This is a genomic window from Sphingobacterium sp. UBA2610, assembly GCF_002339225.1.
GTDB lineage: Bacteria > Bacteroidota > Bacteroidia > Sphingobacteriales > Sphingobacteriaceae > Sphingobacterium > Sphingobacterium multivorum.
Genome location: NZ_DDKA01000017.1, coordinates 115,343 through 173,013, shown reverse-complemented (window position 1 = coordinate 173,013; position 57,671 = coordinate 115,343). Strand labels below are relative to the sequence as shown.

General features: G+C 39.5%; 52 protein-coding genes and 1 riboswitch (2 of these 53 running past the window's edge). Of the genes, 24 read left to right on the top strand and 28 right to left on the bottom strand.

All coding sequences use genetic code 11. The features are described from left to right. Both B4Z47_RS11765 and pyk read left to right on the top strand, forming a co-directional pair. A protein-coding gene (locus B4Z47_RS11765; RefSeq protein WP_236560104.1) for an IPExxxVDY family protein crosses the window boundary here: on the top strand, positions 1-280 show its 3' portion. Its footprint begins 215 nt before the window's first position; the window shows 280 of its 495 coding nt (coding positions 216-495); its start codon lies off the left edge, out of view; it ends in the stop codon at positions 278-280. A 134-nt stretch (positions 281-414) separates the two neighbouring features. Further along, a complete protein-coding gene (pyk, locus tag B4Z47_RS11760; RefSeq protein WP_115047019.1) occupies positions 415-1,842 on the top strand; it encodes a pyruvate kinase in 1,428 nt (475 codons plus the stop codon). A gap of 47 nt (positions 1,843-1,889) precedes the next feature. Here pyk and B4Z47_RS11755 read toward each other — a convergent pair whose 3' ends face one another. Next, positions 1,890-2,219: a hypothetical protein gene (locus B4Z47_RS11755; protein WP_070561571.1), complete on the bottom strand. Its 330-nt coding sequence runs from the start codon at positions 2,217-2,219 to the stop codon at positions 1,890-1,892. Between the two features lie 374 nt (positions 2,220-2,593). Between B4Z47_RS11755 and B4Z47_RS11750 the strand changes: the two genes are divergently transcribed. From B4Z47_RS11750 to metE, 3 genes are all read left to right on the top strand, one after another. Further along, positions 2,594-4,426, top strand: a complete 1,833-nt coding sequence (locus tag B4Z47_RS11750; RefSeq protein WP_115047017.1) for a sensor histidine kinase — start codon at positions 2,594-2,596, stop codon at positions 4,424-4,426. A gap of 102 nt (positions 4,427-4,528) precedes the next feature. Further along, positions 4,529-5,218: a response regulator transcription factor gene (locus B4Z47_RS11745; protein ID WP_172840643.1), complete on the top strand. Its 690-nt coding sequence runs from the start codon at positions 4,529-4,531 to the stop codon at positions 5,216-5,218. Positions 5,219-5,402: 184 nt separating this feature from the next. Beyond that, positions 5,403-5,506: riboswitch (SAM riboswitch) on the top strand. Positions 5,507-5,584: 78 nt separating this feature from the next. After that, positions 5,585-7,897 (top strand): 5-methyltetrahydropteroyltriglutamate--homocysteine S-methyltransferase, encoded by a 2,313-nt coding sequence (metE, locus tag B4Z47_RS11740; RefSeq protein WP_070561576.1) that lies wholly within the window; start codon positions 5,585-5,587, stop codon positions 7,895-7,897. A 99-nt stretch (positions 7,898-7,996) separates the two neighbouring features. Here metE and B4Z47_RS11735 read toward each other — a convergent pair whose 3' ends face one another. Beyond that, positions 7,997-8,527, bottom strand: a complete 531-nt coding sequence (locus tag B4Z47_RS11735; RefSeq protein ID WP_115049427.1) for a hypothetical protein — start codon at positions 8,525-8,527, stop codon at positions 7,997-7,999. 420 nt (positions 8,528-8,947) lie between these two features. On the opposite strand from B4Z47_RS11735, the gene B4Z47_RS11730 reads away from it, so the two are divergent. After that, positions 8,948-9,538, top strand: coding sequence for a helix-turn-helix domain-containing protein (locus B4Z47_RS11730; protein ID WP_115047015.1), 591 nt, complete (start codon positions 8,948-8,950; stop codon positions 9,536-9,538). A gap of 31 nt (positions 9,539-9,569) precedes the next feature. Here the strand turns inward: B4Z47_RS11730 and B4Z47_RS11725 are convergent, their stop codons facing one another. Next, the gene (locus B4Z47_RS11725; RefSeq protein ID WP_115047013.1) at positions 9,570-9,935 is read right to left on the bottom strand and encodes a hypothetical protein; all 366 of its coding nucleotides are present in this window, start codon (positions 9,933-9,935) and stop codon (positions 9,570-9,572) included. 174 nt (positions 9,936-10,109) lie between these two features. Between B4Z47_RS11725 and B4Z47_RS11720 the strand changes: the two genes are divergently transcribed. Next, positions 10,110-10,505: a single-stranded DNA-binding protein gene (locus B4Z47_RS11720; RefSeq protein WP_070561582.1), complete on the top strand. Its 396-nt coding sequence runs from the start codon at positions 10,110-10,112 to the stop codon at positions 10,503-10,505. A gap of 52 nt (positions 10,506-10,557) precedes the next feature. Here the strand turns inward: B4Z47_RS11720 and B4Z47_RS11715 are convergent, their stop codons facing one another. Both B4Z47_RS11715 and B4Z47_RS11710 read right to left on the bottom strand, forming a co-directional pair. Beyond that, positions 10,558-10,965 (bottom strand): hypothetical protein, encoded by a 408-nt coding sequence (locus tag B4Z47_RS11715; RefSeq protein WP_115047011.1) that lies wholly within the window; start codon positions 10,963-10,965, stop codon positions 10,558-10,560. 432 nt (positions 10,966-11,397) lie between these two features. Next, on the bottom strand, positions 11,398-12,057 hold the full coding sequence (locus tag B4Z47_RS11710; RefSeq protein WP_070561585.1) for a helix-turn-helix domain-containing protein: 660 nt from the start codon (positions 12,055-12,057) through the stop codon (positions 11,398-11,400). 91 nt (positions 12,058-12,148) lie between these two features. Between B4Z47_RS11710 and B4Z47_RS11705 the strand changes: the two genes are divergently transcribed. The 6 genes from B4Z47_RS11705 (at position 12,149) to B4Z47_RS11680 (ending at position 21,347) form a co-directional block, all read left to right on the top strand. Continuing rightward, a complete protein-coding gene (locus B4Z47_RS11705) occupies positions 12,149-12,538 on the top strand; it encodes a YbjN domain-containing protein (protein WP_046674974.1) in 390 nt (129 codons plus the stop codon). Positions 12,539-12,542: 4 nt separating this feature from the next. Further along, complete coding sequence (locus tag B4Z47_RS11700) at positions 12,543-13,250, top strand: PspA/IM30 family protein (protein ID WP_070561586.1); 708 nt, start codon at positions 12,543-12,545, stop codon at positions 13,248-13,250. Then, entirely contained in the window at positions 13,234-13,431 is a 198-nt protein-coding gene (locus B4Z47_RS11695; RefSeq protein WP_083295781.1) for a DUF4177 domain-containing protein, read from the top strand. Before B4Z47_RS11700 ends, B4Z47_RS11695 begins: the two co-directional genes overlap by 17 nt. A gap of 11 nt (positions 13,432-13,442) precedes the next feature. Continuing rightward, a complete protein-coding gene (locus B4Z47_RS11690; RefSeq protein WP_046674834.1) occupies positions 13,443-14,168 on the top strand; it encodes an OB-fold-containig protein in 726 nt (241 codons plus the stop codon). A 119-nt stretch (positions 14,169-14,287) separates the two neighbouring features. Continuing rightward, the gene (locus tag B4Z47_RS11685; RefSeq protein WP_115047009.1) at positions 14,288-16,405 is read left to right on the top strand and encodes a flotillin family protein; all 2,118 of its coding nucleotides are present in this window, start codon (positions 14,288-14,290) and stop codon (positions 16,403-16,405) included. A 97-nt stretch (positions 16,406-16,502) separates the two neighbouring features. Beyond that, positions 16,503-21,347, top strand: coding sequence for a DNA repair ATPase (locus B4Z47_RS11680; protein ID WP_115047007.1), 4,845 nt, complete (start codon positions 16,503-16,505; stop codon positions 21,345-21,347). Positions 21,348-21,451: 104 nt separating this feature from the next. Here B4Z47_RS11680 and B4Z47_RS11675 read toward each other — a convergent pair whose 3' ends face one another. The 10 genes from B4Z47_RS11675 to B4Z47_RS11630 all read right to left on the bottom strand — a co-directional run bounded on the left by B4Z47_RS11675 (position 21,452) and on the right by B4Z47_RS11630 (position 32,689). Beyond that, positions 21,452-22,240, bottom strand: a complete 789-nt coding sequence (locus B4Z47_RS11675) for a class I SAM-dependent methyltransferase family protein (RefSeq protein ID WP_201303459.1) — start codon at positions 22,238-22,240, stop codon at positions 21,452-21,454. An 18-nt stretch (positions 22,241-22,258) separates the two neighbouring features. Then, the gene (locus tag B4Z47_RS11670; RefSeq protein ID WP_201303458.1) at positions 22,259-23,155 is read right to left on the bottom strand and encodes an alpha/beta hydrolase; all 897 of its coding nucleotides are present in this window, start codon (positions 23,153-23,155) and stop codon (positions 22,259-22,261) included. A gap of 64 nt (positions 23,156-23,219) precedes the next feature. Then, positions 23,220-24,656: a phosphatase PAP2 family protein gene (locus B4Z47_RS11665; protein ID WP_115047005.1), complete on the bottom strand. Its 1,437-nt coding sequence runs from the start codon at positions 24,654-24,656 to the stop codon at positions 23,220-23,222. After that, on the bottom strand, positions 24,638-25,393 hold the full coding sequence (locus tag B4Z47_RS11660; RefSeq protein WP_115047003.1) for an SDR family NAD(P)-dependent oxidoreductase: 756 nt from the start codon (positions 25,391-25,393) through the stop codon (positions 24,638-24,640). Before B4Z47_RS11660 ends, B4Z47_RS11665 begins: the two co-directional genes overlap by 19 nt. 4 nt (positions 25,394-25,397) lie before the next feature. Continuing rightward, positions 25,398-26,429, bottom strand: coding sequence for a patatin-like phospholipase family protein (locus B4Z47_RS11655; protein ID WP_115047001.1), 1,032 nt, complete (start codon positions 26,427-26,429; stop codon positions 25,398-25,400). A 50-nt stretch (positions 26,430-26,479) separates the two neighbouring features. Then, the gene (locus B4Z47_RS11650; RefSeq protein WP_115047000.1) at positions 26,480-27,310 is read right to left on the bottom strand and encodes a phosphatidate cytidylyltransferase; all 831 of its coding nucleotides are present in this window, start codon (positions 27,308-27,310) and stop codon (positions 26,480-26,482) included. Next, the gene (locus B4Z47_RS11645) at positions 27,303-27,887 is read right to left on the bottom strand and encodes a CDP-alcohol phosphatidyltransferase family protein (protein WP_201303457.1); all 585 of its coding nucleotides are present in this window, start codon (positions 27,885-27,887) and stop codon (positions 27,303-27,305) included. Before B4Z47_RS11645 ends, B4Z47_RS11650 begins: the two co-directional genes overlap by 8 nt. A gap of 178 nt (positions 27,888-28,065) precedes the next feature. Continuing rightward, the gene (locus B4Z47_RS11640) at positions 28,066-29,550 is read right to left on the bottom strand and encodes a TPM domain-containing protein (protein ID WP_201303456.1); all 1,485 of its coding nucleotides are present in this window, start codon (positions 29,548-29,550) and stop codon (positions 28,066-28,068) included. 288 nt (positions 29,551-29,838) lie between these two features. Continuing rightward, the gene (locus B4Z47_RS11635; protein ID WP_115046998.1) at positions 29,839-31,161 is read right to left on the bottom strand and encodes a gluconate:H+ symporter; all 1,323 of its coding nucleotides are present in this window, start codon (positions 31,159-31,161) and stop codon (positions 29,839-29,841) included. Positions 31,162-31,177: 16 nt separating this feature from the next. Then, a complete protein-coding gene (locus tag B4Z47_RS11630) occupies positions 31,178-32,689 on the bottom strand; it encodes a gluconokinase (RefSeq protein ID WP_115046996.1) in 1,512 nt (503 codons plus the stop codon). Between the two features lie 180 nt (positions 32,690-32,869). Between B4Z47_RS11630 and B4Z47_RS11625 the strand changes: the two genes are divergently transcribed. Beyond that, on the top strand, positions 32,870-33,049 hold the full coding sequence (locus B4Z47_RS11625) for a hypothetical protein (RefSeq protein WP_115046994.1): 180 nt from the start codon (positions 32,870-32,872) through the stop codon (positions 33,047-33,049). A gap of 40 nt (positions 33,050-33,089) precedes the next feature. Here B4Z47_RS11625 and B4Z47_RS11620 read toward each other — a convergent pair whose 3' ends face one another. Further along, positions 33,090-34,721, bottom strand: coding sequence for an ABC-F family ATP-binding cassette domain-containing protein (locus B4Z47_RS11620; protein WP_046674822.1), 1,632 nt, complete (start codon positions 34,719-34,721; stop codon positions 33,090-33,092). A gap of 84 nt (positions 34,722-34,805) precedes the next feature. Here B4Z47_RS11620 and trmD point away from each other — a divergent pair, with 84 nt between their 5' ends. The 6 genes from trmD to dusB all read left to right on the top strand — a co-directional run bounded on the left by trmD (position 34,806) and on the right by dusB (position 39,972). Further along, entirely contained in the window at positions 34,806-35,483 is a 678-nt protein-coding gene (gene trmD, locus B4Z47_RS11615) for a tRNA (guanosine(37)-N1)-methyltransferase TrmD (RefSeq protein ID WP_070561607.1), read from the top strand. 258 nt (positions 35,484-35,741) lie between these two features. After that, positions 35,742-37,145 carry an anthranilate synthase component I family protein gene (locus tag B4Z47_RS11610; protein ID WP_115046992.1) on the top strand — a complete coding sequence of 468 codons (1,404 nt, stop codon included), beginning with the start codon at positions 35,742-35,744 and terminating at the stop codon, positions 37,143-37,145. Then, a complete protein-coding gene (locus tag B4Z47_RS11605) occupies positions 37,142-37,435 on the top strand; it encodes a chorismate mutase (protein ID WP_070561610.1) in 294 nt (97 codons plus the stop codon). Before B4Z47_RS11610 ends, B4Z47_RS11605 begins: the two co-directional genes overlap by 4 nt. Beyond that, complete coding sequence (locus B4Z47_RS11600) at positions 37,422-37,997, top strand: anthranilate synthase component II (protein ID WP_070561612.1); 576 nt, start codon at positions 37,422-37,424, stop codon at positions 37,995-37,997. The genes B4Z47_RS11605 and B4Z47_RS11600 overlap by 14 nt, the downstream gene beginning before the upstream one ends. 11 nt (positions 37,998-38,008) lie before the next feature. Beyond that, the gene (gene trpC / locus B4Z47_RS11595) at positions 38,009-38,791 is read left to right on the top strand and encodes an indole-3-glycerol phosphate synthase TrpC (protein ID WP_112373958.1); all 783 of its coding nucleotides are present in this window, start codon (positions 38,009-38,011) and stop codon (positions 38,789-38,791) included. A 185-nt stretch (positions 38,792-38,976) separates the two neighbouring features. Beyond that, a complete protein-coding gene (gene dusB, locus B4Z47_RS11590; protein ID WP_070561616.1) occupies positions 38,977-39,972 on the top strand; it encodes a tRNA dihydrouridine synthase DusB in 996 nt (331 codons plus the stop codon). Between the two features lie 67 nt (positions 39,973-40,039). On the opposite strand, the gene B4Z47_RS11585 is transcribed toward dusB, so the two are convergent. From B4Z47_RS11585 to B4Z47_RS11575, 3 genes are all read right to left on the bottom strand, one after another. Beyond that, on the bottom strand, positions 40,040-41,509 hold the full coding sequence (locus tag B4Z47_RS11585; RefSeq protein WP_115046990.1) for a lipopolysaccharide biosynthesis protein: 1,470 nt from the start codon (positions 41,507-41,509) through the stop codon (positions 40,040-40,042). Between the two features lie 44 nt (positions 41,510-41,553). Then, positions 41,554-41,835, bottom strand: a complete 282-nt coding sequence (locus B4Z47_RS11580; protein WP_070561618.1) for an acylphosphatase — start codon at positions 41,833-41,835, stop codon at positions 41,554-41,556. Positions 41,836-41,953: 118 nt separating this feature from the next. Then, on the bottom strand, positions 41,954-43,129 hold the full coding sequence (locus tag B4Z47_RS11575) for an amidohydrolase family protein (RefSeq protein ID WP_070561620.1): 1,176 nt from the start codon (positions 43,127-43,129) through the stop codon (positions 41,954-41,956). 408 nt (positions 43,130-43,537) lie between these two features. Here B4Z47_RS11575 and B4Z47_RS11570 point away from each other — a divergent pair, with 408 nt between their 5' ends. The 4 genes from B4Z47_RS11570 to ggt all read left to right on the top strand — a co-directional run bounded on the left by B4Z47_RS11570 (position 43,538) and on the right by ggt (position 48,747). After that, a complete protein-coding gene (locus B4Z47_RS11570; RefSeq protein ID WP_112373960.1) occupies positions 43,538-45,973 on the top strand; it encodes a TonB-dependent receptor in 2,436 nt (811 codons plus the stop codon). Between the two features lie 209 nt (positions 45,974-46,182). Further along, positions 46,183-46,641 carry a D-aminoacyl-tRNA deacylase gene (gene dtd, locus B4Z47_RS11565; protein ID WP_070561625.1) on the top strand — a complete coding sequence of 153 codons (459 nt, stop codon included), beginning with the start codon at positions 46,183-46,185 and terminating at the stop codon, positions 46,639-46,641. 18 nt (positions 46,642-46,659) lie between these two features. After that, the gene (locus B4Z47_RS11560; RefSeq protein WP_070561627.1) at positions 46,660-46,986 is read left to right on the top strand and encodes a nucleotide pyrophosphohydrolase; all 327 of its coding nucleotides are present in this window, start codon (positions 46,660-46,662) and stop codon (positions 46,984-46,986) included. A gap of 60 nt (positions 46,987-47,046) precedes the next feature. Then, the gene (gene ggt / locus B4Z47_RS11555) at positions 47,047-48,747 is read left to right on the top strand and encodes a gamma-glutamyltransferase (protein ID WP_070561629.1); all 1,701 of its coding nucleotides are present in this window, start codon (positions 47,047-47,049) and stop codon (positions 48,745-48,747) included. A gap of 69 nt (positions 48,748-48,816) precedes the next feature. Here the strand turns inward: ggt and groL are convergent, their stop codons facing one another. From groL to B4Z47_RS11510, 9 genes are all read right to left on the bottom strand, one after another. Beyond that, positions 48,817-50,454: a chaperonin GroEL gene (groL, locus tag B4Z47_RS11550; protein ID WP_070561631.1), complete on the bottom strand. Its 1,638-nt coding sequence runs from the start codon at positions 50,452-50,454 to the stop codon at positions 48,817-48,819. A gap of 163 nt (positions 50,455-50,617) precedes the next feature. Further along, positions 50,618-50,893: a co-chaperone GroES gene (locus tag B4Z47_RS11545; RefSeq protein ID WP_028070710.1), complete on the bottom strand. Its 276-nt coding sequence runs from the start codon at positions 50,891-50,893 to the stop codon at positions 50,618-50,620. Between the two features lie 302 nt (positions 50,894-51,195). Then, positions 51,196-51,609, bottom strand: coding sequence for a preprotein translocase subunit SecG (gene secG / locus B4Z47_RS11540; RefSeq protein ID WP_070561633.1), 414 nt, complete (start codon positions 51,607-51,609; stop codon positions 51,196-51,198). Between the two features lie 12 nt (positions 51,610-51,621). Then, complete coding sequence (locus tag B4Z47_RS11535) at positions 51,622-52,692, bottom strand: hypothetical protein (protein WP_070561635.1); 1,071 nt, start codon at positions 52,690-52,692, stop codon at positions 51,622-51,624. 13 nt (positions 52,693-52,705) lie between these two features. After that, positions 52,706-53,221: an LptE family protein gene (locus tag B4Z47_RS11530; RefSeq protein WP_070561637.1), complete on the bottom strand. Its 516-nt coding sequence runs from the start codon at positions 53,219-53,221 to the stop codon at positions 52,706-52,708. Between the two features lie 9 nt (positions 53,222-53,230). After that, positions 53,231-54,505, bottom strand: a complete 1,275-nt coding sequence (locus B4Z47_RS11525; RefSeq protein ID WP_070561639.1) for a sigma-54 interaction domain-containing protein — start codon at positions 54,503-54,505, stop codon at positions 53,231-53,233. A gap of 36 nt (positions 54,506-54,541) precedes the next feature. Next, a complete protein-coding gene (gene miaB / locus B4Z47_RS11520) occupies positions 54,542-55,978 on the bottom strand; it encodes a tRNA (N6-isopentenyl adenosine(37)-C2)-methylthiotransferase MiaB (protein ID WP_115046985.1) in 1,437 nt (478 codons plus the stop codon). Positions 55,979-56,292: 314 nt separating this feature from the next. Beyond that, positions 56,293-56,982 carry an OmpA family protein gene (locus tag B4Z47_RS11515; protein ID WP_172462318.1) on the bottom strand — a complete coding sequence of 230 codons (690 nt, stop codon included), beginning with the start codon at positions 56,980-56,982 and terminating at the stop codon, positions 56,293-56,295. Positions 56,983-57,193: 211 nt separating this feature from the next. Further along, positions 57,194-57,671: the 3' portion of a hypothetical protein gene (locus B4Z47_RS11510; RefSeq protein ID WP_070561645.1), read on the bottom strand. The gene runs 275 nt beyond the window's last position; the window shows 478 of its 753 coding nt (coding positions 276-753); the start codon falls outside the window, past its right edge; it ends in the stop codon at positions 57,194-57,196.

The following is a 57,671-nucleotide window of genomic DNA, read 5'->3' as shown; positions in this document are numbered from 1 at the left end:
CTTTGATCCAAAGAAAAAAATAAGCTACCACTTCACTGCTTTTCATTACCTTATCGCCGATGCCGACACCGAATATTTCTTGATCAACAATAAGAGCATCGAAGGCACTTATTTAATCCCGGAAAACCCCCACTTCGATTTTTTTATCATCATCAAAAACTACATCTGTGAGGATGACGTGGAACATATTATCAAAAGGATCAACAAATTACCCGAAGTCGTCATTGCAAAAGAAATATCACCAAAAATATTGAAATCTAAAGAAAATCTCATATTTTAGCAAACTGTAGGTTAGTGTAGCAAATACACCCCAACTTAGATCTAAATTAATTCGATTTAGTTTTGACAAAACACAACAATATAGTAGGCTATTTGTTGTGATTAATGAAGAACATTTAAAATACAAAATAACAGATGGAAAAAGTTCAAAAAAGGACTAAAATTGTCGCAACATTAGGCCCTGCCTCGGCAGACAAACAAGTTTTGACCAACATGATTGCCAAAGGGGTTGATGTGTGCCGGTTGAATTTCTCTCATGGCAGCCAGGAAGATCACCTTAAGGTAATCGAAACTATAAATGCAATAAATAATGAAACAGGATTCAATGTTGCCATCTTAGCCGATTTACAAGGTCCAAAAATTAGGATCGGAAAAATGAAAGAAGGTGGAGCTATTCTCGTGAATGGTTCAAAAGTTGAAATTACAACACAAGAACTCATCGGAGACGAAAACAGAATCTACATTACATACGAAAACTTTCCAAACGATGTTGAAGCCAACGAAATCATTTTACTTGATGACGGAAAACTTCAACTTCGTGTTTTAGAGACCAATCATAAAGATACTGTTACCTGTGAAGTTGTACACGGAGGTGTCCTTACTTCACGTAAAGGCGTTAACTTACCGAACACCAAAGTATCTATCCCATCGTTGACGGAAGAAGATTTAGACAACTTGAATTTTGCCCTGAATCATGGTGCAGACTGGATCGCGATGTCTTTCGTACGTTCGGCAGAAGATATTTTTCAATGTAAAAAAATCATCGAGGCAAAAGGAAGCCATGCTCGTGTCATCGCAAAAGTTGAAAAACCGGAAGCGATTGAAAATATTGATGCCATTATCGAAGCTACAGATGCTGTTATGGTTGCTCGTGGTGACTTGGGCGTTGAGCTTCCAATGGAAGAGGTACCAGGACTTCAAAAGATCATCGTACAGAAATGTAGAGATCTTTCAAAACCGGTAATCATTGCGACACAGATGTTGGAAAGTATGATCACTACACCACGTCCTACACGTGCTGAAGTAAATGACGTAGCCAACTCCGTATTGGATGGAGCGGATGCTGTGATGTTAAGTGGCGAGACTTCAGTTGGTGAATTCCCTGAAATCGTTATCGAAACAATGAGCAAAATCATTATCCACGTGGAACAAACTTCTTATCCTTATTATAATGAGAAAGTTAGTGAAATCCACGACGGAACACTTATTCCGGACGCGATTTGCGCATCTTCGGTTTATCTTGCTCAAAAAACAAATGCATCTGCAATTGCGGTATTGACATCATCTGGTGCAACAGCGTTTGAAATTACAAGTTATAGACCAAATGTAGATATCTTAGTTTTCACAGGAACACAAAAATTGCTGAAACAACTCAGCCTACTTTGGGGCGTAAAAACTTTTATCTACGACAAGTTCGAAAGCACAGATGGATCTATTCATGATGTTAACAAATTTATTGTAAAAAATAACTACGTTAAACCTGGATCTATCATTATCAATACAGCTTCGACACCGTTAATCGAAAAAGGTAAAACAAATACAATCCGTGTTTCCCAGCTATAATGGACAATAAGGATTAAAGCAAAAAAAATAGCGTTCTATCTAGAACGCTATTTTTTTTGCTTGTTTGGATACAAGGAGTCGATTTTTAATTTAAAGTCCTTCACCTTTAGCGAATCATTCAAGCGCCTAAAAGGAAGATTGTTTTCTTTCTCATCACCTTTGGGCATTTTTTCCGTTCCTGGCATTGGGGCTAGACCGTCCACACGATTTGGCTTCTTAATGGGCATATGATACTTTTCATCTGAAGAATCCAATTTAAAGACAGGCATCTTTGATTCTTTTTCCTCCATTAAAGGAATCTGCGGTTTCACCTTTACTTGTCCTAAAGCAATGGTCCCTATGGAAGACAATACCAATAATAATACGTAGCTTTTCATCTTTATATAGTTATTAAAGAGCACTCATTGTACCAATGAACGCGTCATATTCGGCTTATTCACTTCTCCAGCAGTTAGACTCAACCGCGTAGATTAAAATTTGTCCACAGCGCAATTCAGCACATAATCCATTTCTATTCACTAATTTACAAAGAACAGCATCTATATTTAAACAGATTGCTGTTAAACATTGTTAAAACAGCTACAAAACACATTAGCATCTTTATATTTGTAACAATTTAAGAAAAAATGAGCTATCGCACCTTAAATGGCCGCTCACATGGCATAAGGGATGAATACGCAAATGGTAAATAAACTGAGCGCTATAAACTTTTTGATATATTCAAAATACATTTATTTAATACCCAATACTAATGAAGAAAAATAGCATTGTATTAATCATTGGACTGATGTCTCTCGCTCTAATTGGGGTATTGGCCATGCAATTCTATTTTCTGAGAGATTCTTATCGCCAAAAGTCTCAATTATTTGATGAGTCCGTCAATGCTGCGATTACAGCTGTTGCCGGTAAGCTTGAACGACGGGAGGTAGTTGACTTCGCTAAGGTTCAACAGGAGCGTAACATTGAAAAATCCAAGCAGGAACAGGCCAAACAACGTCTTTTGGCCGAGCAACTCGAAATACAGTATAGAATTGAAGAATTAAAAAACAAACAACATGTTGTTTTCTCAAACTTTAAAGAGCAAGAAGACCAATTACGTGCATTGTATCCAAATGTAATTGAAATCAAAAATTCATTCTACGAAACATACATCAAAAGACCGGAGTACCAGAAATTTATCAAATTTTCTGTTTCAAATGAGCTTACCGACGATAATTTGGTACAGGCTTTTATCATGTTAAATGCTTCAAAGGTAGATGATCAGATCAATGGGAAGGACGATAGCACGCGGTTTGTTATCCCCCTAATGGACCCACTGGTCAATCAACAAACAAAATTCCGGGTAGCCACATTACCTCCAAGAGAGAATGCGAAACTTGCGAAAACAATTTCTGATTTGGAAAAAAGATTGGATATCCTCAACAGAAAAAACGCGTGGAGTGGCTTTAATGTATATGATTCCGTTGCCATGCTGGGCGGCAAAAAAGCAGACTACATCGAAGATATTGCTATTGGAATGGAGCTTGCTAAACGTCCATTAAAGGATCGATTGAATGTGATCATCGTTCAAGAACTTATCAAAGAGGAGTTGGCTCAACGCGACATTAAAGCTCCTTTCAATATTGAAATATGGAGCACAAACAATATATTACTAAATAATATTTTAAACGAAGCCGCTTTAAATAACCCAACAAATACAACCAAATACTCAACGGCACTTTTTAAAGGTGATATCGGTGCTGCGCCAGGAAAATTAACCATCTATTTCCCCAATAAAAAGGCGATAATTGCCGATAATATGGGCTATCTGTTGCTGCCCATGCTGGCACTGCTTTTCTTGTTGGTGGGGTGTTTTGCTTATACACTGATTATCATCTTCAGACAAAAGAAAGTTTCGGAAATGAAGACGGATTTCATCAACAACATGACGCATGAGTTTAAAACACCTGTTGCAACAATTATGATTGCCAGTGAGTCACTTAAAGATCCAGACATCAATGCCGACCACAAGCGCGTTCAGAAATTGGCTAATATCATCTACGACGAAAATGTTAGACTCGGAAATCATATTGAACGTGTGCTCGATTTGGCAAGACTAGAAAAAGAAACGCTAAAACTCGACCAGGTAGAAGTATGCATCAATGATCTTGTTTCGGCAGTAACGGACAGTATGCAGCTACGGATGCAAAATATTGGCGGGAAATTCAGTATAGATCTTGCAGCGACCAAGGATGTTGTCGTTGGTGATGAGTTACATTTTTCCAATGTATTTTACAATCTTTTGGATAATGCCATCAAGTACAGCAAAGGAGATTTACATGTCAACATCAATTCAAAAAATGTTGGCGACACCATTGTTGTCACCATAGCCGACAATGGTATTGGGATGAGCCGGGATCACCTGCAAAAGATTTTCGACCAGTTTTACCGTATTCCAACTGGGAATGTTCATAATGTCAAAGGATTTGGCCTTGGCTTAAGTTATGTACAGGACATTCTGAGAAGGCTGAACGGAAAAATTACAGTTAAAAGTGAAAAAGATAAAGGCACGACCTTTGAAGTAATTTTGCCTATTAAAAAATAAAACGTTCCTTTTTTGTATATTTCCTCTTTAAAAAATTTCAAAGGTTGAGGAAGGCTGATTTATCAGCATCAAGGGACATTGGTGAAAATTAATATATTCATTATGCAAAAGATATTATTAGCAGAAGATGATCCTAATTTGGGGGATCTTTTAAAAGACTATCTCGAATTAAAGGGAAAATTTGACGTCACATTATGCACGGATGGAGATGAAGCGATTTCTCAATTCAAAAAAAATAACTACGACCTTTGTATTTTTGATGTCATGATGCCAAAAAAGGACGGATTTACAGTTGGACGTGAAATCAGAAAAACAAACAATACTGTTCCTATTATCTTTGCCACAGCAAAGGGGATGATGGAAGATAAGACCGAAGCCTTTGAGCTAGGAGGAGATGATTATATCACCAAGCCTTTTCGAGTGGAAGAATTATTGCTCCGCATCAATGCTTTGCTGAAACGCAGTGTTCGAGACAAAGAAGAAGAAGTGGTTGCGGATAAATTTGAAATTGGCGATTATTTCTTTGATTATACAAGTCAGCAGATTTCTTACAAAGGACAGATGCAAAAACTCTCCACGAAAGAAGCTGAACTACTCCGCTTGCTTTGCTTAAAGAAAAATGATGTGCTGACCCGGGAAGAAGCGTTGTTAAAAATATGGCATGATGATAACTATTTTACGGGTAGAAGTATGGATGTATTTCTCAGTAAACTTCGTAAATATCTAAAAGAAGATAGCAAAGTTGAAATTGTCAATGTGCACGGAAAAGGTTACAAACTTTTGGTCAGCTAAAAAAAGGGGAATGAAAAATATAGTCATTCCCCTTTTTATGCTACACACGTATTCAAGCGTGACTTACTCGAATTCGTGGATGAAAATAAAAGAACAAAACAATTTCATCCTTAGTAGAATATAAAAAATTGACGCACTTTTATAAAAAATTTGCATTTCAAAAAGAAATGTTCTAACTTAGCGTCGCTTATAGAGAAAGGCAGAGGGAATAGACCCGATGAAGCCTTAGCAACCTGTCCCTTGACAAGGTGCTAAATTCTACCCTACTTGATATGGGAATGATAAGCCGAAGTCACCAAATTCTAGTGTGTCCTTCTCTCTCTAGCAAGAAATATAGTTGAAAAAGAAATATTAAAAACATTCATTATGTTATTGACTAACAATTTAGGTTACCCTCGTGTGGGCGCGTTCCGCGAATTGAAAAAAGCCAATGAGGCCTATTGGGCTAAAAAATCTTCTGTTGAGGAATTATTGGACACAGCAAAAAAAATTCGTGAAGGCAATTGGAAAACACAAAAAGATGCTGGAATAGATTTGATCCCTTCCAATGATTTCTCTTTTTACGATCAAGTATTGGATTTAACCCTCACTGTTGGTGCAATTCCTGCTCGCTACCATTCTTTATTGAATAAAGTAGACAACAATTACAGTTTAGATCTATATTTTGCCATGGCGCGCGGTTTCCAACAAGAAGGAATCGACGTGACTGCAATGGAAATGACCAAGTGGTTGGATACGAACTACCACTACATGGTACCAGAATTCACCAAAGATCAAGAATTCAAATTGACTTCCGAAAAATTCTTAAATGAATACAACGAAGCAAAATCATTGGGCATCGATACTAAACCAGTTCTATTAGGTCCTATTACATACCTTTTGATCGGTAAAGAAAAAGAAGCTGGCTTCGACCGTATCGATTTATTGGATAAACTTATTCCAGTATATGAGCAAATACTAGCTAAACTAGCTGATGCTGGTGCACAATATGTTCAGATTGACGAGCCTTTCTTAGCATTGGATTTAGATGCTAAAGTAAAAGCTTTATATCAACCTACTTTCGAAAAATTAGCTGCAGCAGCAAAAAATATCAAATTAATCGCAACGACTTACTTCGAATCTTTAAAAGACAACGAAGATATCGCAGTTAACCTACCTATCCATGCTTTACATTTGGATCTGGTACGCGGTGAAAATCAATTGGATACGGTATTGGCTAAAGTTCCTGCTTCATTAACATTATCTTTAGGTATTGTTGAAGGCCGTAACATCTGGAAAAATGATTACGAAAAATCATTGGTTAAAATCAAACAGGCTGTTGATGCATTAGGAAAAGACCGTGTATGGGTAGCTCCTTCTTCATCACTGTTGCACGTTCCTTTTGACTTAGACAATGAACACAATGAACAATCGCTACCAGCTGAAGTAAAAAACTGGTTAGCATTTGCTAAACAAAAATTAGCTGAAGTAAAAGACTTAGCCGTACTAGCGGAGGGAGAAGTTGATGCTGAAACAGCAAAACGCTTCGAAGCGAACAAAGCGGCTGCTGAAAGCCGCCGTACCTCTCCATTGATCCACAAACCAGAGGTTAAAACACGTACAAGCAATATTACTGATGACGATGCAAAACGCACTTCAGCATTTGCAGACCGTAAAGCAGCGCAACAAGCGAAATTCAACTTACCGGCGTTCCCGACCACAACTATCGGTTCATTCCCACAAACGAAAGATGTTCGTAAATGGAGAGCAGATCTGAAAAAGGGTGCTATTACGCAGGCAGAATACGATAAAGCAATCGCAGAAGAAACAGAAAACACCATCCGTCTTCAAGAGCAATTGGATATCGACGTATTAGTACACGGCGAATTCGAACGTAATGACATGGTTGAATACTTCGGTGAACAATTGGCTGGTTACGCTTTCACACAAAATGGTTGGGTACAATCTTACGGTTCACGTTGTGTAAAACCTCCGATTATCTATGGTGACGTATACCGTCCTGAAGATATGACTGTCCGTTGGTCTTCATATGCACAATCATTGACAAATCGTCCGGTTAAAGGTATGTTGACTGGTCCCGTAACAATCTTACAATGGTCTTTCGTACGTAACGATCAACCGCGCTCAACAACGACTTACCAAATTGCATTGGCGATCTTGGATGAAGTACAAGCCTTGGAAAAAGCAGGTATCAAAATCATACAAATCGATGAACCAGCTATCCGTGAAGGATTACCGTTACGTAAAGCTGATCAAAAAGATTACTTGAACTGGGCAGTACGTGCTTTCCGTGTCTCTTCATCAAATGTTGAAGACGATACACAGATTCACACACACATGTGTTATTCTGAGTTCAATAATGTGATCGAAGATATCGCTGCAATGGATGCCGATGTTATCACGATTGAGACTTCACGTTCTCAAATGAAATTATTGAATGCTTTCGCCGGTGATTTCAAATATCCAAATGATATTGGTCCAGGTGTTTATGACATTCACTCACCACGTGTTCCAAGCAAAGATGAGATGGTAGATCTATTGCGCAAAGCAAAAGCAGTAGTTCCAGCAGAACAACTTTGGGTTAATCCTGACTGTGGTTTGAAAACTCGTGCTTGGCCAGAAACCAAAGCGGCTTTAGAGTCTATGGTTGAGGCTGCGAAAATCTTAAGAGCAGAATAATTCTTAAACTATATTGATAAAGCCCTAGCTGAAATTTCAGCTAGGGCTTCTTTATTGGGCTTCGTTCAAAATAAAAACTGTTATCCGAATAAGGTGAGATTATTTTCGGCTGTTCTTCCGTTCTTTCTTGTTTTCCTTTTCGTTCCCGTTCTTAATTTCCTGTTTTCCTTTAATCCGATCTTCAATCGCCTTCAGGCTTGACGAAAAATCGAGGTCAACATTTTCAAGTTTAGCCTTTTTTAACGCCTTCAATGCCTTTTTGTATTTTCTCATTTTTTCAAATAGAAGTGCTTTCTTGATCCAGATTCCTGTCAAGGGCATGGCCGGAAGTGTCAAAGCAAATTTGATCGTCTTTTTTGCAGCTTCATACTCCCCCATATCAATCAATGTCTGAATGAAATAAGGATATACTTCCAGTGCCTGCACATTATGCACCAAAGCTTCCTGGAAATACCTTTTTGCCTGCTCATAGTCCAATAGCTGTTCGGCATGAACTCTTCCCATCAAACACAGCGCCATTGTATTGGACTCATCATAGGATGGCGCATAGGATAAGGATTCCATGGTCTCCTCCAAATACATCGGATAGTTATCCAGCGCCTGAAGGACATATTTATTTACTGAATTCATAAAATTTTCTAAAACATAACATTCATATCCAGCTTTCACGATAACTTTGAAAGTAACTGGATTTTTAAAACTCCTGAATAAGCTAAGCATATTGGAAAAGTGGACTACCATTTCGAGCGCCACGTTTTAGCCAATATCAACCTAGGTTACTTAACGTATTAAGAAGAAGATTAGGAAAGGGCCGTATTCCGAAGAATATTCCCGAGAATCTTCTCTGTGGACGAAGCGGGGTTTTCTAATATTGCAAACATATTCTTCCGTTTTTATTAATTACTCTATTGAATTGCAAAGATTCAAAATATTTACCAAATTCCAAAAACTTTTGATTATTAATCTGTTATATTGTTCAGCACGATATTGGCATATTATTGTCGCATCAATTTCACTAAAATTCAACGACTATTTCCCCATCTTTGAACTATGGAAAGTCAATCAGCTAATCAATTAATCAAACTAGCAAGAAAACGTAAGGGACTAACGCAGCAGGAACTCGCCGATCAAGCGGGGGTATCGCTAAGAACAGTACAACGCATAGAAAAAGGCACGGAAGAAATCAGTGGATTTAGTCTCAAACAGATCAGTCAAATTTTGGAAATACCATTAGAACAACTCATTATGCCAAATGTAAATCAAATCAGTATCGACAACAATCAAACAGGAAGTATTAAAGCGCTATATTTAGCATCGCTCACCTTTTTGGTCAACCCATTATTAGGGCTATTGGTCCCAGCAATTATGGGTTATACGAAACAAAACAAAGACGCCTTATACAGTAAGCACCTAAAAAAAATAATTATAATACACGCTGTTGGACTATTTTTTCTCGGAAGTTTCATAGGCTATATCATTATTGCAGATTTTTTTAAAATTGCACTACCGTCTTTTTTAACCAATATCTTTAATAGCGCCTATTTTTTACTCATCCCAGTATGCTATTACATATTGATTCTAACGTTTACTATTTTTAATTATATTGCAATAAGAAAAGCCAAGCTCAGTTCTGCAAACTAAACCAATACAAATGAATCTATTGTGATCAATATCACAGCGGTTTCTTTTGAACAATCAATACCCAATCATTCTCCAACAACAGATACCCTGTTTCGTAAATAAAGCTATAGGTCTGCCCCTTGTTATTGGAAAAAGTATGTGTATGAAACTTAAAATCAAATCCCAACCGCTTTAACTTTTCCCGTTGTATCTTCACCATACCCACCCCACTCAATGCATCTAATAAAATACGGCGGTTTTTTCGTAGGATATTATTCACACTGCGCACCAGATTGGTCTGGTCGCTATTTAATTTATTGTTATAGGCGTTCCGGCAAGCATCATCACAAAATCGCTTGTCCGAACGGCCATATATTACTTTGCCACATTCAAGGCAGACTTTTTCTCCAGAACTCATAACGGAAGATTAAACGACAACAAACGGTTACAACCGACTATAGTCGAATACAAATGGTAAATAGACGACTATAGTTATTTCCCCACCCCACCTTTGCTTAAGATCATTCGGCGTTCATAGCCAATGACCATCAACTAAAATAAGAATTATTAAAAACTTTTAAAAATTAGACACATGAGCACATTACGCAACAAAGTACAATTGGTTGGGCATTTAGGAAACGACCCGTTAATCAAAACAACTTCCACTGGCACCAATTACTCCATATTACGTCTCGCCACCAATGATCTTTTCAAGAACAAAGCCGGTGAATGGGTTGAAGAAGTTCAATGGCATACACTCGTGGTTTGGGGTAAGCAAAACAATACCATTGAAAAGAAATGCCAACGTGGGACCAAACTCATGGTTGAAGGCAAACTCACCTATCGTAACTATGAGAACGCAGATGGGGTAAAACAATATGTCACAGAAATTAAAGTAGATAATTTTATGATTTTATCTGATTCGAACGGTGCCAAAGATGACATCCCAACACCTCCAGATGAAAATGAAGACGATCTGCCTTTCTAGTATGATCAACGAGGTAGGTTTTCAAGCCCCTACCTCGTCGATTGTTTCCAACTTATTTTGTCAGGCTTGCAGTCAACGCTCTTCCTAGGTTCTCTGCATAAGCCTTCCATAATTTAGCATCTTCTGGCGTAAACTTAGCAACAGCTTCAGTTTCTTTGGCCGCCCATTCCTGTCGCTTCGCTGCAAGCTCCTTGAGTTTAACAACATCGCCGCTTTTAGCAACAGCGATAAATTCTTTGATATATTTTGTATAATCCTCCGCCAATTTTTGTGTCTCAGCAGAACTAAATTTCGGTATTGGCACTTCGCCACCGCTATTTTCTACCGACGTTTCGGCCGTATCTTTTTTTAAGTCAATAGCGGCAGTTGTATCTTTTACTTCGACTTTTTTAGTCGTGGAATTATTGCAGGAAATAACAAAAAATCCAGCAATTAATGCTGATAAGGCTACTTTCTTCATTTATTTAAATTTAGTTTTTTAAGTCTGGTCATTTATTCGTTTATGCGTGTTGTTCTAAAGCTAAATAAATCACTCTAGTTTTATCGGATCGACAAGTTCACCATCATCTTAATCACAACCCTACCTTTTTGTAACGTTACTTTATTATCGAACTAATTTAATTACAATGCCCGACTCTACGAAATTTTTTGTGGACACTCACATTCTGCAGGCCTGAGTTAGGAGTCTTCTTTTCTTGTAGGCAAGTCAACATCAGATCAACTCCAAGGCCGTACATATTAGGGGTATTACAAGGGTAAACCCCTGCAAACCCCTTGTTAATACCTTGTAAATGGACTGCGATTACATAATTAACCACGGATATGATAACAACATGGAAATACGCCCGATACCGGCAAAACCGAATAAACAATAGGAAAAAGTTCCACGCAATTAGATTCGCTCAAACCTGCCATACAATTTCCAGAAATATGCTTTCTCCCCCATAGTGAGATCAATCTTCTTCCAGGCATTTAAGGCTAAACTAATCTCCTTTTCCTGCAAACTGTATTTTCCAATAAAGAACTCTTCTTCGGAAAAATACAAACCAAATGCTTTATCCAACGTATGTAGGCTCTGAACATCTACCTCTTCAAAAAATAAAATGGATTGAGGGCCAGCCAAAAAATCACTCGGCACCGGAATAGCGTCAGCGTATTCGATTGCGATGAGGCGGTTCCTACTTTGCAAAGGAAATTCAATTATTGGAAGCTCTTCTAATTTCGAAAAATAACTACCCGCCTCAAAAATACCATCTCGTTCCAGCAGCGGGATTTGTAACAATCTTTTACGTCCAATAAGAGAAACATTTGGATCAAAATAATCATTGAAATTAAGAATTTCATTGACAGATAGATTTTTTTCAATAAGATGCTGCACAGGAATGCCAAAATAATTTGCAATTTTTAGAACAATCTCAATTTTTGGCTCTGCACGCATTTCTTCGTAAGACGAAATATTACCTCTAGTAAGATTAAAAATATCCCCAAATGCCTGTTGACTCATTCCTTTCACTTTTCTTAATTTCTTAATATTGTTGCCTACGTTGCTCATTTTAAAAAAAATTGAATATTTATTGCAAAATATTTTTGCATTTTTATTACCTTTATGCAAAGAATATGTGCAATATATAAAAAACTTGATTATGTACTTCTCAAAAATTGAAAATTATATCGCCAATATCGGTTACACCATCACCCATAAGGATACAAAAGAAGGAATCTTTGTCATCGAAAATGAAGACGACGGAATCCGTAACCTGATTGTAGGCATTGCCCAACCCATCCTGATTTTTGAGCAATATCTTTTTACAATCAGCAATGACACCATGGATATGTTCAAATCACTATTGATAAAAAATAGAGATATTATACACGGTGGGTTTGCATTAACAGAAGATGGTACCAAAGTTATATTTCGGTATACCTTACAAATACATAATCTCGATCAGAATGAGTTTGATGCAGCCATTAATTCGCTGAGTCTTTTGATGAGTGAATATTATAATCAGTTAATAAGTTTTTCAAAATTATAGAATAATGAATATTTTTAAGAGAATTTTCAGAATTGGTCAAGCCGAGATCCACGCAGTCGTGGACAAAATGGAAGACCCTATCAAAATGACGGAACAGGGTATCCGTGAGATGAAAGAGGACCTGGAACAATCGTTAGAAGCCTATGCTAAAGTTAAAGCGTTAGCCATACGTACCCAAAACAATTGTGAAAGGAAAAAAGAAGAAGCCAATGAATTCGAAAACAAAGCTATTCTATTACTCCAAAAAGCACAAAAGGGAGAATTAACGACAGAAAAGGCAGAAGGTCTTGCAAAGGAAGCGCTGTTGTTGAAAAAACAGTTATTAATCGAAGCTGGTGAATTGGAGAAACAAGCCGTGATTCATCAAAGTTCATCGGATGAGCTACACAAAAATGTAGACATTCTCAAATTCAATATATCGAAATGGGAAGGTGAACTCTCTACTTTAAAGGCACGTGTAAAGGTATCCAACGCAGCTAAAATGGTCAATCGTCAGCTCGCTAATATCGATTCCAATAGTACGATTTCCATGTTAGAACGTATGAAAGAGAAGGTCGAGGAAGACGAGGCACTAGCAAAGGCCTATGGCGAGATTGCACTAGGTAACAAAAGTAAAGTTGATGAGATCAACGAGACCATCGGCGGGTCTGAAGCCGTCAACAACGAATTAGAAGAACTAAAAAGAAAATTAAATAATGATGAAAAGATTTGAATATAAAACGCTAAAAATTGAACCTAAAGGTTTTTGGGGAACAAAGTTGGATCCCGAAAAAATTGATGAAATCTTAAATGATCTTGGAAATCAAGGCTGGGAATTGGTAACCATGCAGGACCTTGAAGTCAATGGGAATTCCTGGTCTTTTCATTATACTTTCAAGAGAGAGAAAATTTAAACAATAACACTATGACAGAACTAATCAATATCTTATTCAATCCATTGTCCAATGGAATTATGACAGTCTTAACTGGCATGTCTGTAGTGTATTGGTTATTTATGTTTCTGATGGGTGATGGAGTACATCTATTTGATGCCGATGCAGATATAGACCTCCATCCTACACCTGATGTCACGGACGTTGATGGCTCACATGATATCGCAACTGAGGGCGGCGATCATGCACACCATCATCATACGGATACGGACGCTAATACAGAACCTGGTTTCTTTGCAAAAGCAATGGATTACATCAATGTTGGCAAAGTACCCATCATGCTTATTGTAACACTGTTCAAATTTATAGGCTGGATAATTACCATTGTTTCTTCGCTCTTTATCGACGTTGCTTCATGGGGGATAAAGTCCGTATTAATCCTGATCCCTGTTTTTATTGTTACATTTATTTTAATGCATTTTCTGACCAAACCTTTAGCTAAAATGTTCAAAAGTATAGGTTACAATGGCGAAGAAAGTCACGATTTTCTTGGTCGCATGGGTAAAATGAGAGCCAGTATTGAAGGCAAGAAAATAGGTTCTGCCGAATTTATCATCCAACAGGATCCTATTCGCCTCAATGTTGTCAGCCATAATGGGGAGAAAATAGGCTATGGAGACGATGTCATTATTGTTGACGAATCCAAGGACAAGAAATATTATTATGTGACCAAAGAAATCACGATAGACAATATTTAATGGAAAAGGAATAAACGCAAAGCCCCGACACTAAACAACTGTCCTAAAAGAGCGAATCTTTATCCTTTTAAATTCTAATCGTAAACCCAAATATTAAAATCTAAATAAATACAAATCATATGCTATATCAACCTCTTTTATTTTTAAGTGGCTTAAACGGAATTATACTTTTAATTGTCGGTTTGGCTGTCTTTTTAATTTTTGCATTCTTTGTTGTATTGAGTGCATTCTACAAGAAAATTCCACAAGGGAAGGCGATTGTACGAACCGGTGTTGGTGGTACAAAAGTAGCATTCAACAAGGGAATGTATGTTGTACCTGTATTTCACAAGATGGAGATCATGGACATCTCAATCAAAAAAATTGAGATTGCCCGTATGCAGGGTGAAGGTTTGATCTGTAAGGACAATATTCGTGCAGATATCAAAGTTGCTTTCTTTGTTCGTGTCAATAAAAATGTAGATGATGTGATCAATGTAGCCCAAAATTTAGGTTGCGACCGCGCCAGTGAACCAGAAACATTAAAAAGTATTTTTGAATCTAAATTCTCCGAAGCACTCAAAACAGTAGGTAAGAAATTTGATTTCATTGAATTATACGAAGCCCGTCGCGAATTCCGTGATGAGATACTCGACGTCATCGGAACTGATCTTAATGGTTATATTTTGGACGACTGTGCGATTGATTACCTTGAACAGACCGACATCGAACATCTCAATCCAAATAATATCCTAGACAGTGAGGGTATCAAAAAGATCACCGAATTAACAGCCAAACAAAATATAAATGCCAACTTCATTCGTCGTGATGAGGAGAAACTAATCAAAAAACAAAACGTGGAAGCAAGGGAAGCGATTCTAGAACTAGACCGTCAGCTTGCCGAAAAGGAAGAGAAACAAAAACGGGAAATTGACAACATCAGAGCACGCGAAGAAGCAGAAATAGCAAAGGTACGCGAAGAAGAACGTCTCAAGTACGAAAGCGTCCGGATTTCTACCGAAGAGCAACTCGCTGTTCAAGAAGAAAATAAACTGCGGCAGATTATCATTGCTGAAAAGAATAAACAACGTACCGATGCTGTGGAGGCCGAACGTGTAGAAAAAGATCGCGCCTTAGAACAAACAGAACGCGAGCGCATTGTTACCTTAGCACAGATCGACAAAGAACGCTCGATCGAAACCGAAAAGAAAAGTATCCAAGGCGTTATCAAAGAACGTGTACAATTGGAAAAAGGTGTTGTTGAAGAGCAACAAGGCGTCAAAGACATCGAAGTATTCCGTGAAGTAGAACGTAAAAAACAAGCGGGTGTTATTGCGGCATCACAAGAAGCAGAAGAAAAATTAATTTCAACTGTTAAAGCTGCCGAAGCTGCAAAAATTGCGGCAGAACAGGAAGCAGAGAAAAAAGTAATCGACGCGGAGGCTGCTCGTAAAATCGCCGAAAAGCGTGCACAAGAGCTATTGATCGATGCGGAAGCGAAAAAAGAAGCATCACTCAAAGAAGCCGAAAGTCGTAAGATTATTGCCGAGGCACAAGCCAAAGAAGAAGCTGCGCTTGGCTTATCCGAGGCCGAAGTTATGGTTGCCAAAGCTGAAGCTGAAGAAAAACAAGGTACTGTAGAAGCTAGTGTCATTGAGAAGAAAGCAGAAGCGATGCGTAAAGAGGGCTTAGCACAGGCGGAAGTTGTGCGTGAGAAAGCGCTTGCTGAAGCCAAAGGTATCGAAGAGAAAGCTGAAGCGATGAAGAAATTAGACGGCGTGGGCAGAGATCACGAAGAATTCAAATTGCAATTGCAAAAAGAACGTGATATTGAACTCGCACACATCAATATCCAAAAAGACATTGCTCAAGCACAAGCCGGCGTATTATCGGAAGCACTTAAAACAGCAAAAATCGATATTGTTGGTGGTGAAACCATGTTCTTTGAGAATATCGTCCGTCAAGTATCCAACTCCAAAGGTTTTGATCACTTGATTGACAACTCCAAACATGCCACAGCTATTAAAAATTCTTTGATAGGTCCAGATGGACAAGGAGACCTCGCAGAGAAGGTGCGTGGATTAGCCGATAAATATGGAATTTCCACAAACGATATTAAGAACCTCACCGTTTCAGCAGCATTGATCAAACTTCAACAAGCGGCGACTGATGCTGAAAATGGCGAAGATACAAGCTTCATTAATTCTTTGTTCGGATTGGCGAAAAACTTGGGCATATCAAACAAAAAACTGTCCTAGTCCCTCCCCAATTCATTATTGCTTGCAATGATAATTACCATTGCAGGCAATAAACAAAAGATTTTATCACATATACCAAGTCGAGAAAGCTCATTTTATGCCAGAAGAAAACGTAATAAATCAGAACGACTCCCTTGATCAAGGTGCATACGAGATTATTCGGAAGCGGCTTCTTACACAAAAAGAAGAGCTTACTATCAAACTCCAACAACTAAATAATGCCCGCAAGGAAATATTTAATGCGACAAGTTTTATACTCAGGGCCAATCAACGGATCACCACAGAAAATAACTGTGTTGCTCGTGGTATTTTAGCCCTGGACAAGCTATGTATATTTGGTTATAATGTCCATTTTGGGTTACGCACCGAAATTAAACTCGAAGATGTTTTCAGTGTATATACATTCGAAAACAATCAGTTTATCCCACAATCACTCGATCTGATCAATGATCCTAATTTCATTGGCGATTACCAAAATTTATACAAATACTATCGCGACTCGATCTTTTCCAAGTTTCGACGTACGGAAAACTATCTTTATATGATCTTTCAGACCAGCAAAAATCCTGCTGACCTGAAGGCATTCAAGTGGTTGATTAAAGACGGAAAGCTCCAATATCAGGACGACCGCAGCATCCATGAAGTCAAATTACCCAACCAATTTGAATTTGAATGGACAAAAACAACCTTGGAAGACCGTCGCCTCGGAAAACACCCACACATATCCATTAAGGACAAGATCTTTATAGAAGCGATCAATGGCGATATTACTTTCAAAATTGAAAATAACACCGATACAGGGAAAGGAATCTTCTCCGAAAAAGTTTCAAACGCCGACCAACAATTGGATGATGCGGATTACTACTATGCAGACCTTGGCAATTTGATTGCCGTTCGCATCAAACCGTATCAAGAAGATTTCCGTGCATTTGTCTTTAATCAACGGACAAAAGAAGTGGTGAATCTTAAATCCCTTAATGAATCAGCCATTTTACTACCCGATAATCAAGGAATCATTTTTTTTAACGGATACTACCTGCAGAATGGCACCCATAAAATCTTTGACGTCCAGTTTGACCGGGTTAGTTTCCTTAGACGCATCGCATCACCAAACGGTGAAGACTTCCTCTATATCTTTTGTCAGGAGGAAACGAATACCTACATCTTACTGTCTTATAACATCATTCAGCAGCATGTCGAAACGCCGATCATCTGCAATGGATTCACACTTTTTAAAGACGGTAGTTTAATTTACTTCCATACAGAGGCCGAAGCAACAAGGCATCATCAGGTTCAGATCTGGGAAACCCCTTACATGGCCGTGCTCAAAGAAAATGAGTTAAAAAAAGACGACCCGCTTTATAAGGTTGGTAATAAACAGATCGTACAGGCCATGGCCGAAGCACAAGAAGTCATACAGCTCATCAACAAAGAAGATAGTTATGAAGGCCTTTACGAGGATATACTCAAAAAATCGACTGTCCTTCTTGACTCTTATTTTTGGATAAAGGATGAAGCCTTGTCCAACCTTGGTCAGCCATTAGCTCAGATCAAGGAGGTCGCTAATACGGCAATTGACGAATTTGTTAAGGTCCAAGCCCAACGTAAATACGCTACAGAGCTCAATAGCACTGCCGAGAAGAAAATGGAAGAGCTTACCTTTTCCATCAATAGTACTGTAGTCGAAAAGCTTGACCAACTTGTTCATCAACTGGCAGATTCACGACGTTTACAGGGCGAAATCATTGACCTCAAAAATGTCAGATATATTGATATAGTCCGTATCGATGCTTTACTCGAGAAGCTGCAGTCAATCACCACCGAACTTGCCGAAAAGACAATTGCTTTCTTGCTCCGCGACGAGGCTTTACAACCCTATGAGCAGAAAGTGGAGCAGCAGAAAAACAATGTTGCTGCAATTGTCAAAGTCTATGACGCCAAAGCGATTGAGGAAGCCAATTCGGCTATATCGAGTGAATTGGAGCTGTTGATCGATATTCTAAACAGTTTAAAAATTGACGACTCCACCCAAACCACCAAAATCATCGAGAAGATAGCCGTTATTTTCTCGTCCTTGAATGAGGTCCGGGCGCAGCTTACGCGTAAACTCAATTCATTAAAAAGTACGGAAGCCATTGCAGAATTTTCCGCCCAACTTACGCTACTGGAACAGTCTGTCACCAATTATCTTGAACTCTCTACGACAACTGAAAAAGTAGACGAGTATTATACCAAGGTCATTGTTCAACTGGAAGAACTCGAAAGTAAGTTTTCAGAATTTGAGGACTTCGCCCTGAAAATAGCAGATAAACGCGATGAGATCATCAAAGCATTTAATTCCCGCAGAGAGCAAATCGTTGAACAGATCAACAAACGTAGCTCTTCACTCGAGCAAATTGGACTTCGCGTATTAAAGAATATCGAAAACAAATCAAAGACATTTGCAACGCGTGAGGAAATCCTAAGTTTCTTTGCTTCAGATTTGATGATTGACAAAATCAGACAGCTTGTGCAAGAGCTGAAAACGCTCAGTGATGTTTCAAAAGCCGAAAATCTTGAAAACCTGCTCAAAAAATCTCAGGAGGATGCATTACGCATTTTACGTGACAAGAATGATCTTTTTGTAGATGGAGAGAACATTATTGCGCTTGGCAAGCATAAATTTGCCGTCAATAGTCAGTCACTCAGTTTAACACTCGTACGCAAAAATGACGAACTATTCTTCCATCTTACCGGAACGAGCTTCTATCAAAAAGTCAAAGGATCCGAGATCGAAAACTTTAGCGATATTTGGGATCAGGAACTGATTTCCGAAAACAAGGACGTATACCGGGCTGAATATCTCGCCTATAAAACATTCCTTGCTTCCAAAGGACAGTTAGATTTTGATGCCAACCTGTTTATCAATCAGACTGTCGAGCAAAGTTATTCGGAAGGTTATGTCAAAGGAGTGCATAACTTTGATGCCTTGGTAATCTATGATACCATCAAGCAGCTAGATAGCAAACTTGATCTTTTACGTTACGAAGCTCATTTGCGTGCTATGGCACAATTGTTTTGGCATTCACTTGCGCAAGACGAGCAGGAAAAACAGACAGCGTTGATTCAATCTACACATTCGGTATTAAAAGCATTTCCAAATTCCACACGCTACCAATCTGTCGTGGACGAACTCACAAAATTATTCATCAATTGGGACACCCATTTGGATCGTTCGACATTTCATGCGGAGGACGTCGCGAGCTATCTCTTCCAGACTTTCACAAGCTACAGCAAGTTTGTCGTCAGTGAGCAATCGGATGAACTTAAAAAGGCTTTCATCAGGCTATTGGAAAACAAGAAGAGTTTTAAACTCTTTGAAGCAGATATTCAGCATACACAATTTAGTCTCGTAGACCGCTTCTATTTGACCTTAAATTGGCTAAATTCTTTTATCGACGAGAACGACGATTACCAGGCTTTCCAAAAGTACGTGGAGGAAACTGCAGTCACGCTTCTTTATCCGAAGGATGAATACCAATTGATCATCGCCAAAGACAATGCACTCATCCAGGGATTAAAGGGAAATCACGTGATCTTGAACAATGGAGAAGAGCAAATTCAATACCATCAATTTCTGCGTAGATTGAAGACTTTTGCAGAATGGAATGTTCCTCGTTTTCAAGAATTCGCTTCTTTGAAGGAGCAGCTTGGAAAAACATACGCCAAGGAGCTGAAAATCGGAGAATTTGAACCAAAAGTCCTAACATCTTTTGTCCGAAATAAGTTGATCAACGAAGTTTACTTCCCATTGATCGGAAATAATTTGGCCAAACAGCTGGGGGCAGCTGGCGACAATAAACGTACCGCCAGGATGGGTATGCTTCTCCTCATTTCTCCGCCAGGTTACGGAAAGACAACATTAATGGAATACCTCGCGAAAACCATGGGATTACATTTTGTAAAAATCAACGGACCTACAATAGGGCATTCCATTACTTCAATAGATCCTGTGGAAGCGAAAACCTCTGGTGAACGTGAGGAACTTAAGAAGATCAATCTTGCTTTCGAAATGGCCGATAATGTGATGCTTTACCTCGATGATATCCAACATTTGAATCCCGAATTCCTTCAGAAATTCATTTCATTGGCTGATGGGCAACGTAAGATCGACGGTATTTTTGAAGGTGAGAGTAAAACATACGATTTGCGTGGGAAAAGATTCTGCATCGTAATGGCAGGAAACCCTTACACCGAAAGTGGGTCCAAATTTCAGATTCCAGATATGTTGGCCAACCGTGCGGATGTATACAATCTTGGGGATGTGATCGGTGATACCGAAGCACTTTTCAATCTCAGCTTAATTGAAAATGCGGCAATTGAAAACAGCTACCTTGAAAAAATAGCAAGCAAATCTTTCAACGATTTCTATGCTTTAGTGAACTATGCACAATCGGTTGTAGATCAACTTCCCGATTTAGAAGGCAATTACCTGAAGCAAGATATCGATGATTTTATCACAGTATTAAAACATGTATTAAAGATCAGAAACGTTGTCATCAAGGTCAATCAAAATTATATTCAAAGTGCGGCCATGCAGGACAATTACCGAACAGAACCGCCGTTCAAACTGCAAGGGTCTTATCGGAATATGAGTAAGCTCGTCGCCCAAGTTGTGCCGATGATGAACGAACAGGAAATCGATCAAGTTCTCCTCGCACATTATGAAAGTGAGTCACAAACCCTTACTGCCGATACGGAAAGTAATCTTTTAAAATTGAAAGAACTTGCTGGATTAATCAATACAGTGGAACAAGAACGGTGGGAACACATCAAAGAAATATTCCGCAAGAACAATAAACATGGTGGACTTGCCAAAGATGATAAGGTCTTTGCACAAATGCAGGACTTTAACGAAAACCTGGAGGGCATCATACAAGCTATCCGTGCTTATAGGAATTAATATTCGTCCTGATTATTCCAGCTGACGTAATTGGAAGCGTCAGCTGGAATAATCATTACCCTAAACAAAGACATAACTTTTCACTGCTAAGAATAGCGGAATGGCTACCCATTTACCGTCCCTGAAGACACCGTAAATATGCCAAAGTCATCGATCAGCATACGTTCCTTAACAACTCCATTGTACGCCATCAGACGATCTAATTCTTTCTGCGAACGACGACGCATCACCCAGTCCTTTTTCTGATGACTGTTTAACACGTAAGCAATCATCTTTAACTGTGGATGCCATGGCTGTCCAGTATAAACCAAATGACTGCTTGATTCGCAAATCGAAATTGCGCCTTTTACAGCCCTACTTGCCATTTCATTGTCACCAAAAAGTTCAAAAATACCTGAGATAATAACAATATTAGGCTCGAATTCCAGTTTGGAATAGGTAGCTGGATCAAAACAATCGTAATTGGTAAATCGTATCCCCTGCAATCCATTTCTACGGATAATCCTCTCTCCCACCTCAATATTGGACAACAGGAATTCATTAATCACGATTTCGGCTTCGGGATATTTCGCTTTGATATCAAATAAGTAATTGCCGGTGCCACCTGCAATATCCAATATCTTCACGGTCTTTCCAGCAGCTTTGACCTTCGCGATATTCTCTTCCAATAACTGTAATAAGTGCTGTTTTCGAATGCGAATTCCTTTCCATCCAATCGCCTCCAGATAACCTCGGTCGAGGATACGACCGAACCGATTTTTACCCTGCGATTCATTTCGATAGACGTAGTCCAGCGATATCCCCGAATCAAATCCAAACTGCAGGCCTAAATTCATTCCTTTACTTAAGGAACCTATTTTGCCCAATGCCCATTTCTGGACAGCATAGTTCAATTTTTCACCTGCAGGAAGTCATTTATGGTATAATTGTTCATACTCTTTCACCGAAAAATCATCGGGTTCGAGCGTCAGTTCAGGACTTTGTCGGGCATAGGCTTTGTCGATAAAATTTCGCAGATAGTGATAAACTTTCTGCCGATTTGTTTCAAATAGAATCCCGTGGTAGAAATTACGTAAAGTGATAAAAGTCTTCAACTTTGAAGCTATTGTCACAAAGAATTTTTTCTGCACCGAATTTTTGACCACATAATCTTTTTCAGCAGAAAGGACAATTACTGGGATATCAATCGCCGCTGCGTCTTCAACGATACGCTCGCCGGCTTTTAATAGATCAACCAACAAAGCGCCATTGATAGATTTGGAAATCAACGGATCAGCATCGTAAGCCTTCTGCTGATCGATATCGTGAGTCAACACCTTGGATTTGACGTAACTCTGGATAATCAGATCTTTTTTTAGCTTTGTTCCCAAAGCAATCATCCGATTGGCTAGGGGCACATATAATTTAATTTCAAATGCAGGTGCCAACAATGCAATACCTGCGACTTTAGGCGCAAAATCGTGTACCCACGCACTGACAACAACCCCCGCAATACTATTGGCGATAACGAAGATGTCTTTCGAATCAACCAAATATTCACGGCCTATATAATGAAAGAAACTATCCAAATCACGCACATAATCCATAAAGATCGGTGAAACTGGTTCTTTCGTATAACCATGTCCGCGCAAATCAAATGCAAAGATGGAGTGATCGGCAAACTGTGGATCCGTAGCCATCTCCTGCAGACGTTCCGAATGCTCATGCCCCCGGTGCAGTACGACCAATGCCCGCTGTCCGGCCTGATAATTCCAAACGCGATATAATAACTCTCCTTGATCAAAACTCTTGAAGTAACCTGATTTCATGTATAATTTTTACGTACTAATATCAAATAGTATATTTCATAACAAAGATCATGCAAAGGACCGTCTAGCTATTTCTCTCGACCAGCACCTCCATCAACTCAAGTGCATGTCTATGCAATACAAAATGCTTATTATGAGATTTAACCCGATCTATAGCATCCGTTAAATCTAAAGATAATATTTTTTGTGACAATAGAACAGCAAAAATCATACTCCTGCTGTAACCCATTGTACAATGTATAATCATATTTTCACCTCGCTTCAATTGTTGATAACTGATTACGAGCGCTGCCAATATCCTTTCGGCATCCGACAATTTAATTGCTGCTATATCCAACAATGGAAACGAATGATAGTTTTTCTCTAAATGTAGAATAGGTATTTCTTCCAATTCAGCAGCCAGATCAAAAACAACCAGATGCTTATTCAGACCAAGCACACGGAGATCTCCTGCAGTCATCCTCGGCCCCACATAACAACCTGGTAAAATTTCAAATAAAGGCGGATTATTGCTGCGTCTGACAAAACGCCACAGTAACCAATATATGCATTGATATGGACAATAAAACCATTTTTTAAATCTAGGTATCCAACCTTTTTCATTTTTTAAAAACCTTGGATTATTGATAACATAATTCCTTCCTACCGCAATGCAGACCAGGGATGGCCAACACAGAAGATATAATCCAAAAGCATGAGCTCCGCCCCACAATGCCAGTAACAATAAACTCCAGCCAATGGCATAGTAAACGTTACCAATTCTTTGGTTTCTACGACAAATCTCCGTTTCGAGGTCTAATTTCGTCTTTTCGTATAAATTTGCCTTTTCGGTACCAGCCAAAAAGGGAAAATTCCCAGCCTTTAACATAGATAATGCACTGTCATGAAGCAGTCCCGATGGAGATGGGAATAGCACGAATCCCATATGAACCAAAATCAATGCGGTCAGCACATCCACCAGATGGTGCTGATAAACGGTGAGTGTAGCAATCCCCGTGAGCAGCAGCCAAATTCTCACAGCCTCTTTTTTCCATCCTTTTAGCTGCCTACCGAGCACCGACCAAAACAGACATGCATAGGCCACATGCAACGAAGGTGCTTGATTAAATGGGGAATCGTACTTCCCTAAAAAGGCGAAGAAAAATTCAAAAACTGGATACTCAACGCTAGGCCTATCAAAAGAAAATCGCAAGGGAAAAATAAAAAAACAACAAATAGAGAAGATGGTAATGAAACTGAAACGCTTCGTATAGACCCAAAGCTCTTCTCGACTTCGACAACAGAAAGGAACCACAGCGAAGAACAAACCACTGCTCATGTAGGGTATAATCATCCAAGAAACGAACGGCATAAAGTGTTCAAAAGGAAACACAAACGAAGATACAGTAGTCTGATTTGCAGCATGGACCGCAGCAGCAGAATAAGTCAACTGGAAAAATAGCGCACAATAAAGGAAAACAGCAAATTGCAGTCCCCCATTTTTCAGTCGTTTTTCATCCATTTGGCCTTCCTCGACATAATTTTATTCAATACGATATTTGGAAGTAGTCCCAGCGATGCCATTAACCACTTCATACGCTTCGGAAACACTACTTGCTTCTTCTTCTGTTCGATAGCTGCCATTATACGCTGTGCCGCATCGCCTACGGGGATTAAAAATGGCTTTTTAGACAAATCTTGCTTATTGAGCGCTCTCAGTTTATCCGTATCAACATAGCCCGGGGCGATAACAGTAACCGCAATTCCATACGGCTGGAGTGCCCTCCGATATGCATCAGCCACTTGGATTGCAGCACGCTTGGTCTTACTATATAGGCTTGAATTGGGAAAATGAAGCGTTCCCGATACCGATGCGACGATTGCAATCTGTCCTTCCGACTGACCCTGCATAACCATTCTTGCCGCTTCGAAACAATTTATCGTACCCATCATATTCACCTGTAGCATGGCAACCGCCTCCTGATAACTTATCTGTTGAGCAACGTCATCTGCGTAACTCCCGGTACAATTGATAAAGAGGTCCAAAGATGAATGTGCACAAAATGTGCTGACCGCATCCTGCAGACTGTTTAATTGACATACGTCTACTTCAAAACTTTTAAGGCTATGCGTCCAGGAATATGCTGACATTTTCGGCAGATCACGTCCACATACCGCTACCTCTGCTCCTTGATCAAGATAACGCTTGGCCAAAGCAAGGCCTATTCCACTTGTACCACCGGCAATAAATACTTTCATCCAATTACTTCTTAAACGAATTTAAAGTCACCTGATAACCATAACTCCATTGCGCTTCCATCGCTTCAGCAAATTCTTCCAGATCTCTCGGGAAAGAAAGCGTAACTTCAAATTTACGCCAATCAATTCCTTTTTTACAGTATTTCCCAGCTAATTGTTTCGCGGCATCCTGTGTATCTATCCAATGTGCATACGGAAAATGTTGTTCCAAATCTGCTAACCGTTTATTTCCACTAAAGCCCAATACTGCCCGTACCAACGCTTCTTCTTGTGGTTTGTAAGATTGTTTTCGCTCACATATAATGTTTTCAGCAAGCACATTTGCTAGCTCCATTGGAACGAGATCAATTGCTCCACCAGCGTAATGGGTATTATTGGAACATACAGGTTCAATATAAAACATATCGGACATTGAAATACGGGCCGCCTGTAGCACAGAAAATTCAGCGCTCAAATGAACTTCTTCAGCCACTGCACTGTGCACATAATTCTCATCCGCAATACCTATTGCCTCAACAGGCACATTGGCCAATACATCCTTAGTTCCCATCAGCATTTTTTGATAGAGTTTCCGATCTCCACGCCGCTGCCCTACTTCAGACGGGCTGAACAGCATTTTAGCGCCGACCACCAGTGCCGGTATTGCTGCCGAGAATGGTCTATCCAATGCAGGCAATAAAGAAGAGATGTCCTGCTCCATCTCGACCAGGTAGCGACTAAGAACATCCTCGATAAAGGGCGCCCGTTTTTCGTTCAGCTGTTTTTTCAAAACATACACGCCCAGCTTCCCCAAACGACGCTGTTCAGTGAGCCGATGATGCAAGAAAAACCGATAAAATTCTTCAGATTGTAGATAGCACTTGCGGGCTTCATGTGTAGCAAAGGCCTGTATAACAGCGACTGCCATTGAACCTCCGCAGCTCGCTATAAGCAGATCTGGTTTTAAGCCCAGCTCATCTAACGCTGCGTACATGCCCAGATATAGACTGAACCGCGTTCCACCCCCTGAAAATAAAACAGCACGTTGATAAGCCATCACATTGAAATTTTAATTAACCTTCTCTCTACTACATTCGTCAAATTTTATTAATTCCCCAACAACAGGATAATCAGAGCATAAAACAGTGGTGCATTGAAGATCAGACTATCGATACGGTCCAATAAGCCACCATGCCCGGGAATCAATGTTCCAGTATCTTTCACTCCTGCCTTCCTTTTCAGATAGGAAAAAAGAACATCTCCCCAGAATCCCAAAATACCGAAGAACAAACCGAACAACGAAAAGTATAGAAAATTCTGAAAAGGCAGTAGGAAATACCCCAATAAATTACTCAGTATAATTGTTAAGCCGATACCGCCCACACATCCAGCAATTGTCTTATTTGGGCTAATACGCGGAACGATTTTACGTTTGCCAAAAAACTTGCCCATCAGGTATTGAAAGACGTCATTCAGTTCCGTTAACACAACAATATATCCGATTAATTTTAGTCCTAGGAACGCGATGCCATCCATTTTAATGGATCGGATAAAAGCTAAATGGCTAAAGGCAAGCAAACAAGCTACGGCGCCAAAAAACAGTCCAAATACAGTTCCCTTCTTAACCTTTAAACCATATTTGAAAAATAAAGCAGTCCCTAAACACATGAAGCTGGCCAACACTAAATATTCTTGATAGGAACAAAAGTACAGAAGCAACGCTTGCAACAATGCCATGGAAAGAAATACAAATGGATTCGCCTTCCATTCAGGGATAAACATACGCGCAAACTCGCACATCCCTTGAAAGGTTATCCAGGCAACAAACAAAGGTGATAATGTTGGTGGGACGAAAGCAACCGCCAGCACCAAGACAATATAACCCCAGCTTCTAACACGAACAGGAACATCTGCAAACTTGCCATTGGCATCAGCCATGCGCCAAAGCCTTTCTCAATCGAGTTACCGAACTCAAAAGTAAGAGTAAGCACAAAACGCCAAAAATATAGCCCGAAATAGCAACGATAGAAATATGCAATAATGCTAAAATTCCATATACGCCCAACAGCAAAGCACGATCACTTTTGCCCATCGGCCCATCGTAACGACGATCATTGGCAATTACCTTCCCTATCAATCCACAAAATTCATTCACAACACTCAAGACAATAAAAGCGACGATTGGATACACGCTTTCCGGATGAAACTTCAACAAAGGAAAAAATAGCACGACATCCGAAACAATATCTCCGACTTCGTTCAAAACCTCTCCGGTCTTGCTTGTCTGATTAAAAAGCCTCGCCATCATACCGTCTAAGGCATTCAAGGCCATGCGTAATAACAATCCGATTGGCAGGACCAAAAAGAAAATCGGGAAACGATCAGCATACCAAAAAAACAAAGCAATGATCAACGAGAATACGATCGATCCAATTGTAATTTGATTGGCCGTTATCTTCCTGTGATGCAAAAAGTTCAAGATCGGCATCAGCAACTGCTGAAATTTTGGTTTCAATTTATAAACAGAAATCATATAGCGCTAGCTGTAACTTATTTTTTATTTTTTTAAAAAAAAATTTGCATAGTGTAATAAATACACTATATTTGTATCATCATAATTTAGGTTTATAATTGGTTATTTAAGGTTTTCATTCTCCCCGTTTGGAAACCTTTTTTTTGCCCTAAATTACGGATTACCATCTTCCGCCTGCACCACCGCCACCAGAAGATCCGCCACCAAAACTACCACCACCGCCACTACTACTCGATCCTCCGCCAGAGCTACTCGATGTTGAGCGCACTTTAACTGGAGTTGAATGTTCACCATGGGATACCCGATGGCCACAGTTCTTGCATAAGTCAAAGCGTTCTTCCAATCCCTGCGAACTATACGTTGCTGCACGTATCGTCTTGGTACGCCCGGTCTCAAAAGTTCTGTAATGACATGCAGGACAATCACTGAACCCAACATTTTCATCCCAGGGAACCAGCTTTGTTTCATTGGTCGTCTGATCTATCCATATTTCGTACGAACGGCTACCGATTTTTTCCTCCAAAAGCTGCCCCTTATCCAGGTATGCACTTTCTCGGGTAGACACATCATCCTTATTCATGCGCAACCAACGTCCAGATTGATCTGGAGGGGCCAATCGAAGTTGATTCTTCCGAATGCGTTTATTTAATCCAATGAGATCAAATAGCGCCAATGGACTAAGCAATAGCGGAATTAAGCCCCAAACACGAAATTTGCGCAAAGCTTTTTGTATATTTTCTTCGTCCTGATAAGAATTGACAATCTGCGTACGACTTGCATTATACTTCATCGCCAAGGTAATACTACCAAAAACACCAATAAAATAAGGTAAATTTTTCCACTGATAGACCTCCTCAAAATTATTGAGGGCAAATGCACAGATAAACACCGAGATAAACATTACTATCCCCATACAGCCGCATCCGCTGACTAAAGGCGGGAAATATTTACTTTTTTTGGTCAACTTCCCTTTGATAGCTCGGGTCACCTCACCCAACCAGATATAACAGATTGCAAACAAACCTAAAACCAACAGTGAATTTCGCAGGATTGGACTTTTAAAGCTCCAGACAGGTGTTGCCTCTGGCATTAAGCGTTCCAGCTCGGCTTTACTATCCGGTGAGGTGAGAATGGTCTTTATAAATTCTGAAGCCTCCATAACACCCCGGTCGTAATCCTCATTCCTAAAATTAGGTACGAGATATTTTTCGCCAATGCGCTTTAAATAAGCGTCGGGCAAAATACTTTCCATACCATACCCAGTGATAAAACGGTATTCATGGCGGTCTTTAGCAATAAACAACAAAAGCCCATTGTTACTTTCCTTCTTACCGATCCCCCAGGCATTGAATAATTTTAAAGCAAATTCGAAATCACTGTCGCCAACATAATCGTTCACAACAACGATGGCAAATTCACTTTTTGTAGTAGCCTCAATCTGCGTTGATAAACCATCTAATTCCGCCACTGTACCCGAAGATAGAATCCCATCGGGATTGGACACAAAATAATCCTGCCCCTTTATTTTTGGACTGGGCAAATTGTCTACTGTATAAGCAATTGATTGTCCAAAAGACGGTAACCCAGATAGGCAGCTTACCAACAGGATTGAGCAAAGTATATAAAATCGGTGTAATCTCCACATAATTTTAGAACAACAAAAATTTGGTTCATTGTCACGATATTAAGAAAAAAAAATCAAACAAAGGTTTCCGTCAAAAAAAAGCCCATAATCAACCGATTATGGGCCTGTATAATTCAATATTCGTTTGAGCTATTACTATACATCCTTACGATTACTTCATATCATCACTTTGTTGAGCTACCGTGACAGTACACGATCGTGTTTATGTTGTTTATAAAAAAGCAATGCTTAGAAAGCCAAGAGTATTAACTAAAGATGTATGACAATAGGAAACTTTTCCATTCGCTGTCAATGACCAAGCAAATGTAAAATCAAGACGCCAATCAATCCAACAACAGAAACGAGCGTTTCCATCACCGTCCATGAGCGAAACGTATCCTTCATGCTCACTCCAAAATAAGATTTAAACATCCAAAACCCAGGATCGTTGACGTGTGAGAACATAAGACTACCCGCCCCCGTCGCTAGCACCATTAATTCAGGAGTAACCTTTCCTGCCTGCACAATGGGAAGCATAATGCCCGCTGCCGTGAGCCCAGCAACACTAGCCGAACCGATAACTAGGCGAATGATACCGGCTATTAACCATGCAAGTACAAGAGGCGACAAGCTCAGGTCTGCGGTTATGTCAGCGATGTAGTTCGCTACACCACTGTCTACCAAAATTTGCTTAAAGGCGCCTGATGCCGCAATGATAAAAAGGATCATCATTATCCCGCGGATTGCTTCCTCCACACTTTCTGATTGCTCCCGCAAACTTTTACCTTGGCGGATACCCATTGTGTACATCGCCATTAGCGATGCAATCATTAAAGCCACAACCGGGTCACCCAAGAAACGTAGTGCCTTCAGCCAAGAGGAGCCTTCTGGAAATATTAGATGTGAAAATGAACCAAAAGCAATTAAAATTATTGGAAAAAGCCCCGTAAATATGCTAATTGCAAATCCGGGAAGCTCTTTCCTATCCGCTTGATTGTGTTCAGGAAAAAACTCGGTCGGTGGGTTGGTCGGAATATGCTTAAGCATCCTTCCAAAGAGCGGTCCACCGATAATGATGGCAGGAATTGCCACAATAATCCCATAGACCATTGTTAAACCGATATCCGCTTTGTAGGTAAGCGCTATGGCCGTAGCTCCCGGATGTGGTGGCAAATAACCATGTGTCACGGACAGCGCTGCCAGCAACGGAATGGCTATGTAAAGCAAAGGCATTTTATTGGAAACACATACCATGAAAACGAATGGTACTAAGACGATAAAACCGACATTGTAAAATAAGGGAATTCCTACTAAAAAGCCCGTGAGAACCATTGCCCAAGGTAAGTTCTTTTTACCAAATACAGCCGTTAGTACCGTTGTAATCTTTTCTGCAGCACCACCCTCCGCCATCAATTTTCCCAGTAAAGACCCGAAAGCCAACAATAGTGCCAACTGGCCCATAGTGGTACTCACTCCGTTTTCAACAGATTTAAGGATGTCGACGGCACTCATATTCATAGCAAAACCGACCGCAACAGAGGTTATCAGTAATGAAAAGATCGTGTTTAACCTGACGACGGTAACTAAAAGAAGTAGTAAAGCTACTCCCAAAATAACGATGATTAGAGGCATAATAATTTATATTTACTTAAAACTCACCTTCCAATATATGGTACAGGCGTTCAAATTTCCGGAAGTTTTTCATATATACAGCGTGATTCTCCGCACTCGGTTTATAATAATGCTCGGTCTCTTGCTCTCCTTCCGCTTGTTTGTTTTTTATAGTAGGCTCACATCCCTGAATACCCAAGGCTTCCAAGCCTATCAATGCTGCTCCCCATGCAGAGCTTTCTACTGTATTTTTGGTGAATACAGGTTTATTGAAAATGTCTGCAAGCATCTGCACGAACAACGATGACCGCGCCAAGCCGCCGCTTGCAAAGATCGTATGAATGGGACCGGTGTTCTCCTCTAACGCGATTCCTACACTGTAAATTGCAAACAACATCCCTTCCATCATGGCACGTGCAAAGTGCGCCCTGCCATGATGCAACTGTATTCCAAAATAAACACCTTTAGCATTGGAATTCCAATGTGGTGCCCGTTCACCAGTTAAATAGGGCAAGAATATCAAGCCCTCTGCCCCCGGAACGACGGAGCCGATCAAAGCATCTAACGACGCCGAAAGATCTCCATCTGCTTCCATTTGGGTATATTCGTTCAAAAAGTTGTCTCGAAACCAGTTGCGTAATACACCGCCATTATTAACCGCACCACCAATTATATATTCATTTGATCTCAGTAGGTAGGTAAATAGTCTTTGTTTTTTTTCTTGATTTGCCTGCGAGCTTGCTACGCGAATAGCTCCACTGGTACCTACAGTTACCGAAGCCACTCCAGGACGTATAGCTCCTACTCCGAGATTAGCCAAACAACCATCGCTACCACCTATAACAAAAGGGGTATCTTCAGGGATATGCATCAAGGCCGCAATTTCTCGGCTAGGCATATTTAAAATATAATTGACCGGAACTGGAGATGCTAGCTGTTCTTCCGATATGCCCGCCAAGCTTAACGCCTGATCAGACCATCTTAGGTGATGTATGTCGAAAAGCCCTGTTGCAGATGCAATGGAATGATCGACCACATACACGCCAAAGAGCCGGTAAAAAAGAAATTCTTTGATACCGATAAACTTGTACGATTGAGCAAATAATTTTTGATCATTGGCCCCTATCCACATTAATTTGCAAAGCAAAGACATGGGATGTATTGGTGTACCCGTCTGCTGATAAAGCAACCTGCCCGCCTCACTTGCCTCCAAGGCAACCGCAATATGCTCACTTCTGCGATCTGCCCATATAATGCAATTACTAAGTGGCTGTCCTGCCGAGTCAACAGCGATCAGTCCGTGCATAGCACTGCTCACCGAAATACATACAGGTTTCGGTATCTCCCCACTAGATTGCCTTAAGCTAATCATGACATGCATAATAGAATCAATACATGCGCCATAAACAATCTCCGGATCTTGCTCATACCACCCTTCCAACGGGTTTATTATAGGATAAGGTATACTATGCTGGGATAAGATGTTACCTGCGTGGTCAAATGCAACAGCTTTCGCAGATGATGTCCCAATGTCTAATCCAATGATCATAAATAAAATTGATGTTTAGGAAAGTTCAATATACGGAATATCTGTTAGCTTACAACAAAAGGCTCAATACCAGCAAAGTAATTGGAGCGAGAAAATCGCCGCATACCGATCTGCTGATAATTGTCTTTCGTAGTATCAACATAAATGGTAAATTTCAACTTAGAAAAACGGTATTAAACGATGAGTATAGATAAAAAGAATAACTACGATTTTGGAATAGTTGGACTCGGCGTAATGGTATTGATCGGGAAGGTGTCTTTCACACACTTTGGGATTAAGGCAAAAAAGCTTGAAGGCTCGATTAATCTTAATTTAAAACGCAAAAAAGCGGCTTTTATATCAAAAAGCCGCTTTTTATAACTGAGCCCCTATCGGGTTTTACACGACGTTTATCTAGATGCTAACGTTCAATATCTTTCAGGCTACTCATCTTCTTGTATTCCAAGAAACCTTTAATATCTTCAAAATGCTCCCGTACACGTTTATTTCCGAATTCAAAGACTTTCTCGGCCAAACCATCCAAAAAGTCACGGTCGTGCGAAACAAGGATCAATGTACCATCGAAATCTTTTAAAGCATCTTTGATAATGTCCTTTGTCTTCATATCCAAATGGTTTGTCGGCTCATCGAGAATCAATACATTGACCGGTTCCAACAACAATTTTATCATCGCCAAACGCGTTCTCTCCCCTCCAGATAATACTTTCACCTTTTTAGTTGTATCATCGCCGCTAAACATGAAAGCCCCCAAAAGATCTTTCATTTTAACACGTACATCGCCTACTGCGATTTGATCAATGGTATCAAAAACAGTCATTTCACCATCAAGTAAGGCTGCCTGATTCTGTGCGAAATAGCCAATTTTTGCATTGTGGCCAACTTTTAACGTACCTTCGAAATCGATCTCACCCATAATTGCTTTGATCATGGTAGATTTACCCTCACCGTTCTTTCCGACAAAAGCAACCTTTTCACCACGTTCGATAACCATATTTGCTTTTTGAAACACAACATGTTCATCATAAGCTTTGGTTAGATCCTCAACAATAACAGGATATTGACCCGAACGCGGAGATGGTGGGAACTTAAGACGCAATGCGGAAGTATCCACTTCGTCAATCTCGATGATTTCCAATTTCTCCAACATCTTTACACGTGATTGTACCTGCAATGTTTTAGAATAGGTTCCTCTGAAACGATCAATAAACTCCTGATTGTCCGCAATAAAGCGTTGTTGCTCTTCATATGCTTTTAGCTGATGCTGGCGACGCTCCTGACGTAATTCCAGGTAATGACTATACTTGGCACGATAATCATAAATCCGTCCCATCGTCACCTCAATGGTCCTATTGGTGATATTGTCGACAAATGCCCTATCGTGCGAAATAACGATAACTGCTTTAGCCGAATTGACCAAGAAATCTTCCAGCCATTGAATACTCTCGATATCCATGTGGTTGGTTGGCTCATCCAATAAAATCAAATCCGGCTTCTTCAATAATATTTTAGCTAATTCGATACGCATCCGCCAACCACCCGAAAACTCAGAAGTCTGTCTTGTAAAATCAGAACGCTCAAAACCGAGTCCCTTCAAGACCTTTTCAACTTCTGCATCATAATTAACTTCCTCAATTGAATAGAACTTTTCGCTTAATTCGGATACACGTTCGATCAATTGCATATAATCATCAGACTCATAGTCTGTACGGATATTTAATTGCTCATTCAGGTTTTCCAACTCATCACGCATACCATAGACTTCTTCGAAAGCCTTTGACGTTTCCTCAAAAACAGTCACGTTATCCTCTGTTAGCAAATGTTGCGGTAAATAGGCTATAATGGCATCTTTCGGACCAGCAACATTACCTGTAGTAGGTTTACCCACTCCAGCGATAATTTTCAATAAAGTCGATTTACCGGCGCCATTTTTACCCATCAATGCGATCTTATCATTCTCATTGATGGAGAAGGATACATCTGAAAAAAGAGTTGTTCCCCCAAAGGAAACAGAAATATTATTTACGTCAATCACTGTATATACACTTAATTTTGGCACAAAGATAAGCGAATCAATCTTATAAATAGACAATGGTGCATTTTTGTGTATCTTTGCCCCATGCGTTTTGATATTATTACGGTCTTACCTGACCTCTTGGAAAGTCCATTTGCACACTCTATTTTGCAACGAGCAAAGAACAAAGGCTTGGCTGAAATATATGTCCATAATTTAAGAGACTATTCAACAAATAAACACAAAAGTGTCGATGATTATCCGTACGGGGGCGGATCGGGCATGGTCCTTCAAATAGAACCCTTTGCCAAGTGTATTGAGGAATTGCAGTCTGAACGGGAATACGATGAGATCATTTACATGACTCCCGATGGTGAAACATTCAATCAGGATATTGCGAACGGATTATCGACAAAAGGAAATATGATGATTCTCTGTGGGCATTACAAGGGAATAGATCAACGTATCCGTGATATTTATGTAACAAAGGAGATATCTGTAGGTGATTATGTATTGTCTGGAGGTGAACTTCCAGCGGCGATTGTTACAGATGCTGTGATCCGTCTGATTCCCGGAGTTTTGTCGGATGAAACATCCGCGCTTTCAGATTCTTTTCAGGATGGATTACTTGATGCACCTATCTATACACGCCCTGCAGACTGGAAAGGCCACAAAGTGCCTGATATTCTCCTTAGTGGTCATGAGGCAAAAATCGCTGCATGGAAAGATGAACAACAGTTAAAAAGAACACAAGAAAGACGTCCTGATTTATTAAATGATTAAGAAATAAGGTGAATTTTTGTTTTTTTGTCACAAAAAGTTTGCTTATTTATTTTTTTTTATAAATTTGTGTAATAATGACACGAAGATATACAAATACAAATTGGTGGTGGCCTGAAGCAATAAGCATCGGGAACTAATTGGTATTGTCATAATATTTCATAATCAACCAAAACCATTTATGGAAATTCCAACCCCGATGCTGACCAGTATCGGGGTTTTTTTATACATAATTTACAAAAAGAAGATAAGACACAAAAAATGAAGTATACATTCAAAACACAAACCAGAAAGTTGCTTGCGGATACAACTACCCCCGTGAGCATCTATCTTCGTCTAAGAGATATCTTTCCAAACTCCTTGTTACTGGAAAGCTCCGACTACCATAGTCGCGACAACAACATAAGTTATATCTGTTGTCAACCAATAGCTGGAATCCAGCTCGATGAGGAAGAGCTGACGCTCACTTATCCGGGTAGAGAACGTATCGCAAAAAGTGCACACGAAATCGAATTACGTCAAGAAGTTTCCGATTTTAGAAATTCGTTCGAAGATCATACAATTGCTGAACTTAACTTGATCTCCAATGGCCTATTTGGTTACTTCACCTTCGATTGTATTGAACACTTTGAGGACATCAAACTCACAACAACGGTAGATCCAGCACGGAAAATACCGTTTATGCAATATCATGTTTACAAATATGTCATTGCCATCGACCACTTCCGTAATCAACTCTATATTTTTGAACATCTGCTGGACGACGAAGAATCAGAACTTGAAAGAATGCAGTTCCTTATTCAGAACAAAAACTTCCCTGAATATACCTTCAAACTAGCTGGTGAGGAAAGCTCCAATCGTACCGATGAAGAACACCGTCAGCTGGTCAAGAAGATGAAAGAGCATATCCAACGTGGCGATGTATTCCAGATTGTTCCATCCAGAGGCTTTAAGACACCATTCTCTGGTGATGAATTCAATGTCTATCGTGCACTCCGCTCCATCAACCCATCACCTTATCTTTTCTATTTTGACTACGGTGACTTTAAACTTTTCGGATCTTCGCCTGAGGCTCAACTGCGTATTCACGGAAAACAAGCGACGATTTTCCCTATTGCAGGAACATTTAAAAGGACAGGCAACATGGAAGAAGATCAAAAAATAGCCACCAAACTCAAAGAAGATCCAAAAGAGACTTCAGAACATGTTATGCTCGTAGATCTTGCCCGCAATGACTTAAGTAGACATTGTATCCAAGTTAAAGTTGAGTCCTACATGGAACCACAATATTACTCCCATATTATCCACTTGGTCTCTAAAGTAACGGGCACATTAAAAGATAATATCAATCCATTTGACATCGTAGGCGATACGTATCCAGCGGGTACACTTTCAGGTGCTCCAAAACATATGGCGTTGACACTGATTGATCGTTACGAAGGATTACAACGCTCATTTTATTCTGGTGCAATTGGATTCATGGGTTTTAACGGCGACTTTAATCATGCCATTATGATTCGTTCCTTCCTAAGTAAACAAAACACCCTACACTATCAGGCCGGCGGTGGTATTGTACTAGATTCAGATCCTGAAATGGAGCTACAAGAAGTAAATAACAAAATTGCTGCTCTACGAAAAGCATTACAATTAGCAGAAACATTATGATCAGACCATTGGAATACTGTGTCAACAAGCAACATATCCATGATTCGGTAGACACTATTGACAACCGCATCGTTGAGCTATTGGCATTACGAAAAACCTATATCGGTAAAGGTAAGGCCTTCAAGGATGAGCAAAACGAAGAGCAGCATATTATTCGGAACCTGGGCAGTAATTATGGAGTGCTGGCAAAAAGATTTAATTTGCCAACCGAATTTATTCAATCTATATTTCAGGAAATTGAAAATTATATTAATCAAGATTTTATAGTAAAAGGTTATGAGCAACAATAAAATAGTCGTTATAGACAACTACGATTCGTTCACTTACAACTTGGTCCATTTGTTACAGGAATTAGATCAAGAGTATGTTGTATGGAGAAATGATAAATTCAAACTGGAAGATATTGATGCTTTCGATAAAATACTTCTTTCGCCCGGACCAGGCATTCCGGAAGAAGCTGGATTATTGCTTGATGTTATCCGTACCTACGCTCCACATAAAAGTATATTGGGCATTTGTTTGGGCCAACAGGCGATCGCAGAGGTTTTTGGTGGTACGCTATTCAATATGGAAAAACCTTTGCATGGCGTAGCAACAAATATTACCGTTGTTGATGAGTCAGAAAAATTGTTTCGCGACTTCCCAAAAGATTCCAAAATAGGACGCTATCATTCTTGGGCCGTAAACAAAGACACCTTACCGGCTAGCCTCAAGGTAACGGCGATCGACGAGAATGGCATCATTATGGCCTTAACCCATACTGAATACGATGTAAGGGGAATGCAGTTCCACCCAGAGTCGGTATTGACCACAAATGGTAAGAAATTAATTGAAAACTGGTTAGGAATCTAACATCTAGAAAAATGACTATACTTGATAAAATCATTGAACGAAAAAAAATAGAAGTAGAACAGGCAAAAGCTTTAGTTCCTTTGGAGGAATTATTAAACTATCCCTATTTCAATGTGGCTTGTCTATCGTTGAGAGAATCTATTCTTGATCCTGAAAAAACAGGAATTATAGCTGAATACAAAAGAGCATCGCCATCAAAAGGAGACATCAATAGCACTTCAGCAGTGGAAGATGTTGTAAAGGCATACGAGGAGGCAGGTGCTTCAGCGGTGTCTGTTCTGACGGATGGGGAATTTTTCAAAGGCAATTTAGAAGATCTATCGAAAGCACGTAAGGCTATTAGCATTCCTATCTTAAGAAAAGAATTCATCGTCGATAAGTATCAGATCGCCGAAGCAAAAGCGTATGGCGCAGACATCATTCTTTTAATTGCAGCATGTCTGAAAAAGGAGGAAGTTCAGGAATTTGCAGCCTATGCACATCAATTGGGTTTAAATGTCTTACTTGAGGTGCATAACGAACAGGAACTGTTGGATAATCTTTTTGATGACATTGACGCAATCGGTGTTAATAATAGAAATCTGAAAGATTTTTCAGTCGACATTCAGCATTCCTATGATCTCCTAGACAAAATACCAACAGAATATATTAAAGTATCTGAGAGCGGCATAGCTGATCCTTCGACAATTAAAGCCTTAAAAAAAGCTGGATTCCAAGGTTTTCTAATTGGTGAAAATTTCATGAAGACAGCCGATCCTGGACAAGCCATCAAAGACTTTGTAAAAGAAATATAGGGAAATCGAACCCTGACAGCAGGACGGCTATCCTCTCCTTTAATTATCGATTTGGCGGGCTTAGCGATTTGAACAGTCAACGTTCGACAGGGTCTGAAGAGATCAAAAATAGGCTTTAAACTCGTGACAGTGAGTTAACTTTATACTAATGCCAAATTTTGTACCTTTGTAAAAAATTATCGAAGATGTCGGTCAAGATTGGTGAAAATATTGATTTGGGTAAATTCCCTTTGTTATTAGCTCCGATGGAGGATGTAAGTGATCCTCCGTTTCGCTATGTGTGCAAACAGAATGGTGTTGATTTAATGTATACTGAATTTATTTCTTCGGAAGGGTTAATTCGGGATGCTGCAAAGTCAATTCAAAAATTGGATATTTTTGAGTATGAACGTCCTATTGGCATTCAGATCTTCGGTGGAGATATTGAAAGTATGCGTCAATCTGCTGAAATCTGCACAAAAGCAGGACCTAATTTAATCGACATCAATTACGGCTGCCCAGTTAAAAAAGTAGTCTGTAAAGGAGCTGGTTCATCCCTGCTACAGGACATCGATAAAATGGTTGCAATGACAAAAGCTGTCGTTGAGGCTACGGATTTACCCGTAACGGTGAAAACACGTCTTGGTTGGGATGACAACACAAAAAATGTATACGAAGTTGCTGAAAGACTACAGGATGTGGGGATCAAAGCACTGGCTATTCATGGACGTACGCGCGCACAATTGTATAAGGGTCAGGCGGACTGGTCCATGATTCGGGATATCAAACGTAATCCGCGTATCAAAATCCCAATTTTTGGCAATGGCGATGTAGACTCTGTCGAAAAAGCTGCGGCATGGCGCCAGGAGTTTGAAGTGGATGGCATTATGATTGGCCGTGCAGCAATCGGATACCCTTGGATCTTTAGAGAAATCAAACATTTTTTCAATACTGGCGAACGTTTAGAAGGACCTACCATTGCTGAACGTGTCGAGGTTTGCCGAACACATCTCAACAAATCCATCGAATGGAAAGGTGACAAATTGGGTATTTTTGAAATGCGTAGGCATTATGCGAATTACTTCAAAGGAATCCCCAACTTTAAAGAACACCGCATGAAATTAGTCAGCTTACAAAGCCAGGCAGAGATTCTTGAGGTACTTTATGAAATTGAACACAATTTCTCCGCAGAAATGGTATAATACTGAAGTCTACAATTTATAAAGAAAAAGGTCGTGCTAAGTTAACATTAGCACGACCTTTTTTCTTTTAGGCATCTTTCTTGATAAATCGCTTGAGCTGATTTCGTTCCATCAAAAATACACCTCCCAGGTAAGCGATTAAAAGTCCATTACCAATAAAAACATTATGATGAAATACAAAGTAAGAAAGGTAGGAGAAACATATTCCCGCAAATATATACATCAGGATCTTTCCCAATTTATAAGGTATAGGGTAATGTTTTTGCCCCCATACATAAGATAGCACAACCATAGCAAAGTAGGCTAAAAATGTGACTATTGATGCTCCCACATAGCTGTATCTCGGAATCAGATAATAATTTGCCACGATGGTTATTCCTGCGCCTACCAATGAAATATACAAAGCGTACCGCGTTTGATCAGAAAGCTTATACCATACCGAAAGATTCATATAAATCCCCAGCAGCACATAATTGAACAGCAACAAAGGAACAATGAAAAGTCCAGACCAATATAAGTCACGTGTTTCCACATTTCCTTTAATAAAATACTTCAGCCAGTCAATATTCGCTGTAATCCCCAACATAACTAAAATCATGGCAATGACGAAATATTCCATAATTAACGCATAGGTCTTTTTCGCATTTGCATTTTTTGCATAAGAAAAGAAAAATGGCTCTGCCCCCAATCGAAAAGCCTGAACAAAAATACTCAGAAACATCGCCAATTTTCCAACGGCTCCATAGATCCCCAAATCGCGATCACCAATATCCTTAGGCAGGTAGATTGGCAATACAATTTTATCTAAATTTTCGTTGATGATATAAGAAATATTGGCTATTAAAATCGGAAAGCTATAGGATAGCATCTTTAAGATTAGCTGCTTTTCGGGTTTAAAATAAAAACCTCTCATTTCAGGCAGAAGAAATAGAAAGGTCGCTGCACTTGCCACAATATTGGAAATAAATACATAACCTATCCATTCATTTCTGTACCAACCGGAACACCAAGAGCCCAATGCACCTCCATCTTTTATCAAATAGGGAACCAGAGCAATAAAGAATAGGTTAAGAACAACCATAATACCGATATTGGCCAATTTAATAGCACCAAATCGGATAGGCCTTCCCTCCGATCTCAATTTCGCAAAAGGAACAATAGCTAAAGCATCCAATGCCAATATGAGGGCAAAATACTTCACATAGCTCTCGTAATCGGCATTGTAAGTTCCCTTATTCAACCAACCACCAATAGTGCCAGCAAAGACAATGGCCGTTATAAAAAATAATGTTGCCAGAGTGGCAATGACGATAAAACTATTATTGAAAACCTGCTTCTTATCCTTTTCTTCGACTTTTTGGAGAAACCTAAAAAAAGTAGTTTCCATACCAAATGCCAAAACGGCATTGATCATGGACGCCCAGGCGTACATATTGGTAAATATTCCGTAGGACGCAGGTGGATATTTGAGGACATAGAGTGGCGTCATAACGAAATACAGCATACGTGCTATAATCGTACTCAGGCCATAAATCATGGTCTGTCCAGCGAATTTTTTAAGTACTGACAAGGTGAAAAGACTTAAGATTGAACTCTTTTAACTACTTCAAAATTGGAAAAGCCCTTCATTTCGCCTTCCTTTACTTCAACACTTTCAACAATTGCACCCTCGGGCCCTTCTTGGCAGAACTCCAACAGTGAATCTAGTGCAAACTCGTCGCCCTCGCCCTCAATATAGACAGAACCATCTTTTAAATTGACAACAAAGCCCCTAACACCAACTTGATCTGCAACCGCCTTGGTTGTCAATCTAAAAAAGACTCCCTGTACTTTACCTCTTATTGAAATATTCAAATGTTTCATCTGTAACTTATTTTTTCTTCCATCGGTCAGATGGAACTTACCATGACTATAGTTCCGTTATTATAGTCATGGACGGTTCAATAAGAGCAAAAGTACAGAAGTTTTGGGGAATTAAATACTACGCTAAACGTTTTACCTTAACATCTTCATGTAGGCGCATGTGTTCCATACCTTGCAACAATACAATCCCAGGCTTTTTACCCACTTCAAGTGAGCCAAATTCATCCTCAATGTTCAACGCGATCGCACCATTAATCGTAGCCCATTGAATAGTCTGCAAGAAATCGAGATCCTCAAAGTGCGCATGCAATACCTTTAGTTCCTCCAAAATGGATAATGTATCATTTGAAGCTAAACTGTCCGTTCCGATTACTAAACGCTGTCCGGCATTCATAAAATTCTGAACCTTTGGTAATGTTCCTTCAATATAAAGGTTGGCTTTTGGACAAAGACACCACATCACATCACGATCCATGCGCTCTACAAAATCCAGATCTTTAAGAGAAGTATAGGTATTATGAACCAACAATAATTTATTGGGATATGGCAAATAAGGAAGATAGGACTGAATCGAATTTCTTGCCTGCGCCTTAATCGCATCGGCGTTTTTTCCTATACTTTTATAAAAGTCCAGGAACTCCCCCATTTTATAACGAAACAGTTTATTCTCCTCTTCACTTTCTTGATTGTGGATACTGATAATATTTGTTTCCGGAACCATCTTCTTGAATTTTTTGAAAAGTACTTTCGAACAAGAATATGGCGCGTGTGGCGTAATGGATACATGCCCATTCCTAAACTCTTGAGTCAACGATTTAGCCTCTTTTAACTTAAAGTCAGCTTCGTCAGGTTCAATTCCGAGCACCTCCACAAACGTATGATATAAGATCTGAGAATCTTCCTTCAGTTTCGAGGAATTATCTGTGTTGGCATGATCTCCGACTGCAACAATACCATTTTCATACATCTCTCGATCGGCTTTTGCCATAGCGTCGTCTATTTTTTTCATCGACGCCGACCGCGTTGTCATCACCTTACTAAGAAAACTCGGAAGTCCCGTACCTTTAGGGACAATACCTTTCATATGCGACAATTCAATGTGGCAATGTGCATTGATAAAACCTGGAATTATCACTCCTTCATATCTCTCAACCTTCGTTTTGTCTGAAGGTGTAAATGAAGTTGGGTCATAGATACCTTGAATTACCCCCTCCTCATCTACCGAAACAATACCATCTTTTATTGGCATTGAAGTAATCGGCAGAATATAATTAGCGCTTAAATATTTTAACATTTTATCTCCTCACTATCAATTTAGTAACTAAAAATTTTTGACCTGTATGAATACATACCTCTAGTAGAAAAATTCATGCCAAGGTACCTAAAAAGAACAATAAATACCAAAAACAACAATTTGCACAAATTTTTAACCAAAAAGAAATAAAGCCGTAAATCCACTCTTTTGTATTTGTCATAAATTACTTCTTTATACTTCATTTCAATTTTAAATTTATATATTCGCAGCATCGAATAGGGGTGCCTTGTTTTGTCAGGAACACAAATAAAGGCTGAGATTATACCCAACAGATTAAATTCTGTACACCTGATCCAGATAATGCTGGCGTAGGGAGAGGTTAGTTAAATAGTGCGGTCATAGTAACCCCTTGCTATGATTTGTTTAACTCAAACAAAATACATTACCATGATCAAATTTTTGATTTGTAGCTCCTTAGCTACTATTTCAAGTCAAATTGCCATTGCGCAACAAAATCTGACAATTAAAGCTGTAGACAATACCAATCAGACTCCCTTACAGTACGTTTCCATATCCATCGATGGACAAGCATCCTTCGCTGGCCAATCGGACAAAAACGGACTGATTAAACTATATCGTATCAATACAGGTAAGCATCAGATTCAGGTATCTTCTCTTGGATATAAAACATGGAGCCGAAATGTGGATATTAAAGACAATTTGGAACTTACGGTAGCATTAGAACCTAGTACAATTCAAATGGAAGAGGTCCTTGTTCAATCTACCCGTGCCAAAAGAAATGCTCCTACAACCTTTAAAAACATCTCCAAAGAAGAAATAACACGTAACAATCTCGGTCAGGATATCCCATTTCTTTTAAATCAGACCCCGTCCGTGCAGGTAAATTCCGATGCCGGTGCGGGTATAGGTTATACAGGAATGACGATCAGGGGATCCGACAATCAACGAATCAACGTAACACTCAATGGAATCCCCTTAAATGATGCAGAGAGCATGGGTTCCTTTTTTGTAAACCTTCCCGACTTTGCCTCTTCTACCGAGAGCATCCAAGTTCAGCGTGGTATTGGGACCTCGACGAATGGCGCCGGATCATTTGGAGCCTCATTAAATATCCAGTCCAATACTCTAGTAGAAACCCCTTACGCAGAACTCAACAATTCATTTGGCTCTTATAATACTTGGAAAAATACGGTCAAAGTCGGTACCGGACTAATTGACGACAAATTTGCCTTCAATGCCAGATTATCTCGAATAAGTAGCGATGGTTACATCGAAAGAGGTAGTTCAGACTTACAATCTTTCTATGTGGACGGAGGGTATTATGGCAAGAAACATATTTTAAAAGGAATTGTATTCTGGGGAAAAGAAAAGACCTATCAAGCCTGGAATGGCGTTCCTGAACCATTGATTACAGGAGATCGGTCGCGCATGGATGATTATGCAGATAATGCACTCGAAATTTCCGGTGCCGAGAAGGATCGTTTCATGAACGCTGGCCGTAATTATAACCTATACACGTATAACAATCAAACAGATAATTATACGCAGAAACATCATCAACTTCATTATACCAATATACTGAACGACAAATTGACGCTCAATACAGCCTTACACTATACAAGAGGTTATGGTTACTATGAAGAAATGAGACCGGGAGATAAACTAAGTAAATACGGTTTGCCTAACGTCATTATTGGTAAGGACACCATTCAAAAAACAGATCTTGTCCGCAGGAGATGGCTGGATAATTATTTTTACGGAATGACTTATGCTCTGAATTACAGGCCGAACGATCAGCTTGAAATTACTTGGGGTGGAGCTTATAATCAATATAAAGGAAAACATTATGGCCAGGTGATTTGGGCACAATATGCATCAACAGGATTTCTTGACGACAAATATTATTTTGGGAAATCACAAAAAAATGATTTCAGCAATTTCTTAAAAATCGATTACAAACTAGACAAATGGATATTAATGGCCGATATTCAATATCGGAATGTAGATTACCACATGTATGGTGATGATGATAAGGTAAAAAATTATAATTATCATCCTAAGTTTAATTTCCTGAATCCTAAAGCCGGTGCAACTTATCTGCTAAATGACCATTCAAATGTATACGCTTCTTATGCCTTTGCACAAAAAGAACCTGTCCGAAAGGATTTTATAGAGAAAAATAGCGCCTTACCAGATCCTACCCCAGAGAAAATGCAGGACATTGAATTGGGCTATCGTTTTACAAATGAAAAATTCAACATCGGATTAAATGGATATGGCATGTTTTACAAGGATCAGTTGATCCCAACAGGTGAAATTAGTGATACAGGCTCTCCAATTCGACAAAATGTCAATGATAGCTATAGAATAGGTCTTGAATTCGATGGATCATGGAACATCAGCAAGCAGTTCAATTGGAAAGCAACAGCTAGTTTCAGCCAAAATAAAATTAAGGACTTTGAAGAGGTCATCGGCGATACAAGGATATTTTATTCGAAAACAAACATTGCTTTATCACCGGGAACTATTTTGTCAAGTAATTTCTCTTATAGTCCAATAACATCACTTACATTTTCGCTTCTATCCAAATTTGTAGGAAGACAATACCTGGATAATTCTTCTGCAAAAGAGAGAAGCATTTCCGCTTATTTTGTCAACAATCTGTTAGCAAACTATAACTTTACAGCATTAGGTATCAAAAACATCAGTGCAACCTTACAGGTCAACAATATACTGAACGAGAAGTACGAGGCCAATGGCTACACCTTTGGCTGGATGGAAGGAGATACCCGGAAGTATTATAATTTCTATTTCCCACAAGCCCCAACGAATTTCTTACTGGGCTTGAATTTCAAATTCTAAACCACCCTTTATAAAAGCCTCCTGATTCCAAACGCATTAGTAGCTGGGAAGGCGGACTGAAGGTCGCTTCTGATCAAATCCTTTAGCATAATTAGCGTCCCTTTTTCCTTCGGGAGAAAGGGACGTTTCTATATATACCTTGGAGAAAACTGAATTTCCCATCGTGTTTGACAATCGGAATTTTTACCTTTGGTTTTATACTTTTCACTATGCGCGCAGTTATACAACGAGTTACCAAAGCTTCTTGTACGGTAGATAATCAGATAACAGGCCAGATCCAGAAGGGTCTAATGATTTTATTAGGAGTTGAAGAAGCAGATACAACGGAAGATCTGAAATGGTTAGGACAGAAGTTCATCAACTTACGCATCTTCGAGGATGAACAGGGTATGATGAATAAGTCGATACAAGATGTAGACGGAAATATCTTACTCATCTCACAATTCACGCTCTTTGCTCAAACAAAAAAAGGAAACAGGCCTTCCTTTATCAGAGCAGCAAAACCGGACAAAGCCAAACCAATGTATGAAGAGATGGCTTTACTGCTAAGTCAATTGCTCCAAAAAGAGGTTCAGCTTGGCATATTCGGAGCCGATATGAAAATCGACCTACTGAATGATGGTCCAGTTACCATCGTCATGGACACAAAAGATAAGGACAACTTTTAATTTTTAATTGAACACAAGATGACTATTAAAGAAGCACAAGAGATTATTGACAAATGGATCAATAGTACCGGAGTACGTTATTTCAACGAGTTGACAAACACCGCCATACTCATGGAAGAAGTCGGTGAAGTTGCCCGAATAATGGCTCGGCAATACGGAGAACAATCTTTCAAAAAGTCAGACAAAGAAGTTAATTTAGCAGATGAAATGGCCGATGTATTATTCGTTTTGATGTGCCTTGCCAATCAAACGGGAATTGATCTAACAGCGGCTTTGGAACAAAATCTTCAAAAGAAATCAATTCGGGATGCCGACCGCCATAAAAACAACGAAAAACTTAAATAACCAAGAGTAGTATTGTTTGTACACCTCTTTGAGATAATATTTAATTTTAAATCGCGTACGATGTATAAATTCATAACCTATTCGCTCATAGCAAGCATATGCTTTGCCTCTTGTGCGACAAGACAGCAGCTAAATACTAAGGTTGAGCAGGCCAGTACTTTTAATAAGGCTGCCGTTGTCACAGCACATCCTTTGGCTTCAGAAGTCGGGGTAAAGATTTTAAAACAAGGTGGGAATGCAATAGATGCTGCAGTTGCCGTACAATTTGCTCTTGCAGTTGTTTATCCCAATGCAGGAAATATTGGCGGCGGTGGCTTTATGCTCTACCGCGATCATCGGGGTAATTTAGATGCCTTAGATTTTCGTGAGAAGGCTCCCCTAAAAGCATCCCGGGATATGTATCTCGATGCCCAAGGCAATGTTATTCCGGAGTTGAGCCTTTATAGTCAATTGGCCTCTGGTATCCCTGGATCTGTTGCTGGTATGTGGGAAGCCCACAGAAAGTACGGCAAATTACAATGGAAAGATCTCGTACTCCCAGCAATACAGCTAGCCAGAACAGGGTTTAAAATCAGTCAACGACAAGCCAATGAGTTTGAAAGCCATAAAGAGCGTTTTGTCAAACTGAATCCCGCTGGTGCTGCAATTATCAAAACCACAGTTTGGCGAGCAGGTGATCTATTTATCCAGGAGGAACTTGCAAAAACACTGGAAAGAATCGCAATCGAAGGCCGAGACGGTTTCTATAAAGGTAAAACGGCCGATTTAATTGTTGCCGAAATGGACAAAGGGAAAGGCATTATTAATCATCAAGATCTACTGGATTATCAGGCACTTTGGCGTACCCCAATTTCCACAAATTATAGGGGCCACAAAGTTATTTCCATGCCACCACCTTCGAGTGGGGGAACATCTCTTTTAGCCCTGCTCAAATCAGTCGAACAGTTTCCACTTCAACGCTGGGGCTTCCAAACCGATTCAACCATTCGTGTTATGGTCGAAGCTGAACGCTATGTATATGCCAATCGGGCTAAATATTTAGGAGATCCTGATTTTATTAAGGTACCTGTCGAACAGCTTATTGACTCAAGCTCAAATGCGCATAAACTCCATTCAGTCAATTTCCATAAAGCGACATCAAGCAAAGATGTCAATGCAGATGTCATTCCGGGTTATGAAAGTGAACAAACGACGCATTTCAATATTGTAGACGAGCAAGGGAATGCAGTATCCATTACAACAACACTTAATGATTCTTATGGCTCAGGAGTATTTGTGGAGGGCGCAGGTTTTCTCCTAAATAATGAAATGGACGATTTCTCCGTAAAGACCGGTATCCCAAACATGTATGGGCTTACTGGGGAAAAAGCGAACGAGATTCAGCCCGGCAAAAGGATGCTCAGCTCCATGACACCCACTATTGTAGAAAAAGATGGCAAACTATTTATGGTTGTAGGAACCCCTGGAGGATCAACCATCATTACCTCTGTTTTTCAGACCATCCTCAATGTTATTGACTTCCGACAAAATGCCCAATCAGCTGTGAGCCTGCCAAGATTTCATCATCAATGGCTTCCTGATCGTATTGACGTTGAAAATAACGCAATCGATGTCAATCTACGTGATCGATTGACAAAAGATGGCTATACGATAAATCCGAGAGGGACAATCGGCCGCGTGGAGAATATACTTGTATTACCAAATGGTAAATTACAGACAGGAGCCGACCCGCGTGGAGACGATACGGCAAAAGGCTATTAAAGAACAAAAAGAAAGGCTCATTTGGAATTCCAAATGAGCCTTTCTTTTTTATTTAGAAATGGGATGATCTTACATCATTCCACCCATACCGCCACCCATTGGAGGAGCACCAGCACCTACAGGGTTTTCTTCAGCTTCGTCAGCCAATACACACTCTGTAGTTAATAACATTGAAGCAACTGAAGCTGCATTTTCCAATGCTACACGAGATACTTTAGTTGGATCAATTACACCAGCAGCGATTAAGTTTTCGTAACGGTCTGTACGTGCATTGTAACCGAAATCTGCAGTTCCTTCTTTCACTTTTTGAACGATTACTGCGCCTTCGATACCAGCGTTATTACAGATCTGACGTAATGGCTCTTCGATAGCGCGTTTGATGATGTCAATACCGATTTGCTCATCTTCGTTGTCACCTTTAAGGTTTACCAAAGCTTCAGTTGAGCGAATGAAGGCAACACCACCACCAGCGATAATACCTTCTTCAACAGCTGCACGAGTTGCGTGTAAAGCATCATCAACACGGTCTTTTTTCTCTTTCATTTCAACCTCAGTAGTTGCACCGACATATAACACGGCTACACCACCTGACAATTTTGCTAAACGTTCTTGTAGTTTTTCGCGATCGTAGTCAGAAGTTGTTGTTTCGATTTGTGAACGGATTTGAGCAACACGTGCTTTAATATCCTCTACATTACCAGAACCATTGATAATCGTTGTGTTATCTTTGTCAACTTGAACTTTTTCAGCTTGACCTAAGTAAGATAACTCAGCATTTTCTAATTTGAAACCTCTTTCTTCAGAGATAACAGTACCACCAGTTAAGATAGCGATATCTTCTAACATTGCTTTACGACGGTCACCGAAACCTGGAGCTTTAACAGCCGCAACTTTCAACGAACCACGGATTTTATTAACAACTAATGTTGCCAATGCCTCACCATCTAAGTCTTCAGCAATGATTAATAATGGTTTACCAGTTTGAACTTGTTTCTCCAAGATAGGCAACAATTCTTTCATGTTGCTGATTTTCTTGTCGTAGATCAAAATGTATGGATTATCTAATTCCGCTTCCATTTTGTCAGAGTTGGTCACAAAATATGGAGACAAATAACCACGGTCAAATTGCATACCTTCTACAGTTTTTACTTCTGTTTCAGTACCTTTTGCCTCTTCAACAGTGATAACACCGTCGTTACCTACTTTTTCCATTGCTTGAGCAATCAAAGCACCAATTACTTCGTCGTTGTTTGCAGAAATAGTAGCAACTTGTTTAATTTTATTATTGTCTTGACCAACTTCTTGAGATTGAGATTTCAAGTTAGCAACAACAGTTGCAACAGCTTTGTCAATACCACGTTTTAGATCCATTGGATTAGCTCCAGCAGCCACAGATTTGATACCTGGAGCAACGATTGCTTGTGCCAATACAGTAGCAGTAGTCGTACCGTCACCAGCTTGATCTGCTGTTTTAGAAGCTACTTCTTTTACCATTTGTGCACCCATATTTTCTAAAGCGTCTTTCAATTCGATTTCTTTCGCTACCGAAACACCATCTTTAGTAATTACTGGAGCACCAAATTTTTTCTCAATAATTACGTTACGTCCTTTAGGACCCAATGTTACTTTAACTGCATTCGCTAAAGTATCTACACCTTTTTTAAGGGCCTCGCGAGCCTCAACGTTATATTTTACTTGTTTTGCCATTTTTATATGAGTATTTAGTATTTCTAAGAAGTGTAATTCGAGTTTAAATTAAACCGTAAACCGATTTATTTTTTACACGTCCAATTTTACAGCTTCACTAAAATAACCTATTGAATTTTTAATTGAGCCAGTAAGCTCGTTTTAAATAAACTGTTCCTATTAATTAGATAACCGCGTAAATATCAGACTCACGCATAATTAAGTACTCTTTTCCTTCGTAAGTAATTTCAGTACCTGCGTATTTTCCGTATAATACTTTGTCACCAACTTTCACAGTTAACGGTTCGTCAACTTTACCTGTACCTACAGCAACTACTGTACCTTGAGATGGTTTTTCTTTTGCTGTATCGGGGATATACAACCCTGAAGCTGTTTTTTCTTCTGCTGGAGCAGCTTCTACTACTACTCTGTCTCCGATAGGTTTGATACTTAATGCCATAATTAATTTACTTTTTATCTGTTATTGAATTTATTTTAATGTTATAATCGCTATAAACACATCATCTTTTATGCCAATTGTAATTAAGACAGCTTATAAGACAATTTTTCACAGAAAAGTTAATATCTCCATCGACAAAAATTCATTTTGCTGTCACACTGTCATTCCCAGTCTGTCAGTCTTACTTCCGTCGACAGACAGACTAATAAATTTATCGCTACATACCTGTCTTAAACAAAATATCGAACATAAAAAAGCCCCGTCTGTACAAACAAACGGGGCTCATCATTTTTTACTGACAACTATTTCTTAGCTTCTTCTGCTGGTTTTGTTGTCGGTGTAGCCGCTGGAGCCTTTTCTTGCGATTGAGCCGGAGCAGCTTGCCCTTGTCCCGCCGGAGCGCCAACAGGTTGTTGTCCAGTACCCAAGTTCAATGGACCTTGTTGTTTAGGCGCTTCGATTTGACCCCCCAATCCACCTTTAGATGTACTTGGAGACGTACCAATAACATTTACACCTAAGCTAAATACCATAATGGCAATAACCATGATCCAGGTACCTTTTTCCAAAAAGTCACCTGTACGTTTTACTCCCATAAGATTCGTTCCACCTGAAAAACCAGATGACAAACCTCCTCCTTTTGGATTTTGGATTAAAACCAAAAACGCCAAAATAATACTAGCTAATATGATTAGACCGATTAATAATCCTTGCATCTCTTTATGTTATTAATTTAATTTCTTTTCTAATTCTGTTATGCGTGCCGCAAAGTAAGCATTTTTTTCTGGATATTTCAAAACTAATTTTTTGTAAACATCTATTGCTTTTGGATATAAGCCCTGTTCCACATAGATCTTTGCAAGTGTTTCGGTAACAAGTGAATGCTGATCTTCCGAACTTTTTCTAGCTTTATTCTCCAAGTCTAACTTTTCTGCTTGCAGGGGCTGAATCATAGGTTCTTCACGAATAAATTTTTCGATTACCTCGTCTGTTTTACGCGGTATTTGAAAAGAGATTGTCGTTTTAACCTCATCACTTAACTTTGCTTCAGGCGATTGTAAATGAAAGATATTTTCCCGGATCTGTTGATCGAGTAGCTGATTATCCAGCTTCTCATGAATTTTAGCAATATCGTCATTCGAGGGCGTCATTGGGCGTAATGGAGATTTTACATAGGGCTGATAGGTATCAGCATATTCTAATCTCGTCTTATGCAACCACCACAAGAAACTGTAGGGCATGGTATCATCATCATAGACCGAAACACGCTCCTGACCATCATCCATTGTATTGGCAACAGCTTCCGCTACAACAGGTGCTACTAATGCAGGTTCCTCTGAATCGACACTATTTTCTTGCTGCTGATCGTTTGACCGAAAATAATCTTTTGCAACCCCGGCTTGAATCAAACGATCCAATTCATCAACCTCAATCTTGGATAAAACTGGTTCAGCTACCGTTTCACGCTCAGCTTCAATTTCGATAGTCCCATCATCGTCGCGAAGTGCTCCATCCACTGGAATTTCATCTGACGGCATGAATACATCAGGCTCTGTCGTTGGTTTACAATGCATAAATTCATACAACCAACTCGGAGAAGATGCATAGAGCAAAGTAGACGATAAATTCTGAACTGAACTATGCTTGCCAAAAACTTTGCGTTCATAGATAAATCGCAGGCTTTGGGCATAAGGGTATTTTTCAATCAATGCTAAAACAACATCTTCCGCCACAGTGTCGGGATGATTGATTGCTTGAAAAAAAAGCTCGTTATTGGATAATGATATATTAAGATTCATCTTGGAAATAGAATTACCAATTAGCAAACGCTTTATTGTATATATCCTCAGTTAGCATTTGAATAATTTCTTTACCCAAGGTCTCTTCTTGTGCACTCTGAAGATTACCTGCAAACTCTTTAAATCGCGTAAAAGGCTGTTCAAAATCATCCTTCGGATTAATTTTATTATGATAACTAACCTTGATTGTAATCGTCAACCTATTCATCGCTGCACGATCTGTCCCAGCTTCAACAGCTGCAGGACTTATCGAATACTCTGTAATAAATCCCTCAAAGGTAGCATCACCGTCTTGATTCACCTGACTCAATCGAGATTGGTTACGGATACGTTCTTTCAGTGCCTCCGTAAAATTCTGACTTAAGGTTGGATAAACCAAAGGAGCTATATTTTCGAAATATTGAATATTAACTGTTTTCATTCCCTCAGGAATGGATCCACCAGTAAATCCATATTTTACCCCACAACTATTCATTACAAACAAAAAGATTGTGGTGAGAAAAGCATATAAAATTTTTCTTGACAACATCTGTAAACCTTAATCTAAATTTAAGTCTTTAATTTTTCTGTACAAAGTTCTTTCAGAAATCCCCAACTCTTGCGCAGCAGCTTTACGTTTACCTCGGTGCTTTTTCAGCGCTTTTTTAATCAGATCAGACTCTTTATCAACAAGCGATAAAGATTCCTCAACTTCTTGAGCATCCTGCAGGTATTCATCCTGTGCAACAGGACTTTTTAATACGTTTGTTGTATTTGCTGGAGAATGTATGGTGAGCGTTGGGGTTGTATTATAATTTTCTGGTTCTGCTTTCAATTGTGGTTCAATCTCCTGGTATAACTGATTAATGTAAGGGGAATTTTGATCAAATGTGCTCGAATCGACACCTTTCTGAATTAATTCAACCACCAGTTTTTTCAGATCAACCATATCCTTCTTCATATCAAATAAGACCTTATACAGCAAATCTCTTTCGGAGAAATCCTCTTTTCCACCATTATTTGAAGGAACTACCGCTGGCAAACTCGTTCGGGATTCATTGGGCAGATAATTTTGAAGTGTATAGGCATCGACAACGCGTTCTTTCTCCAAAACTGCAATTTGCTCCGCAACATTTTTCAGTTGACGCACGTTTCCGGGCCAGCTATAGTTGCGCAGCATATTTTGTGCATCTTCTGTCAATTGAACCCCAGGTGTACGGTATTTCTCAGAAAAATCTACAATAAACTTGCGAAATAATAAGTTGATATCTTCAGGTCTTTCACGTAATGACGGTACACGCAACGGTACAGTATTCAGACGATAATAAAGATCTTCGCGAAATTTACCTTTTTGTACAGCTTCAAATACATTCACATTTGTCGCAGCAACCACACGTACATTTGTCTTCTGTACCTTGGATGACCCTACCCGTATATACTCACCTGACTCCAATACACGTAATAATCTTGCTTGCGTACCCAAAGGCAACTCACCTACTTCATCCAAAAAGATTGTTCCACCGTCAACGACCTCAAAATATCCCTTTCTGGCTTCATGGGCACCTGTAAAGGAACCCTTTTCGTGACCAAATAACTCAGAGTCAATGGTCCCCTCTGGTATAGCTCCACAATTGACCGCAATAAAAGGGCCATGCTTACGTGAGCTTAATTGATGGATAATATGCGAAAAAACCTCTTTACCACTCCCACTTTCACCTTGTATTAGTACGGAGATATCAGTTGGAGCCACTTGTCGTGCAATATCAATAGCACGATTCAACAAAGGCGAATTACCAATAATTCCAAATCTATTCTTTATATCTTGGTTATCCATAAATTTCCAGTTGGAAATAAAACAATCTAAGTTTTCTTAATCAACAATCTTTCCCAATAATGTCGCAGAGGTACATGACTCGATAAGTACATTCACATAATCGCCTTGTTTAAATCGAGGATCAATTGGAAATACCACCAATGCATTTTGATCATTACGGCCACAGAAATCAAACTCAGATCTTTTCGAAAATCCCTCAACAAGCACTTTACAAACTTTGCCAATAAAATGTTGATAACGGTATAAACTATGATCGCGCTGTTTATTGATCACTTCTGTCAAACGACGTTTTTTAACATCTTCAGGAATATCATCTGCGTATCTTTTTGCCGCCAATGTACCTGGTCTTTCTGAATAAGCAAACATATAGGCGAAATCGTATTTGACATAATCCATCATAGACAATGTTTCTTGATGCTCCTCTTCTGTTTCAGTACAGAAACCTGTAATAACATCTGTGGAAATAGCACAATCCGGAATAATACGACGGATGGCATCGACACGCTCCATATACCATTCACGGTCATAGGTACGGTTCATTAATTCCAATACTCTAGAGTTCCCTGATTGAACTGGCAAGTGAATATAATTACAGATGTTTTCATGCGAAGCGATTGCATATAAAACTTCATCTGTAATATCTTTTGGATGGGAAGTAGAGAAGCGAATACGTAAAAGCGGGCTGATTTCAGCAACCATTGTAAGCAAGCTAGCAAATGTTATGGTTTCACCCGGTTCCTCCCCTTCAGCTACTGGAGCAGTATATTTATACGAATCCACATTTTGTCCCAACAACGTAACCTCCTTATATCCGGCATTGAAAAGATCTTGGGCTTCCTTCACGATAGATTGTGGATCACGACTACGTTCACGTCCACGTGTAAAAGGAACAACACAAAAAGAACACATATTGTCGCAACCGCGCATAATCGAAATAAAAGCTGTCACACCGTTCGAGTTTAAACGGACAGGATTAATATCGGCATACGTTTCCTCCCGAGATAATAAAACGTTTACAGCTTTAGCTCCATCGTCAACTTTATCAATCAAATTTGGTAGATCGCGATAAGCATCTGGCCCCACCACGACATCCACCAACTTTTCTTCTTCTAAAAATTTCGATTTCAAACGCTCCGCCATACAGCCCAGCACACCAACGATCATTCCGGGATTTTTTGCTTTAGCAGCTTCAAATTCCTTTAGACGATTGCGTACCCGCTGTTCTGCATTTTCGCGGATTGAACAGGTATTAATAAAAACCACATCAGCTTCCTGATAATTCTTGGTTGTTTCAAATCCCTTATCCAACAAAATAGAAGCAACAATCTCACTATCCGAAAAATTCATCTGGCAACCGTAACTTTCAATATACAGTTTGCGTCCATTACTTAAAATCGGATCCTGTTCTAATAATAATGCCTCACCCTGACGAGATTCGTCGTGTTCCTTAGTGGTATGTGTTAAATCTAGCATAGCTCGATATTCAATAGAATATAATTTTTATTATTTTCGATGGAATAACTAACGCAAATACTCATCTTTTGCTGATCTGATTTCAAGCCCTTAGTTATTTCAAAGACTACAAAGTTAGAAATTTAAATCCATATAATGACAGTTTGTCAGACAGAAATATGGTTTATACTTTGTCAAATTTTAGGCGTAAATGGGCCGTATAAAAATTCGGACGGCTGTATTCCACAAAAAAAGCGCTGAATTTATCAGCGCTTTTTCTATGATTCGCAATCAAGTCAAACAGACTCCGAAAAGACCAAAGTCCTGAATCAGATTTATTGACCTGCTTGTTGTTTTGCTTCTTTCTTCATTTGATCACCTGCCACAATCACGATTTCAACACGACGATTTTGAGCACGTCCTGCTTCCGTATCGTTACTTGCAATTGGCTCAGAGAAGTTTCTACCTTCAGTTCTAATACGCGAAGACGCTAAGCCTTTAGATACCGCAAATGCACGTACAGAATTTGCGCGGTCCAAAGACACTTTTTCATTCGCAGCCAACGTACCTACATTATCTGTATGTCCGATAACCAGGATTTCAGTACCTTGTTCTTTGTTCAAGGTTGTTACCAAATTTGCGATATTATCTTTAGCTGACGCTTTTAAATCTGATTTATTGAAATCGAATAAAATACCTGAATCAAACTTAACCACGATTCCTTCCGCAGATTGTGTAACTTCCGCGCCTTCAACAGTTTTAGAAATCTCAGCGGCTTGCTTATCCATTTTTTTACCGATCAATACACCTGCAGCACCACCAATGGCAGCACCAGCCAAAGTACCTATTGCCGTATTACCAGCTTTACCTCCGATCAATGCACCCAATGCACCACCGGCAACACCACCGATTACGCCGCCTTTAGTTGTATTATTTGTATTTTGGATGGTAGAACAACTTCCAAATAACATAGCTGAGGTTGCAACTGTCAAACCTAATACAGCCAATTTTCTATTCATTTTCATATGTATGCTATCTAAGACTTTTAATATTCAAATTAAATACCGTTCTACTAAAATCAAACAAAGTGCCAAAAGATATTTTTATCAACTTTTTTGTTACAAAACACGACAAAAGGCCCTTAAAACTTCCGAAAATGACGTTGATACGCTACAAAATTTTAAATCACCTTTTCCGACCTTACAATCAGCTAACAGTAACAAAAGCAAAATGTTTTTATTTTTCTTGAGTCTTTACTTCAATATCAGGTAAAAGAGCCCCTTTAGGCCTTCCCTTGGCATTAAAGTCGTCCATAGACTGCTGTACGTAATGCATTAGATCGTACTGTCCCCAATGCTCAGCAAGATCAAACGATGGACGATAGCGTATCATAAAAGCATCTAATTCTGTACTATCCAGTTTCGTCAGGTTTTTAACAGCCTCCCGAGAAAAAATACGATCAACTTGCAACTCATCCTTCTCCCTATCCATAAAACGCCCAAAGCGTTTGGCGTTCTTGGCTTCCCGTCCAAAAAGATTATAAAGCGCTGTTGCCGGGCTACCCAGATAGGTCCCGAACTTATTTTTACCCCCATTATAAACGCCCTTTTTAGCGTAATTACTCATGGCATCATTTAATTCGGCCTCCTTTGTTTTTCGTTCAACGATGACAGTCTCCAATCGGATCCCTTCTTGCAACTCCACATAAAACTCG

Excerpts from the sequence above, each read along its gene's own strand:
- miaB (WP_115046985.1), bottom strand. The coding sequence starts at position 55,978 with ATGCTAGATTTAACACATACCACTAAGGAACACGACGAATCTCGTCAG.
- B4Z47_RS11695 (WP_083295781.1), top strand. The coding sequence starts at position 13,234 with ATGATGAAAAGATTTGAATATAAAACGCTAAAAATTGAACCTAAAGGT.
- B4Z47_RS11710 (WP_070561585.1), bottom strand. The coding sequence starts at position 12,057 with ATGAGCAACGTAGGCAACAATATTAAGAAATTAAGAAAAGTGAAAGGA.
- B4Z47_RS11745 (WP_172840643.1), top strand. The coding sequence starts at position 4,529 with ATGCAAAAGATATTATTAGCAGAAGATGATCCTAATTTGGGGGATCTT.
- groL (WP_070561631.1), bottom strand. The coding sequence starts at position 50,454 with ATGGCAAAACAAGTAAAATATAACGTTGAGGCTCGCGAGGCCCTTAAA.
- B4Z47_RS11685 (WP_115047009.1), top strand. The coding sequence starts at position 14,288 with ATGCTATATCAACCTCTTTTATTTTTAAGTGGCTTAAACGGAATTATA.
- B4Z47_RS11515 (WP_172462318.1), bottom strand. The coding sequence starts at position 56,982 with ATGAAAATGAATAGAAAATTGGCTGTATTAGGTTTGACAGTTGCAACC.
- B4Z47_RS11535 (WP_070561635.1), bottom strand. The coding sequence starts at position 52,692 with ATGAATCTTAATATATCATTATCCAATAACGAGCTTTTTTTTCAAGCA.
- metE (WP_070561576.1), top strand. The coding sequence starts at position 5,585 with ATGTTATTGACTAACAATTTAGGTTACCCTCGTGTGGGCGCGTTCCGC.
- B4Z47_RS11665 (WP_115047005.1), bottom strand. The coding sequence starts at position 24,656 with ATGGATGAAAAACGACTGAAAAATGGGGGACTGCAATTTGCTGTTTTC.
- dusB (WP_070561616.1), top strand. The coding sequence starts at position 38,977 with ATGTCGGTCAAGATTGGTGAAAATATTGATTTGGGTAAATTCCCTTTG.
- B4Z47_RS11570 (WP_112373960.1), top strand. The coding sequence starts at position 43,538 with ATGATCAAATTTTTGATTTGTAGCTCCTTAGCTACTATTTCAAGTCAA.
- B4Z47_RS11725 (WP_115047013.1), bottom strand. The coding sequence starts at position 9,935 with ATGAGTTCTGGAGAAAAAGTCTGCCTTGAATGTGGCAAAGTAATATAT.
- B4Z47_RS11670 (WP_201303458.1), bottom strand. The coding sequence starts at position 23,155 with ATGAAATCAGGTTACTTCAAGAGTTTTGATCAAGGAGAGTTATTATAT.
- B4Z47_RS11680 (WP_115047007.1), top strand. The coding sequence starts at position 16,503 with ATGCCAGAAGAAAACGTAATAAATCAGAACGACTCCCTTGATCAAGGT.
- B4Z47_RS11580 (WP_070561618.1), bottom strand. The coding sequence starts at position 41,835 with ATGAAACATTTGAATATTTCAATAAGAGGTAAAGTACAGGGAGTCTTT.
- B4Z47_RS11610 (WP_115046992.1), top strand. The coding sequence starts at position 35,742 with ATGAAGTATACATTCAAAACACAAACCAGAAAGTTGCTTGCGGATACA.
- dtd (WP_070561625.1), top strand. The coding sequence starts at position 46,183 with ATGCGCGCAGTTATACAACGAGTTACCAAAGCTTCTTGTACGGTAGAT.
- B4Z47_RS11585 (WP_115046990.1), bottom strand. The coding sequence starts at position 41,509 with ATGATTTATGGCCTGAGTACGATTATAGCACGTATGCTGTATTTCGTT.
- B4Z47_RS11630 (WP_115046996.1), bottom strand. The coding sequence starts at position 32,689 with ATGATCATTGGATTAGACATTGGGACATCATCTGCGAAAGCTGTTGCA.
- B4Z47_RS11750 (WP_115047017.1), top strand. The coding sequence starts at position 2,594 with ATGAAGAAAAATAGCATTGTATTAATCATTGGACTGATGTCTCTCGCT.
- B4Z47_RS11600 (WP_070561612.1), top strand. The coding sequence starts at position 37,422 with ATGAGCAACAATAAAATAGTCGTTATAGACAACTACGATTCGTTCACT.
- B4Z47_RS11635 (WP_115046998.1), bottom strand. The coding sequence starts at position 31,161 with ATGCCTCTAATCATCGTTATTTTGGGAGTAGCTTTACTACTTCTTTTA.
- B4Z47_RS11625 (WP_115046994.1), top strand. The coding sequence starts at position 32,870 with ATGAGTATAGATAAAAAGAATAACTACGATTTTGGAATAGTTGGACTC.
- ggt (WP_070561629.1), top strand. The coding sequence starts at position 47,047 with ATGTATAAATTCATAACCTATTCGCTCATAGCAAGCATATGCTTTGCC.
- B4Z47_RS11715 (WP_115047011.1), bottom strand. The coding sequence starts at position 10,965 with ATGAAGAAAGTAGCCTTATCAGCATTAATTGCTGGATTTTTTGTTATT.
- B4Z47_RS11755 (WP_070561571.1), bottom strand. The coding sequence starts at position 2,219 with ATGAAAAGCTACGTATTATTATTGGTATTGTCTTCCATAGGGACCATT.
- B4Z47_RS11575 (WP_070561620.1), bottom strand. The coding sequence starts at position 43,129 with ATGTTAAAATATTTAAGCGCTAATTATATTCTGCCGATTACTTCAATG.
- B4Z47_RS11545 (WP_028070710.1), bottom strand. The coding sequence starts at position 50,893 with ATGGCATTAAGTATCAAACCTATCGGAGACAGAGTAGTAGTAGAAGCT.
- B4Z47_RS11700 (WP_070561586.1), top strand. The coding sequence starts at position 12,543 with ATGAATATTTTTAAGAGAATTTTCAGAATTGGTCAAGCCGAGATCCAC.
- secG (WP_070561633.1), bottom strand. The coding sequence starts at position 51,609 with ATGCAAGGATTATTAATCGGTCTAATCATATTAGCTAGTATTATTTTG.
- trmD (WP_070561607.1), top strand. The coding sequence starts at position 34,806 with ATGCGTTTTGATATTATTACGGTCTTACCTGACCTCTTGGAAAGTCCA.
- B4Z47_RS11655 (WP_115047001.1), bottom strand. The coding sequence starts at position 26,429 with ATGGCTTATCAACGTGCTGTTTTATTTTCAGGGGGTGGAACGCGGTTC.
- B4Z47_RS11705 (WP_046674974.1), top strand. The coding sequence starts at position 12,149 with ATGTACTTCTCAAAAATTGAAAATTATATCGCCAATATCGGTTACACC.
- B4Z47_RS11650 (WP_115047000.1), bottom strand. The coding sequence starts at position 27,310 with ATGGCTGATGCCAATGGCAAGTTTGCAGATGTTCCTGTTCGTGTTAGA.
- B4Z47_RS11530 (WP_070561637.1), bottom strand. The coding sequence starts at position 53,221 with ATGTTGTCAAGAAAAATTTTATATGCTTTTCTCACCACAATCTTTTTG.
- trpC (WP_112373958.1), top strand. The coding sequence starts at position 38,009 with ATGACTATACTTGATAAAATCATTGAACGAAAAAAAATAGAAGTAGAA.
- B4Z47_RS11730 (WP_115047015.1), top strand. The coding sequence starts at position 8,948 with ATGGAAAGTCAATCAGCTAATCAATTAATCAAACTAGCAAGAAAACGT.
- pyk (WP_115047019.1), top strand. The coding sequence starts at position 415 with ATGGAAAAAGTTCAAAAAAGGACTAAAATTGTCGCAACATTAGGCCCT.
- B4Z47_RS11605 (WP_070561610.1), top strand. The coding sequence starts at position 37,142 with ATGATCAGACCATTGGAATACTGTGTCAACAAGCAACATATCCATGAT.
- B4Z47_RS11690 (WP_046674834.1), top strand. The coding sequence starts at position 13,443 with ATGACAGAACTAATCAATATCTTATTCAATCCATTGTCCAATGGAATT.
- B4Z47_RS11660 (WP_115047003.1), bottom strand. The coding sequence starts at position 25,393 with ATGAAAGTATTTATTGCCGGTGGTACAAGTGGAATAGGCCTTGCTTTG.
- B4Z47_RS11640 (WP_201303456.1), bottom strand. The coding sequence starts at position 29,550 with ATGTGGAGATTACACCGATTTTATATACTTTGCTCAATCCTGTTGGTA.
- B4Z47_RS11560 (WP_070561627.1), top strand. The coding sequence starts at position 46,660 with ATGACTATTAAAGAAGCACAAGAGATTATTGACAAATGGATCAATAGT.
- B4Z47_RS11525 (WP_070561639.1), bottom strand. The coding sequence starts at position 54,505 with ATGGATAACCAAGATATAAAGAATAGATTTGGAATTATTGGTAATTCG.
- B4Z47_RS11735 (WP_115049427.1), bottom strand. The coding sequence starts at position 8,527 with ATGAATTCAGTAAATAAATATGTCCTTCAGGCGCTGGATAACTATCCG.
- B4Z47_RS11720 (WP_070561582.1), top strand. The coding sequence starts at position 10,110 with ATGAGCACATTACGCAACAAAGTACAATTGGTTGGGCATTTAGGAAAC.